Raw genomic sequence first — 45765 nt, 5'->3', positions numbered from 1 at the left:
TGGGCGCAGGAAATTTGAGAGGAGCTGTCCTTAGTACGAGAGGACCGGGATGGACGCACCGCTGGTGTACCAGTTGTCTTGCCAAAGGCATCGCTGGGTAGCTATGTGCGGAAGGGATAAGTGCTGAAAGCATCTAAGCATGAAGCCCCCCTCGAGATGAGATTTCCCATCACGTAWGTGAGTAAGATCCCTAGAAGATGACTAGGTAGATAGGTCAGAGATGGAAGCATGGCGACATGTGGAGTTGACTGATACTAATCGATCGAGGACTTAACCACACTATAAAGCGGAGGCGGCTTGAACAGAGACGACAAGCATTTCTGGGCAATCAGAAGAGGGTGYCTTTTACCCTCAGCTGATTGAACTGAAATGACCTCGAGTCTCTAGCCGCCGGAGCTGGAATGGTATCTACTTGAAGAAGTAGATGCAACATTGGTCGRTATTCGGCTTTCTTGACATCAATTCTTTATCTAGTTTTGAAGGAACAACCCTTCAATTGAATATTCGTCTGGTGATAATGGCGAAGAGGTCACACCCGTTCCCATGCCGAACACGGAAGTTAAGCTCTTCAGCGCCGATGGTAGTTGGGGGATCTCCCCCTGTGAGAGTAGGACGTCGCCAGGCGAAATTTTATTTTTTGCATAATCACTTTATTAGTGAAGCTGCATATAGTAGAATAGATAGTAGTAATCTTCTTAAGTAATATTTATATCGTCGCGGGGTGGAGCAGTTCGGTAGCTCGTCGGGCTCATAACCCGAAGGTCGCAGGTTCAAATCCTGTCCCCGCAATACCATTTTTGACTTTGTGCAGGATAATCCTTGATGAGTCACGCATGGATAGTTATTTTCGCTGTCGCGAGGTAATGAAACCTATTTTCGCTGTCGCGAAAAAGCTTTGGTCCGGTAGTTCAGTTGGTTAGAATGCCTGCCTGTCACGCAGGAGGTCGCGGGTTCGAGTCCCGTCCGGACCGCCATTTCTGTTCATTCAAACGAAACTTTGTTTCGTTTTTTTTATTGTCTGTAACCATAACCTTTACTCTCATACCCGAAAAAGGGTAAACTACATATATACATTCTCCCTTAGGGTAAAAAACGATCCTAAGGGTTTTTTATACTCTAAATGACAATTGAGGAGATTAACATGAATCAGTTTGAGATCATAACGACCAGCCCAGAGGAAACTGGCCAGTTTGCAGAGAAATTGGCAGCTCATTTGAAGCCTGGAGCTGTGTTAACGTTAGAAGGTGATCTTGGGGCGGGAAAGACAACATTTACCAAAGGTCTTGCCAAGGGCCTTGGTGTCACGAAGACAGTTAATAGTCCCACCTTTACCATCATTAAAGAATATAAGGGCCGTTTGCCTCTTTATCATATGGATGTATACAGGTTGGATGATTCCTTTGAAGATTTGGGATTCGATGAATACTTTGAAGGGGAAGGTGTGACTGTCGTTGAGTGGGCTCACTTAATTCAAGATCAACTTCCGGAAGAATTATTAAGTCTATCGATTTACCGGGAAGGCGATTCCACGAGAAAAATCGTGTTGAAGCCCTTTGGTGAACGATATAGTGAATTGTGTAAGGAGATTGTGTCATGACGATTTTATCGATTGATACTTCCAATTATCCGTTAGGCGTTGCGCTTATCGAGGAAAACAAGGTAATTGGGGAGTACATTACCTATATTAAGAAGAATCATTCAGTAAGAGCAATGCCGGCTATCGAACAATTGTTGAAGGATTGCGGGATTGAGGCGAAAGACTTAACGAAGGTCGTCGTTGCAAATGGTCCTGGTTCCTATACAGGTGTCAGGATAGGGGTCACCTTGGCAAAGACCCTTGCATGGTCTCTGGGCATCCCTCTCATACCAGTATCAAGTCTTGCTACACTGGCTTCATCGGGTCGATATTTTTCAGGGTATATCGTTCCTTTGTTCGATGCAAGAAGGGGACAGGTGTACACTGGACTATATGAGTTTCAGGGAGATCAATTAAATTGTGTTGAAGATGATTGCAACATCCTGCTGGAAGAATGGGTGACGAAGTTAAAAGGTTTTAATAAAGATATACTCTTTGTCGGAAATGATGTTGCCCTGCACGAGAGCATGATTAAGGAAGTCCTGGGAGATCAAGCAAAAATCGCACCCTTTGTCAGTCATAATCCACGTCCCTCTGAACTTGCTTTTATTGGTAGTGGTCTGGAAGAGAAGTCGGCGCATGAAGTGCTACCTAATTATATACGGATGGCTGAAGCAGAAGTGAAATGGCTGGAATCTCAAAAAAAATCTGAATAGAAGATAAAGGATCGTTAGAATATGGATATACGATTTATGACGGTTGATGATTTAGATGCTGTAATGGAAATTGAAAATCAATCTTTTAGCATTCCTTGGAGCCGGGACGCTTTCTTGAATGAGATCGAACATAACCACCTGTCTACGTATCTCGTTGCCGAGGATGAAGACAAACTTGCAGGATACTGCGGGGTGTGGCTTGTAGTGGATGAGGCGCATATCACAAATGTGGCTGTGCTCCCGGCTTATCGGGGGCGGGGTTTGGGAGAAGGCCTCATGCGCAAGATCATGGGCATTGCCATTGAATTTGGAGCTCGTGTGATGACCCTTGAAGTCAGGGTATCAAATACACCGGCACAACATTTATATCGGAAGCTCGGGTTTCAAGATGGAGGAATCCGTAAGCGGTATTATTCGGATAATCAAGAGGATGCTTTAGTAATGTGGGTGAATTTATGATAAAGGATACGTTTGTATTGGGAATTGAGACAAGCTGTGATGAAACGGCTGTGGCAATTGTGAAAAATGGAACAGAGATTGTGGCGAATATTGTTTCGTCTCAGATTGAAAGTCATAAGCGGTTCGGTGGGGTCGTCCCTGAAATTGCTTCACGTCATCATGTGGAGCAGGTTACGTTCGTGCTGGAGGAAGCACTTGAACAAGCTGATATGACGATGGACGAAATTGATTGTGTAGCCGTGACGGAAGGACCCGGTTTAGTGGGAGCCCTTCTGATTGGTGTCAATGCTGCCAAGGCACTCGCTTTTGCTCATAACAAACCTTTGGTAGGTGTTCATCACATTGCAGGACATATTTATGCCAATCGATTAGTGAAAGAAATGAGGTTTCCCCTGCTTTCATTAGTTGTTTCCGGAGGCCATACAGAGCTTGTGTTCATGAAAGAGCACGGTTCGTTTCAAGTGATCGGGGAGACCCGGGACGATGCAGCGGGGGAAGCTTATGATAAAGTGGCCAGGACCTTGAGTCTTCCGTATCCCGGGGGACCCCATATCGATCGGTTGGCTCATGAAGGGGAACCCAATCTTGATTTGCCCCGTGCATGGCTTGAAGAGGGTTCCTATGATTTTAGCTTCAGTGGATTGAAGTCGGCGGTTATTAACACGCTGCATAATGCGAAGCAAAAAGGAGTAACCATTCATCCACAGGATTTGGCAGCGAGCTTTCAGGCCAGTGTGATTGATGTGTTAGTGACCAAAACCGTTAAAGCTGTAAAGGGATATGGAGTGGAACAAGTATTACTGGCTGGTGGAGTGGCAGCGAATAAAGGCTTGCGTGCTGCCCTTCAAGAAGTGTTTGAAGAGGTGGAAGCGGAGCTGATCATCCCTCCGTTATCTCTTTGTACGGACAATGCAGCTATGATCGCAGCTGCTGGAACGGTTTTATTTGAACAAGGAAAAAGAGGAAGCATGGATATGAATGCTCATCCTGGACTTGATATCGAAAATTTCTAAAAGGGAAAGCTTAAACGAAACTTCGTTTAAGCTTTTTTTATTGGGTACAGTTATTGTTCTCGGGTTTTGTTGATATCTTGTGAGTGAATGAGAGGAGAAAAGAACGAACATATGTTTTATCAACAGACTGTGGATAAAATGTTAGTAACTACATAATTGATGTGTACACTATGTGAAAAAGCTCTAGTGTGAATGCCCTATTATTTGGAAGTTTCTGTGGATAACTTACATTGTAATTGTGGATTATGTGGAAAACCTCTGTTAATAACGGATAAACGGGATTTGAATTGTGGATAATGATGTGGAATAAGAAAGGATTGGGGTTCGATAGTTATCCCCAATCCTGTGGATTATTGTTCTTCTTGAAGAATCTCCTCAAGTTCTGTCCATTCTTCCAATAGAGAATCAAGCTCTTCTTTTGCTTTTGTGAGGGAGTCATTGATGTTCTGGACTTTTTCATGATCTTGAAAAATATCAGGGTCACAGAGAAGATCCTCTTTTAACTGAATGTCTTCTTCAAGAGCTTCCATGAGACCTTCAATTTCTTCTACTCTGCGTTTTCGTTGACGTTCAAGCTTTTTCGCCTCTTTATCAATCTTGTGGGACTGTTTTTGAGTGGTAACCTGTGATGACACTTGTTCTCCTTGTTCAATCCGCTCAAGTGCAGCCAATTCTTCCTGCTGTTGTAATTTCTGTACGTAATAATCGTAATCGCCAAGGTATTCGGTCGACCCCTTTTTGGACAGTTCTACAACCTTTGTAGCAATTCGATTGATGAAATAACGGTCGTGTGAGACAAAGAGGATCGTCCCAGGGTAGTCAATCAAGGCATTCTCCAGCACTTCTTTACTGTCCAGATCCAGATGATTCGTCGGTTCATCCAGGATCAAGACATTCCCTTTTTCCATCATGAGCTTGGAAAGTGCCAGACGTGCCTTCTCTCCACCACTCAGTGTGGAAACAGGCTTTAAGACATCTTCCCCTGAGAATAAGAAGTTTCCAAGTACAGTGCGGATTTCTTTTTCCATTTTCATTGGGTATTCGTCCCACAGTTCATTTAAGACGGTCTTATTGGAAGATAGTTCGGCTTGTTCTTGATCATAATAGCTAATCGAAACATTTGATCCGAATTTAAATGCTCCTTCCAGAGGTTGCAGTTTATTGACCAATGTTTTCAAAAGGGTCGATTTCCCGATTCCGTTTGGACCTACAAGAGCGATACTGTCTCCCTTTTTAACAGAGAAGTCGATGTGAGATGAAATCTGTTCGTCTTGCCCATATCCGATGGTAAGATCTTGAACGTGAAGAACATCATTTCCACTTGGACGATCAATTTGAAAAGCAAAGTTGGCAGATTTCTCATCACCCAAGGGTCTATCCATCTTGTCCATTCGTTCCAGCTTTTTTCTGCGGCTTTGTGCCATCTTGGTCGTCGAAGCACGGGCGATATTCCGTTGAATGAAGTCTTCGAGTTTCGCGACCTCCTGTTGCTGGCGCTCGAACATCTTGAGATCCTTTTCGTAGTCTTCTGCTTTCTGTTCAAGGTATTTACTGTAGTTACCGTGGTATTTCTTGCTTCGATTCCGGGAAATCTCATACACTTGATTGACGACGCTATCCAGGAAGTAGCGGTCATGGGAAACGATCAGGACGGCTCCTTCATAGCTTTGAAGGTACGTCTCGAGCCACGATAAAGTCTCAATATCAAGATGGTTGGTCGGCTCATCAAGAATGAGAATGTCAGGTTTGGTTAAAAGAAGTTTCCCAAGAGCGAGACGGGTTTTCTGGCCGCCGCTCAATGTGGATATCTTTGTATCGTAATCGAAATCTGCGAAATTCAAACCGTGAAGGACAGAGCGAATATCCGCTTCATATTGGTATCCACCGGAATCCTTGAACCTGACTTGAAGCTCATCGTATTCTTTTAATACGCGTCGATAGAGTTCTTCTTGTTCATACACCGAAGGATCGGCCATCTGCTGCTCCAATATTCTTAATTGCTTTTCCTGTCTCTGCAATTCCTCGAAGACGGTCAGCATTTCCGACCAAATGGATAGATCAGACTCCAAACCGGTATTCTGAGCCAGGTATCCGATGGAAACCCCTTTTGGTTTCGTGATGTCTCCGGAATCATAGGAGAGATGACCTGCAATTATTTTTAAAAGAGTCGACTTTCCCGCTCCATTGCGTCCGACGAGAGCCACCCGATCTCTTGTCTGTATTTCAAGCTTAATATTTGATAGGATATTATCGGCACCAAAGTTTTTCGTTAGTTGATTCACTTGTAGTAGAATCATGACGTTTCACCTCTATTTCATAGTGCTAGTGTACCGTATTTGGGAGGGGGACGGCAATAAATCGACTATTAATCTTCGTACACTTAGGATAAAATATAGTGTATGATGGGTAGTAGAGTTTTAAATTCTGTATGCTTTCTATTTTGGAAGCGGTATCAGAGGTTTTGAATAGATGTGGGGGAATACAATATGAACCAGGATACAACGAAAATTCCACAGGCAACGGCTAAGCGCCTTCCGCTATATTATCGCTTTATCAAGAATCTGTACTCGTCGGGAAAGCAGAGGGTTTCATCGAAGGAATTGAGTGAAGCGGTGAAGGTTGATTCTGCCACGATACGCAGAGATTTTTCTTATTTTGGAGCGTTAGGTAAAAAGGGTTATGGATATAATGTCAATTACCTGCTATCCTTTTTTCGTAAGACATTAGATCAAGATGCCATTACGAAAGTTGTGCTGATAGGTGTAGGGAATCTCGGTACAGCGTTTCTTCATTATAATTTCATAAAAAATAATAATACTAAGATTGAAATGGCTTTTGAAGTAGATGAAAAGAAGGTTGGGACACAAATCAGCGATGTACCCGTTTTTCATTTAGATGATTTAGAAGAGGGTCTTGAGGGGCATGATATTGAAGTGGCCATACTGACGGTTCCGGCATCTTCTGCTCAAAATATCACAGACCGATTGGTTTCTTCTAATATTAAGGGGATCCTGAATTTCACTCCTGCGAGATTAACGGTGCCGGACCATATTCGCGTGCATCATATTGATCTGGCAGTCGAGCTTCAATCACTGGTATACTTCTTAAAGCATTATTCAGAGGATGACACGGAAATGTCACAAGATGGAATCATATCCGAATAGAAAATGATCCTTATATACGTTATGATAGAATGGTAAAAGAGGAGGTGTCTCATTATGTTAGGTGCAGGTAGTATCGTACTGATAACGGTTGTTGCTTTACTGATCTTTGGACCAAAGAAATTGCCTGAGTTAGGGAAAGCAGCTGGTAATACATTACGCGAATTTAAAAATGCAACAAAGGGCTTAGCAGATGATGAGGACGATAATAGTAAAAAAGCTAAGTAGGGTAGGATGAACGCCATGAGTCAAAGTCAAAGAGACATGACAGTCTATGAACATATAGGAGAATTGCAAAAACGACTCATGTTTGTAGTCGTTTTCTTCTTGTTAGCGGTAATCGTAAGCTTTTTTCTTGCGGAGCCGCTGATTCGATATTTGCAGCACGCGGATGAAGCGAAAGAATTGACGATGAACGCCTTTCGGATTACAGACCCTCTCAAAATCTATATGGAAATGATCATGTTTATTGCGATCATCATGACATCACCCATCATTCTATTTCAAGTATGGTCGTTCGTAAGTCCAGGCTTATATGAGAAAGAGAGGAAGGTAACGCTTAGTTACATCCCGATCTCTGTCATTCTTTTCTTAGGTGGATTGTCATTTTCATATTTTATTTTGTTTCCATATGTTGTGAAATTCATGATGGGTTTATCAACCAATCTGAATATCCAGCAAGTGATTGGAATTAATGAATACTTTCATTTCCTGTTTCAAATAACCATTCCATTTGGGTTTCTATTTCAACTGCCGGTTATTATGCTGTTTCTGACACGCCTAGGGATTATTACCCCGATGCTTCTGGCACAAATGAGAAAAGTGGCGTACTTCATATTGTTAGTCATAGCCGCTTTCATCACACCGCCGGACATCGTCTCGCATTTAATGGTAACCGTTCCTTTGCTTCTTCTTTATGAAATCAGTATTTGGATCTCTAAGATCGGATATAAAAAGGTTTTAGAAGCAGAACAAAAGCTTGAAATGGAACAGTTCGAGGATATAAATAAGGATTGATCAAATGATCAATCCTTATTTTTTATTCTCTATTTTCTTTTTGATTTTGAAATGCAGCATCACCATACGCAACCCGGAACCAAAATCAAGGGTTGCCAGAAAGACGAGCATATAAGTGAAAAATCCCCAACCATCATCCTGTACATTTTGCACAGCAAAGTATGTGAAGAGCACACCGAGAAGGAGATAGATCACGCCTGAGAATAATGGTGATCTCCTCATAGAAATAATCCTCCAATAAATCCTTGTATTTGTTCAGCTTCGTTGATCATTTTTTCAATTTCATCCTTATAGATAGATTGCATTAGAACGACCGTTGTATTCATGGCAACATGGGCAAATATTGGAACAAGGATCCGCTTCGTCTTGACATAAAGAAACGCAAACGTAAAGCCCATAGCCGAGTACAAGATCACATGCTCAGGCTCAAAGTGCGCGAGAGCGAATATAATAGAGCTGATTAACGCGGCGAAAAAGAAATTCATCTTTTCATAAAGGACACCGAAGATAATCTTTCTGAATACAATCTCTTCTAATATAGGGCCAATGATCGCAGCTACCATCATCGATAGCGGTACCTTTTCAATAATGCTGATAATCATCTGAGTGTTTTCAGATCCCATTTCAATTCCCAGCGCATACTCGACTTGTATAGCGACGGATTGAGCAATGAACGCCATAAAGATCCCGACTACAGCCCATACAATGGACCCCCCTGCATTCATGGGAGCGGTGCGTTCAAGTCCGGTGCTTGTTTCACTCTTCCTTAGAATGCCCCACACAACGAGCAGGGTTAACGTAAAGCTGATCACGAGCCAATATCCCGGTACAACATTCTTAACTGTTTCTTCGGGTTGACCAAGCACATCTACACCAATCTTTAATAATAAGGGGATGCCTATAATACTTGAAAGCTGCATGACAATATAGGTAATTAAGATATATCCGAAATGTTTTTTCAACGTATGATCTCCTTTAGCACCTGTTAGATGAGGAACAACCTCATTTCATCTTGAACTCACTCTTGTACAATTCTACTAAGAAAATAGGAACTGTTCAAATCTAAGGGTTTTGTAAGAATTGTCACACTTCAACCGGCTTAAGTAATAAAGCCATATAGTGAGGCATAGTATAGGAGGGTGTGAAAAAAAGAGAAATATGACGAAAAAAAATTCAAGCAGGACTCTTGCAAAATGAAAACGAATTAATTAATATAATAGTTGTGTTAGCACTCACAACAAGCGAGTGCTAATAAATATCATTTACATAATTTCAAGGAGGTTGTTTCACTTGTTAAAACCACTAGGTGATCGCGTCGTTATCGAGCTAGTTGAGTCAGAAGAAAAAACAGCAAGCGGGATTGTGCTACCGGATTCCGCAAAGGAAAAGCCACAAGAAGGTAAAGTGATGGCTGTAGGTACTGGTCGCATTCTTGACAACGGTGAGCGCGTTGCTCTTGAGGTAGCTGTCGGCGATCGAATCATTTTCTCTAAATACGCTGGTACAGAAGTGAAATACCAAGGCACAGAATACCTGATCCTTCGTGATAGCGATATTCTGGCTGTAGTTGGCGAATAATCAAACTTCGTATATGAAAAATACTTTATTTAAATAAGAGGAGGACTTTATCAATGGCTAAAGATATTAAATTCAGCGAAGAAGCACGCCGTTCCATGCTTCGCGGTGTAGATCAATTAGCAAATGCAGTAAAAGTAACTCTTGGACCAAAAGGACGTAACGTGGTACTTGAGAAAAAATTCGGTTCACCACTTATTACAAATGATGGTGTAACGATTGCGAAAGAAATTGAACTGGAAGATGCATTCGAAAACATGGGTGCAAAACTGGTTGCCGAAGTAGCAAGCAAAACAAATGAAATCGCAGGTGACGGTACAACGACTGCAACGGTCCTTGCTCAAGCGATGATCCGTGAAGGTCTTAAAAACGTAACAGCCGGCGCTAACCCTGTTGGCGTTCGTAAAGGTATCGAAAAAGCGGTTCAAGCGGCTATCGAAGAATTAAAAGTGATTTCTAAGCCTATCGAAGGTAAAGATTCAATCGCTCAGGTTGCGGCAATCTCAGCTGCTGACGAAGAAGTGGGTCAACTGATTGCAGAAGCAATGGAGCGCGTTGGTAACGACGGCGTTATCACAATCGAAGAATCTAAAGGTTTCACTACTGAACTTGATGTAGTAGAAGGAATGCAGTTCGACCGTGGATATGCATCTCCATACATGGTCACTGATTCTGATAAAATGGAAGCTGTTCTTGAAAATCCATACATCTTAATCACTGACAAGAAAATCGGCAACATCCAGGAAGTACTTCCTGTTCTTGAGCAAGTCGTACAACAAGGTAAACCACTATTAATGGTTGCAGAAGATGTTGAAGGTGAAGCTCTTGCAACGCTTGTTGTGAACAAACTTCGCGGTACATTCAACGCTGTTGCTGTTAAAGCTCCTGGCTTCGGTGACCGTCGTAAAGCAATGCTTGAAGACTTAGCGGTACTTACTGGTGGAGAAGTGATCACAGAAGATCTAGGCTTAGACCTTAAATCTGCTAACATCACTCAACTTGGCCGCGCTGCGAAAGTAGTTGTTACGAAAGAAAACACGACTGTCGTAGAAGGCTCTGGAGATCCGGAAAAAATCGCAGCTCGCGTAAACCAAATCCGTGCTCAATTAGAAGAATCCACTTCAGAATTCGACAAGGAAAAATTACAAGAGCGTCTTGCTAAGCTTGCAGGTGGAGTAGCAGTCGTGAAAGTCGGAGCTGCAACAGAAACTGAGCTTAAAGAGCGTAAACTTCGTATCGAAGACGCATTGAACTCTACTCGTGCTGCAGTGGAAGAAGGTATCGTTTCCGGTGGTGGTACTGCCCTTGTGAACGTATACAACAAAGTAGCATCTATCGAAGCGGATGCAGATGTTGCAACTGGTATCAACATCGTGCTGCGTGCGCTTGAAGAGCCAATCCGTCAAATCGCTCACAACGCTGGACTCGAAGGTTCTATCATCGTAGAACGTCTGAAGAAGGAAGAAGTAGGTGTCGGTTTCAACGCAGCTACTGGTGAGTGGGTCAACATGATCGAAAAAGGTATCGTAGATCCAACTAAAGTAACTCGTTCTGCACTTCAAAATGCAGCGTCTGTAGCAGCAATGTTCCTGACTACTGAAGCAGTGGTAGCGGACATTCCTGAAGAAGGCGGCGGCATGCCGGATATGTCCGGTATGGGCGGCATGGGTGGAATGGGCGGCATGATGTAATCCGCCCCCTCAACCCTTGATATATAAGGATTTGTTGGTAAGGTGAGAGTGGTTTGCTAACATTTTGCTAACATTGAGGATATTAACGGAGGCTTCTCATGAGTTCGCTGAACTTTTGGGAAGCTTCTTTTTTCATTTCTTGCGTAACGTGGAGGTACACATTTTTCGTAATTTGATCATCTGTATGACCGAGACGATCCATGATTTGCTCGAGTGAGACACCGGCTTCTGCTAGGAGAGACGTATGTGTATGTCTCAATGAATGTGGGGTTAAGCACGTATTTAATTCGGCAATAGTAAGCAGTCTCCTCATTCTGTTTTGTACTGTCTTTATGACAATGGGATAACCGAACTGTCTTTCCGTTTTTGTAAAGATAAAATCCTTGTCATAGTAATCTTTCCCCAATCGTTTAATTACTTCAAGCTGAACTTCCTGGTGTTTCTTTAAAGCGTAAATTACTTCGTCATCTACAACAATTTTTCGCCGGGACTTTCGGGTTTTTGGTGGAAGTAATTGGTACTCCAAGGTATTATTATTGGGATTGTAATACGTCTTGGTAATACTGATGGTGTTGTTAATGAAGTCTACATCCCTCCACTTAAGAGCAACTAGCTCTCCAACCCGTATTCCTGTATAGGCTAGAACCAAGAATACCAAGTAATCATGTTCAAGCCCGTTAGTATTGGCTGTTTTTAAAAGCAACGCAAGCTCTTCTTTTTCCAGGTACTTTGGAATTTCCTCTTCTTCTAACTGTTCAATCGTTTTCTTATCCTTTTTAACATAAGCAAACTCGGTAGGGTCCTTCTTAATTAGCTCCAGTTCTAGTGCCTTTCGGAAAATCATTCTTCCTGTGCGGTTAATTCCCTCTCTAGTACTATCAGAGTAACCTTGCGTATGCAAATCGTTTAGGGTATCTTGATACATCTTTTTTGTGATGTCTTTTAATTTTAATTGAGCAAAGAAGGTCAATAACTTTCCGATTTCATGGAGGCGCACTCGAATGGTTCCGGGCTTAACATCCTTAGAATCGCTGTAGATGGGAAGCCACTCAATTGCAAATTCGCTGAAGGTTTTATCTGTTTCCTCTAAATATGTGCCTTGTTTCCCTTCATGAATTAGGCTGGCTGCATATTCTTCAGCTTCCTGTTTGGTGTTAAAACCACTTTTGACCTTTTGCTTTCTTTTGCCGGTGATTGGGTTTAGTCCAATATCAAGGGTGAAAGCCCATTTTGAACCACAAGAGCATTTTTTCTTTTTGCACTTGCATCCTCTTCTGTAAAAATGTCCTTTCATATCATTGAATAACCTCTTTTCCATAAAATGATTTTGTTTAAAATATCATTATGCCCATGGAGGAAGAAATAATTCGGGTAATAGAGGAGGTAACTTGACCCACAAACCAACTTGCTTTGTCTTCTTGGCACACAAGTATTGATGTACAAGACAAACAAGGAAATCCACCAGATAACGCGAATATATATCAATATAAAATGCTGGCAAATGTTAAACATCGCTTTATAGAGGTGAAATATGGAACAAAATAAAATAACCGAAGAAAGTATTATGTTTTTTATTGAGATGGTAAAATCATCTTATGGACAACCCAAAGGGTATTATAAATTTATTAAAGATATTGATTCTGATGAATACAAAACGTTCACATTCGCTTATGTTTACTTTAGAAAAAACCTAGCAGAAAGGGAGAAGAAAATCCTAGACCTAATGTACTGCCTGAATACAGAACTCTTAACTTTAAAAGATATTGGAGAGCGTATGGGGATAACAGGTTCCCGTGTTTCTTCAATAAGAAATTTAGCAGAAAGACGATTATCGGTAAGAATGTTAAACTTTTTAAACGGCCATACCCCCAGGAAGAAGTCGCTGTACTCAATTATTCGTGTCCTTCCAGACGAGGAACTAATTAAACTCTTACAAGCGACTCGACCATGGGAGACTGTTATTCAACATTTTGCTGAAGTTGGACAACTAAGTACTGCCAGACGAAAAAGGGTAATTCATTTGGTATATCGTGTGTGGGATTTTGACATGTTAGACCATCGTGAAAAAATAATTAAACTCCTTAAGATTGAGAGGGAACAAATACACTGGAGTTAATAGTAAATATTTAATTTAGGGGTGGTAAATTGTCTTACGAACATGAAAGCTTCAGGAAAGCTGTAGAACAGCTTAAGAAGACTTCCTTGAAAATTTCATATAGGGGGAATTACAATGAGCCATGTTTCTATTAAACAGTATCCTCAACTAGCATTGTTAATATTAAATATATTTAAAAGATCATTTCACCCAAAAACATGGTGGGGTTCTCGTGCAGATAGATTACAAAGTTACTTGTGCTTAATAACTAAACTGAAAAAGCACAGCAGCCTGGTTATTAAGCAATGGGCAACGGAGGAAGAAGAGAAGTTTAAAGAAGTTATTCGTCGTACAAGGGAAAACGAATTGGACATGGAAAGACAAAAAAATGAACGTTTTGAGTAATTAAGGGAAGATTTTATTTTGAGGTCTTTTTAAGACACCTCTTTTATGTTTTCTAGCGAGTACTCTCTAGGTGAGGATGGTATGAAAAACGGAACGGTAACATAATTGTTTTGGTTTGCTAACATTTTGCTAACGCAATCCAGTGAAAAACAGTAAAATCCCATTAAAGATGTTACAGTGAGAATTTCAAAAAACCTTGATTTTAAACACTTTACGCACATTAAGTTAAAGATATTACACACCCTCACCTTAGGGGCGGCATGAAGTGATCATCGCTCCCCCCTTAATATATACGGATTTATGAGTCATCTGCCAACAAAATGCTAACATAATCAAAATTAAAAGAGGCTTCTCATTAGTTGACTAAACTTTTGGGAAGCCTCTTTTTTGTTTCTTTTTCAATGGAAACACGCTTAATGAAATTCGTTCATCAAAAGCACGATGGATGTGGCACGGGCTTCTGTTAAAAGAGATTTTATGGTAAAGGAATGGGTTTTAAGTCTGTATTTAATTTGGTCAGATAGAAATTATTCTTTGTTTTTACAGGTTTCATCATTTTGTTGCTTTAAGGGGTATTGTTTTTCCTTAAGCAGTTCAACTCCTTTGTTAAAACCTATTTATTTGTATGCAAAACTCTAAATTTTTCCCAATACATACCACAATGGGTCTGTGATACCATAAAGATAGAAAGTTTTTACATTTAGAGGTGACTATGGAACTTAATTTAAATTTTACTCAGAAAATATCTAACATAATACCTACATATTGTGTTGGAACAAATGAAGTTAATATAAGTAAATTACTTTATAGATCTTTATACGAAATTGAAAATAATCAATTAAGAAAAGATTTAGTTAAAGAAGATACTCATAATGATGAGTTTACAAATTGGACTATAACTATTTCTGATTTCGAATGGAGCGACGGGAGTAAGGGAAGTGTTGCTGACTTAGTTAGTACGTGGGAATTTATTGTGAAAAATAATTTACATAATGCTTCATACCTATTAAATATTAAAGGGGCAAAAGAGTTTCAAAGAGGAAGTACCTCTGAAATTTCGGGATTAACAATAATAGATGAATTGAAAATTTCTATCAAGCTCAATAACCCTTTACCATATTTGAGGGAAATGCTTGCGAATGTAAATTTTGCACCAATGAAAATATTTAAAAATCAACTGCAGCCCTATAGTTTAGAAGACTATAGGAGTAACAAACAAATAATAACAAACAATTATAAGTTTATTAAAAGTTGGAATGAGAGTGAATTGGTAATAGAAGATAGGAGAAGCTTTAAATCTTATAAACAATATAATTTTACCTTTAGTAATGACTACGCTTTAATCCTGAAAAAATTTAAAGAAAATAAATTGCATATTCATGATGGTGGAATAATAGATGGAGATCCAAACTCTAAAGAATTATCTGATTATCTAGAGTATTATGAATTTTTAAGCACCTATTATTTATTTTTTAATATGTCTAGGGAAACTAAAATCCCTCAAGATTTAAGAAGGAAAATGATGCAAAAGATACATCAAAATGAAAAATTTATTATGGGCATGGATAAAGTTCAGTCAGATAGACTGGTACCAGGTTCAATCAGGAATTGGGAAAAAAAGAAGGTCGGTTCAGAACAAAACATAGGGAATAAAAAATACATTCAATCGGAACCATTAATTTTTATATGTAATGATGAAATGCCATATGTCGATTTATCAATGAGGTTAATAGACTTATGGAAAAAAGAGATTCAAATTGATATTAAGTTAGAAGTATATAGTTGGAATGAATTTATTTCCAAGCTTTCCAGTGGTGATTATGATATTGCTCGGGCAGGCTGGGTAGCAGACTTTCCTCATCCTCATAGCTTCTATGAAGTAATGGTATCAAACAGCTCCTCAAATTTTGCTAAATGGAATAACAAAGAATTCGATGAGTTATTCAGATTGTCTAAACTCACTGATGAGCAAGAAAAAGCAAACGAATATTTCAGTAATATGGATTATTTAATAGATAGAGAAGTTCCAATTATCCCTATTTATGAACATAAGTTAAGGCAATTAATTAGTCCTAACGTTGCTCATTTTGACATTTCTACTACTGGAGTTATTAATTATAGGACAACCAAGTTGAAATTTTGAAGGAGGTGAGAGGAATGAAAAAGATCGTAGTTCGCAAACTTGCAACAGTAAGTGTACCACAACTTCGTCCAGGAACTTAATTTACTAAAAATAAATAGAAAGGGGGTAGAAAACATGAAAAAGATCGTAGTCCGCAAACTTGCAACAGTAAGTGTACCACAACTTCGTCCAGGAACTTAATTTACTCAAAACAAATAGAAAGGGAGGCTAAAAAAATGAAAAAGATTGTTGTTCGCAAACTCGCAACAGTAAGTGTACCACAACTCCGCCCAGGTACTTAATCTTAAATCAAAAAACCAATGTTTTATAAGTAATGTGCCTTTACAAAAAATGGGTACATAAAGCAAAAAAAGAGAGTAGCCGATAGGCTACTCTCTTTACTAAGAAAGGAGTAGAGAGATGGATTATAAAACAAAATATAAGTTGAAAGACACCTATTTTATATCTACTAACGAGAACAGAATTCAATTTGGTGATGAACCAGGATTTAGTTTTGAAATTGAAGATGATACTGGATTTTTCAAAGAATTTATTGAAAAACTTAATGGGGAAAATAGTGTGTTAGATATTAAGGCTCAATTATCATCAAAGTATCCAGAGATAACTGAACAATTCATTGAAGAAGTGATACAGGACTTAGACAAAAATTTCTTAATTACTATAGATCGACCAGAAGAAATGGTTACAGAAGCTAGACATGTTAGTAATCTGAATTTCTTTGAGAATTTTTCCAACATAGAAAGTAATAGTAAAGCCCTGCTAAACAGGATAAGGAATATAAAAGTAGGAATAATTGGATTAGGAGGACTAGGGAGTACCTTGTTAACTCAGTTAGCTGGGATTGGCTGCAGTGATATTTATGTCATTGAACCAGATAGCGTAGAGGAGAAAAATTTAAATAGACAGTTTCTTTATAAAACAAAGGATATCGGAAGATCAAAAGCAACAGTAGCAAAAGAAAATATATATTCACTTAACCCGGATATAAAGGTTAGTACCAAGATTCTAGAGGTTACTTCAACCCAAGATTTAATCAATAATCTTCCGAATGACATTGATTTGCTAATTTGTGCAGCAGATCAGCCGCTATTAAAGATTCAATTATGGTGTAATCAATATTGCTTAATAAAAAACATTCCACTAATAACTGGTGGGTTGGGTTGTACACAAGGCCATTTCCTGACAATAATTCCTGAAGAAACACCATGTTTAGAATGCTTTTATCACAATTTAATTAAGGATAATCATGTAAAAAATACACTTAAACAATTAATGAATTTTAATAATAAAAATGCTGCTTTGGGCAATAGTATAAATTTGATCGCCAGTTCAATTATGACAGAAATTATTAGAATGTTTTCATTGAAACTACCACCCATCTCTCTTGGGAGAAGAGTTTTTATAGATTTTATTAACTTAAGTTATAACTATGAAGATTCCTGGGTTAAAGAAGAAGCTTGTAATTGTAATAAAAAAAATTCACTTCCATTAAAAACAATATTAGAAGAAATGGAAGGTGACTTAATTGAGATTTAATATTAATTTTGATAATAACTACGGATTCAAAAATTTGAATCCCGCTACTTGTCAAGATACATCTACTGCGAATGTATTACACAATATATATAAAGGCTTATTTATTTATAAAGGAAATAATTTAGTAAAAGGAGTTTTGAAAAGTTACTGTTTCGATAACGAGACAAATACATATACTTTTTATTTAGAAGACTGTTTTTGGTCTAATCAAGTACCTATTACCTCACAAGATTTTGTAACATCTTGGATGAGAATAATAAAAGAAAAAACATGTAATACTGAATTCTTCAAAATTATAAAAAATGTAGAAAGTTATTTATCTGGTCGAGTTAATGAGAATGAGATAGGAATTAAGTTAATTGATAACAGAAGTTTTTCTGTTACCTTGGAAAACAGTTGTCCATATTTTTTACATATTACTGCCTCTACTCCATATTTACCAGTTCCTGAGTTTATTAACGAAGCTGAAATTGGTTTTGTAGGTAACGGGAGTTATGTGATTGAACAAAATAATAAGGATAGTCTCTTACTGAAAAGTTTGGAAAACAAAAAAGAAATCAATATAACTTGTGATAGTAATGAAGAATCTATTCATTATAAGTTTGTTAATAAAGAAATTGATATTAGTGATGGAATTCCATTTGATTATATGGATGAATACAAAAGAGAAGATCTTATTAATTATATTCCAGAATTCGGAACTTCGTTTGTTCAATTTAACTGTAGCAGATTAAGCTTGAAGGAAAGAGTAGAAATAGATAGAGCAATTGATAGAAAACAACTTGTTAGTCCTTTTATTCAAAATAAAAGAACTAACAACTTGGTGCCTTGGCATCTATTGAATGTAGATGTTAATCCTACAGTTAGACAAACACTTACAAGTAGTCTAAGTTCAAAAATTAAAACTATTACTCTTTTAGTCAATAATGTGGAATTATATTTGAAAATAGCTCGAGAATTAAAACTACAAATAGAGAATACGTCAATATGTAATGTAGAAGTAGTAGTTGCAGACTGGGAAGAATTCACAAAGAAATTATTTGAAAAGGATTTTGATATGGCATTGAGTGGGTGGATAGGAGATTATTTTGATCCTTATTCTTTGCTTAGTATTTGGTACTCTGATTCCACAAACAATCATTCAGGGTTTTCTAATGAAAAATATGACTCACTATTAACCTCAAGTCAGAATGTTAGGAATACGGCGAAAAGATATAAAGCATTAAGCTTAGCCGAAGAAACCTTATTAAATAAAAGAGTAATTATACCTTTATATCATTATCACTTGCCTTTATTAATTCAAGATGAGTTGAAGAATACTTTAAGCTTTTCACCCCTTGGAATTATTGACTTTAACACAATTGAGTATAGAAGAGAGGCGTTAGCAAATGGAACTAAAGAATAATTCGGTTATACATTTTTTTTCGATATATATTGAGAAATTTAATGGTTTAGAAGAGGAGTATATAGTTGGAAGAAAAGACACTGGAGAGTATATAAATGTTCCATCAGTTGCTGTAGAATCTATTGAACTATTAAAGAGTGGAATGGATATAGAGACTGTTGAGAAAGAACTATCCACAAAATATAACGAAGAAATTGGTGTGTATGAATTTATAAAAACTTGTATCGAAATAGGGTTCATCAAGAAGGTGGATGGGAGAGAAATATTGCATGAGGAACCCAAATCCCCAGTAACTGATCAATTTAGTTTTATTAAACAAAGCTTTGCAAAGATTCTTTTTAACCCTTTTTCCTGGGTAATTTATACAGCGCTCTCTATATATTCGCTCTGTCTTTTTTATGTCAGTCCCAACTCACTGCCGCATATAAGAGATTTTCTCTTCCACGATTCTTTATCAGTGGTAGTTACAGTCGGTTTGTTAAGTATGTGGGGTTTGATCTTTATTCATGAAATGGGACATTTGATTGCAGCACGGGCTCACGGAACAGAAAGTAAAGTGAAATTTGGTAGATCGGGTATGTATCTTGTAATAGAAACCGTAATACCGAACGTATGGTCAGTTTCTAGAAAAGGAAGAAATGAAATCTTTTTAGCAGGTTTGGCATTTAATTCTGTAATGCTGTCGCTTAGTCTTACATTTGTCACTATACATGATTTAGGTATATTAACAATGTCAGAAGAGTTATATAGATTTCTAAGGTTTGTCAACATTATTAACGTTTGGAGCTTTATTACTCAGCCCTTAATTTTCACAAAATCAGATTTGTATTACGTATTAAATAATCAATGGAACTGTACGGACTTACATGGAAATACTGCATTATTTACAAGACAGAAATTTGGATTTCAAATTAGTGATGAAGATAGACAGAAATTGGAGAAGATTTCATCTCATGAAAGAATTGGAATAAATAAGTATGTGCCTATTTACTTTATCGGTTTAATATTTTCAGCATGCGTGGCTGTTGCTTATGTCGGTTTTACTTTTTGGTATTTAAAAGCTTCAATGGATACGTTCACACAATTTGAGTTAACAACTTTGGTTTTTTGGGATCACTTTTTTGGTTTAGGTTATTTAATAACTCCAATAATTTGGTTATTTGTGTATTTAATACAGGACTTCTTTAAAGCTAAGCAGAGAGCATCATTTGTAACCAGGAGTGATCAAGTATGAGGGCTGCCCTAAATAATATTAGATTGCTAAAGCTACAGAAACATTCACTATGGAACAATAAAAATTTTGTTAATTTATGGGTTGGTGGAGCTTTCTCGGTTATTGGTTATAGACTTTATTCACTAATTATTTCTTGGTTTGTTATTGAATTGACTGGCTCAACATCTATATTAGGACTCTTATTTGTTTGCTGGGCAATCCCTAATATGTTTTTTATGATAGCGGGCGGAGCTCTTTCAGATAACTATGACAAAGTGAAGATCATGTGGTTCTCAGATATTGTTCGGGCGAGTGTATTAACAGTGTTACTAGTGTTATACCTTACTGGTTTAACTTTCACACCTCTTCTATTCATTATCTCATTAATATTCGGTATTAGTAATGCCATGTTCACACCAGCAAGAGATGCATTACTTCCGGAAATTATTGAAAAAGCTGATATCCAAAAGGGAAATTCATTTAGAGAAATGATAAACCAGGTAGCGATTGTAATTGGGCCTGTATTAGGTGCTGTAGGTATAGAAATCTTAGGGGTTGGTGAAGCGTTCCTTATACCAATATTCTTTATGTTACTCTCTGCTATTTTTATTAAGAGAATAACATATCGAAAAGTAAAAACTGAGAAAAAAGATAAGAAAAAAATAATTAAAGAAATTAAAGAAGGATTTTTGATTGTAAAAAATAATAAGCCTATAGTCTTCATGTTTATATGTATGGCAATTTTTAATTTAGGTTATTTTGGACCTATGGTAATTGGGTTACCTTACCTTGCAAATGTAGTATTAGATACCGGAATAATAGGGTTTACACTGCTGGAGGTCGCTATTGCAATAGGTATGATAACTGGTTCAATTATTTGCTCTAGGGTGAATGTTATTAAAACCGGATTAGTTGTATTTAGCTGCACTTTAATTTCTGGAGTACTCTTTTCAATTGTAGGTTTTGCTAATGACATATATATAATTGGCTTTATTATGTTGATTATTGGATGTTTAGTCACAATTATTAACATCCTCATGTATTCAACTGTTCAAAAAGAATTTGATATAAGAGTATTAGGAGTAGTATTAGGCTTTTTGAATTTTATGGTAGTTGGCATGGATCCAATATCATTTTTTATCTCAGGAATAGCCTTTGATATGTTAGAAGTTGAATTTGTTTTCTTAACAGGTGGTTTATTAGTTGCCATTGCAGGTTTGATAGGGGTTTGCCTTAAAAGCACAAGAAGTCTAAAGACTACATAATGGAGGAGTCTCAATATGATTTATGCAATAAAAACCTTGAATGAAGAACAGTGGAAAAGGTCATGGGAATTTATTCAAAATAAGAGTATTAGTAGTTTTTATCCATATATAGATCCGAGCGGTTATTATACCAAGATATTAAATAAATGGGCTAAAGTTACTGTAATTAGCTATGATGATTTCTTTAATGGTACAGAATCGCTAATTTCTAATAAAGAAATTGCTGTGACAGAAGAGATAGTTCAAAGGGATAAAAAAATCGAAAATGAACTACTAATCTTAAACGAAGACTACTTCAGCAATTATAGCAGCATTGTCTCTTCCGTATATGAGATTTTCACTACTCACCGCTTTAATAATTTAAATGAGTTAAAGAAGTACCTGGCACTAAAAAGGGAAGATGAGAGTACAAGTACTATACTAGCCTCATATCAAGGGATACAAAACTTGGACTTTTTCGATGATAGGAATCTCTTATTAAATAATAGTGGGGTAATCACTGCGAATAATGTAGAAGAACTATCATGGATTATACTAAAAGGGATATTAAGCTCTTTAGATATCAGTGACAATGAACTAGTTGAAAAAGAAAATCATGTGATTTTACCTTCGTCTAAAAAGCAATTTAAAACCCCTTCGGAAAATACAATTGTCTATAACAATGAATCAACAATGTTAGACTCCTTTAATGAGTTAATCAATAAAAGTCGGATTAATTCTTTCTATATTTCTACCCACGGCTCCGAAGATTGTATTTTACTTACTGATAGTATAGTTTGTGGTCAGTCAAAAAGGCACAGAGGAATCGGTATGGATTGTAAGATAAATGAAAAATGTCCAATACATAAAAAAGGCATTTTAGCTGCAGATATTCCAGCCGATTTTGTAATTAATAGTACTTGTTTTGGCTATAGACCTTTCAATACTATACTTCCTACAGCTGTAACATTAAGTAATGCATTTTTAGATAACTTCGCCAGCGTATATATTAGTTCAGTCGGAATAAAACATGGTCCCGATGCTGAAATATGTTTACTACATAACCTATTGCTAAGTGGTTACTCTGCAGGAAATGCAGTAAAAATTCTTAATAATTGGCTATATCAGAATAATATAGACTTTCCTTGTTATTTAGTGATTGGAAACCCTAATCAAAGATATAAAGGAATAACCCTAGAAAAAAGGGAAGAATCCTATATTCTAGAAGAGGAAGCAGGGGGATCATTCAGGATAACTATTAACGATATTAAAGGTAGATCTTTCGTAAAAATTAGAATAGAAGATTCTCTTAAAGACCATTCGCTTATTGAAAATACTTCTAAGTTAAACTTTTACTACTCTATCGTAACAGAAAATGGTAATCGTTATCTTTATTTGTATTCTTGGCAAAACTTCAATAGAGAACGTCTAGAAGTGATACTACATTCAAACCTCCCTCAAAAAGACTTTGATGATTATCATTTAAGTGAAATAGAAAAACAAATTGTTGGTAATAAGTTTGAGAATGAAACTTTGGAATTAACCAATATGATTACCGAAAGTTCAAGTTTAATAAAAAGTATAAGCTATGATCCAAATTCTTATTACAAGCTAAGAAAGCATTACAAGAAACTTTCTGAAAAATATTGGGAATTAAATCAAAATATTATAGATAAGCTTATGAATAAAGCTTCAAGTGCCTATAGTATTTTTCTTCCTGAAATGTATATTCAACAAGTCCAAATGCTAAATGATTCGGCCGTTGAAAAAAGGTGTTTTATATGTAGTAATAAAGCTAAGGACTATACTTTTAAGAATCCAGCTACTAATGAAGAAAGGTTTTTAACCTATTGTCCTAAATGCGGGTGTATTTCTGATATGGCGCAAAGAAATAAATTAAAATTAGAAATTATAGGGGAGTCAAATATACCAAATAGTGGTGTTTTTACACAAAAGCTGATGATTAAAAATACTTCTAATAAAGACTTGAAAGGTTATGCATTCTTGACCCACCTGGGGCTGGAAGAGTGGTCCAGAGTAAATAAGAGTAGGATTGAATTTGATTTGGAACCCGGAGGTATTCTCGAGAAGGAATTAGAGTTTGAAATAATGAAAGAAATACAGCCGAGTATTTATTATTTTAAGTCTATGGCGATTATTGACAGTGAGTTATATTACTCAAATAAACCTTTATTTTTCTATAAAACTTTTAATCTTTAAAATAACACTTGTTAAATCAATGAAAAATTGTAACAATATTCCTGGGTATATATTATTAAAATTTAATGAAAGGAATTTAATTTTGAGAATTGGAGACGTAATAAAGTATCAACGAGTTGAAAAGCACTTTACCCAGGAGGAATTGTGTAAAGATATTTGTTCAGTATCCTACTTAAGTAAAATTGAGAATGGCGCGACAATACCTAGTGATGAAATAATAAAATTGCTATTTAAAAAGCTGGGTATTGAGAGCTTTCAAGAACAAGATGAAAGCGTGGACAAGAGTAGTAGACTTCTAATATTGAATTTTTATCGGGATTTGATAGAAAAGAAGAAGAATGTAGAAGAACAGAGTGCTATTTGGGAGATGGAAGAGTCCTCCATAATATCAAAAAATAAAATTCTAAACGAAGTAGTGCTTGCTAGGTATTTTCTCTTTAAGAAGATGTTACATAAAGCTGAGCGCATCATTTCAAAGCTAGAAGGAATAATTGAGAATTATTTACCGCAAGAGAATTTTATTTTTTATAAAGATAGAGGAATTTTAAAATACTTCTATGGAGATTATAAAGGTGCCTTAAATGATTTTCGATTTTGTTTATCTCTTGTTTCTAATTCCAAATTTTTTGATTGGGATTTAGCAGACCTTTATTTTCAACTCTCACTAACCAATGGAAAACTTCAAAAAGTTCAGAGTAGTATAGAGTTTGCCCAAAAAGCTTTGCTTTACTATGACCAAGACTATAATTACCTACGGTCTGCAGACTGTCAAATGATATTGGGGATCTCATATCAAAGATTAGAGGACTATGAAGGCGCAATTAAATCATATAACTTAGCTTTAAAAATAGGTGAAACTTTTAATGATATTAATTTAATGAGTGCTATCAATCATAACCTTGGATACTTAAATAGTCTTAATAATAACTATTTACTTGCAATAGGTTACTTTGAAAAGAGTTTGGAATTACGCGTCCAGAAAATGGATGAGGGTAATATCAATTTAAAGAAAATTCTCAATACAATACATTCTATAATTCAACTTAACTATAAAAAAGAAAATATAATTGAAGTCCAAAAGTACCTACAGTTGGGTAATAGTTATATTTCTCAATTTAAAGACTTAATTAACTATGAGTATAAGCTTCATTTTAGTACCTATGAAAAGTTAATTGGAGATCAAAGTGATTGTATTGAATATATTGAGAACTGTGTGATGCCCTATTTTATTGAAAAAGGTAACAGTCGTTATGTATATAAATATTCTAAAATGGCTGCCAAAATTCTTGAATCGAAAAGAAAATATAAAAAAAGTGTTTATTTTTACAAATTAGCAAGTAAAACAGCTGAGTCCTTAATACCAAAAACATTTATTGAGTAGGAGAGCGTTAATATGAAAAATTTCGTTAAGCTTTTAATAGGAACACTGGTAATATTATTTATTTTGAAAATGAGCATTCCTTTTACAACGGTTTCAGAAGAAGAATTTCCTGATCCAACTATTATCAAGGTTTTAAGCTAGCAAAAGTATGGCTTATTAGATTAAACATTCCTCTTCTAATTAGTGAAATATAAACTGGAGGTAGGTCTAGTGCAATTGAGAGAAGAAATACTGAGACTAATCCCTCGGAATGTAAAGCTGAGTTTTTTATTTTATGATACTGGATCTAAACAAAAAGTGTCCATTAATGAGGATGAGATGTTACCTTTGGCAAGTATCACAAAACTTATTACTGCTGCTTTTGTACTGCAGAAACACACACGCTATAACCAGGAGGATATCTTCAGCTGTATTAGTAAGCATTCAAATGAAGCATACTCCAACTTACTATCTGAAATTACAACGTCTGAAATAAATTCTATGCTTAGTTCATTAAACATCGATATAAGAATTACTAAAGATAATAGAGATAGAGAAAAGAATATTGGTTCTGCTAAAGGAATTTATGACTTTCTTTCAAATATTTTGAGTAGTAAAGATTTAAGTACTGAAAAAAAGCAACTAATTTTACATTCTCTAAACAACCAATCTGATTTGGATGGCTTTAGGTTATTTGAAAGTGGTAACTGGGCACATATGACTGGTGGCATGAATGGAGTTTGTAATGATGTTGGTATTCTTGAATTACAGAATAATAGAATTTTTGTGATTGGTTTAATTAAAACAGATGACTTATCAATAGAATGGGAACATTTAGAGAATTTACTACAAAAGGTGGGTAAACTAATAACAAAAGAGTATCTTAATTAAACACTAACTATTTTCTATTTTAAATTTTTTTATTTGTTTTATCTAAGTGTATTTTTAATTTCAAATGGCTTAACAATAAATATTAATCATTCAAATCTGTTAGGAACTAATACAAAAGGAATATAAAATTTTAAAGCTGCTCTAGAGGTTCTATCGGATGAGAAGAAGCTTAGGAGAGAATAAAATGTTACTAAAATATTTTTTTGATGAAAAGCTAGCACATGCCTCTTACTTAATCGGCTGCCAACAAACAGGTGAGGCTGCTATCATAGATCCAATGAGGGATATTGAACCTTATATTAATTTCTGCAAACGAGAAGGACTCAAAATTGTTGGAGCAATGGAGACTCATATCCATGCAGACTTCGTGTCAGGATCAAGAGAACTATCTAATCGCCTTAAGTCAAAGATTTTTATTTCTGACGAAGGCGATGAAAATTGGAAATATCAAAACCTTTATTCCTTAGATTTCAAACTTTTAAAAGATGGAGATTCTTTTAGCATTGGCAACCTAATAATTGATGTGATGCATACACCTGGACATACGCCAGAAAGTATTTCTTTTTTACTAACAGATAAAGGTGTGAATGATGGAATACCTATAGGGGTTTTTACTGGTGACTTTGTTTTTGTTGGCGACATAGGTAGGCCCGACTTAATAGAGAAGATTGCTGGTGGTACAGGGACCTCTGAGTTAGCAGCAAAACAAATGTTTGATTCCATAAAAAGGTTTAAGAAATTACCAGATTTTTTACAAGTGTGGCCTGCTCATGGCTCTGGAAGTGCTTGTGGGAGAGCACCGGGAGCATTACCTTCATCAACTGTGGGTTATGAAAAGCGTTTTAATTGGGCTATGCAAATAGAAGATGAACAACAATTTATTACTGCATTGTTAGAAGGTCAGCCTGAAGTACCTTTTTACTTTAAAAAAATGAAGTCATTAAATAAAATTGGACCAACCTTAGTTAAGGATCTCCCAGAGTTAAAAAGTATCACTTCAAATTTTGAATTAGAACAGTTAATAAAAAGTAATGCTCAAATTATTGATACCAGAGACACGGTGGCTTTTTCAGAAGGACACATTAAAGGAACTATTAATATACCATTTAATAAATCGTTTCCAAACTGGGTTGGGTGGTTGATTGACTACAGTAGGCCTGTCTATGTGCTTTTAGAAGAGGAAGATTTAGGTGATGTTTTGATAGCACTGCGTTCCGTGGGTATTGACAATGTAATAGGCTACGGATACGTTAATACTCTTGTTAAAAAAACATCTAACCTTGAAACATACAAAAATATTACCCCCTTGGAAATAGAAAAGATGATATTAAATAACGAAGTTTACATATTGGATGTAAGAAGTTTATCGGAATGGGCTGCTGGCCATATAGGTGGGGCACAACATATAATGTTAGGAGTTCTACCTAAAAGGTTAGAAGAAATTAGAACAGATAAGCCTATTTTAGTCCAGTGTGCATCTGGAATTCGTTCAGCGATAGGAGCGAGCATACTGCAAGCAAATGGTATAAAAAATGTTATTAATTTACTGGGTGGGTTCTCAAGGTGGAAAAAGGAAACAAATAAACTGGTTAACTCACGTTAGTATGAAACAAATCGGGTACACTCAAAATTCTTGATAGTTTTTTGGGGGGAATTAGGTGGGTCTGTGCACAAATTTGCACAGACATTTAGCGGATATAGATGATGCTCCAGAAGAATTAGAAAGTTTGCTAAGGATAATAATTAATAGCGGATTGAAAATACAATAATGGTCAACTGTAAAATCCTAATTGCTTTATAATGCTAACATTTTGCTAACGCAATCCAATGAAAAAGTATAAACTCCCGTTAAAGATGTTGCAGTAAAATGTCAGGCAAACCTTGATATACCGCACTTAAAGCACACCATGTTAAAGATGTTACACACCCTCACCTTAGGGGCGGCATGATGTAATCCATCATCCCCGATTCCTGGAGTATAAAAGTAGTCATTCCTTATGGAATGACTACTTTTTTTGTGTTCTGAGAGAGTTGAAGCGTTTAAAAACTCACCAGATAGGTAAAAAGTATGATAAAAAGACATCCGAACTGGAATTATTTACGTATGCTCCATGTGACTTCTACTTTCTAATAAATGTAAGCAGGTGATAACGTGAATTACTCAACCATGAAACTAAGAACACTGGTAGAACGGATCATAGAAGAAGACGAGAGGGCAAAGGAAGAATTCGAAAGACGCTGGGAAATCCCCTGGGAACAAGTAGGGACGGTACAGATTTCAGTTGAGAAGAACCAAAGGGACTGAAATGGTTCTAACCATCCCTCTTATGATAAAGTATGGATAGAATAGTTCAGAAAGAGGGTTACCGATGACAGTCAAACAATACTATCAAGACGCCTATATGAAATTCTTTCAAACATCCATGCAGGATCAACAGCATGATGATTCAGGCTGGTACGTCGTATTAGAAGAAACAGCTTTCTATCCAACAGGCGGTGGCCAGCCCCATGATACAGGAATATTAAAGGACAAGCGGATTACCAATGTTGAAGAAGTGAACGGAGAGATCCGTCATTACATAGAAGCGCCGTTCGAGGATATCTCAGGGGTCTTTGAGGGACGGGTTGATTGGGAGCGCCGCTTTGATCATATGCAGCAGCATGCCGGTCAGCATATCCTGTCTGCCGCATTTGCCGAGACATTAGGGTATGAGACGATCAGCTTTCACCTCGGGAAAGAGTTCTTGACCATCGACTTAGACGTAAGTGACATCAAGGAGTCAGACGCTCTACAAGCAGAAGCACTCGCCAACCGGATCATTCGGGAGAGCAGGCCGATCGAGACGAAATGGATAACGGAAGCGGAACTTCCGGACTATCCACTGCGAAAGCATCCCTCCGTCACCGACGAGATCAGACTGGTTATCATCCCGGACTTCGACTACAACGGTTGCGGAGGTACCCATCCACGTTCCACTAGTGAAGTCGGGGCAATCAAGATCCTTGATTGGGAGAAGCATAAAGGCCATATCCGATTGCAGTTTGTATGCGGAGACCGGGTGTTGAATCAATTACACCGTAAGCATGGACTACTGAGAGAGCTCACCGGTGCGCTGCAGGCTCCGGAAGAAAACATGGTACCGACCGTAGAGAGAATGCTCGCCAAGCAAAAAGAGCAAGAGAGGGCATTGGAAGGGTTGAAAGAGGTTCTCTTAACGTATGAAGCAGAAGGATTACTTGGGGAGGGAACTCCACAGGAAGGCTATACATTAATCAAAAAAGCTTACTCGGATCGCTCCATCCAAGAGCTTCAAAAAATCGCACAGCATATCGTCGCTAAGAGTGAAGAAGTAATTGTGTTATTGGTTGTTCAGAATGAACAAAAGCTACAGCTTGTAGCGGCAAAAGGCTCTTCACCGAGCGTCAACTTAAGAGAGGTCGCCCAAAAGGTCTTTCCGATGATCAACGGGAAAGGCGGGGGGAAGGAATCGTTCGTTCAAGGTGGGGGAGAAGCTGTTATGAGTAGGGAAGAGCTTCTTGAGACGTTGGTGAATCAGCTATAGTTGATGACCGTTTCATTGGGTGAAAAAGACATGAAAACTAATCAATGAAATAACTTGCAATTTAATTTATGAATAATTAAAAAATTAATAAAGTTGGAATTAAAAGGTTATTTTCCTTTAGATAAGGGAAATAACCTTTTATAATAACTAGGTCATTAGTTCTGTGATAATGAACATCTGGAGGTCTTTAGTCTTTCTATAATGATTGTTACATTCTTATTTAGTGCTTTACCACAATGGTATACTCCACAATTCATAATGAACAGTGTTGTGTCTAGCATATTAGTCATCATTATGGTGGTTTCTTGGAGACTAGTGGAACTTAAAGTGAGGTATTTTTCTATTCAAAGCTATTGTTTGGTTTTTGTCTTTCCTTTTTGTTTGCCCATCCGCTTATTAAATACTTTTGGCAAGAAGGAAATTCTTATTAGGGATTTGGGTAGCGGGCTTTATCATTACAACTCTCTTAAAGGAGAAAATTTTTCAAACCTTTTCAAAGACTTTCGAAAATAGGTTTAGCGTGGCCTTTCATATTGTAGTCTTTATCTGCATAACTGTTGGTCCAATGTTTATCATTATCGGAAATGCAATTGATTTTAATAAGAATATTTCATATGGCTCAGTGCTATCGGCTCTATTGCAAATAACATTGCCTGCTTTTTTGAAGCATCCGAAAGCTATTATGTCGAAATCAATCTAATATCCCACGAGTAAGTTGTAATTCATATCAAGCTTGTCTACATATAAATCGTATTTAGGTACTTTAGAAGATTTTACTCATTGTGTTTTTTTATGCTATATACCTAAAAATAATGGGGGAGACCATGAATGCTGAACAAACACAAAAAAGCCTTAAATAAAGCTAAATTCAAAAAGAAAATCACGAGAACCATAGGGTCGATATTGGTTGATACCATTTTGCCTAAGGATGAGATTACACCAGGTGAAGAGTTGGTGGGAGAGGTTGAACTGAGAAGTAAAAAAGGGTTGCAAGAGGTTGAACGCATCAAGGTTTCCCTTATGCAACAGTTTATGACGATGGATAATCATATCAGCAACCTGCCTTTACACTCGGTGGAAATGAGGTTAACCGATGAACAAAGAGATGCGGATGAGGTGACCGTGCCCTTTTCAATGACCGTTCCCCTGTACGTCCCTCATAATATTGGAAAGCGCCAGTGCTGGATTCAAACAGATGTAGACATTGCGTATAAATTGGATCCCCGAGATCTTGATTTTATTCAAGTGAACCCTCATCCCATTGTGCCGAAAGTGAACAAAGTATTAACCGAACGATTAGGAATGCTGAAGACAAATCGGGAAGAGGTCATTTATTACTCAGGTTTTGGAGGGAGATTCGTCATTGATAAACGGATTCTCAATCATCCCCTATATCCCATGTTATCAAAACGTTTGGTTCCACTTGTACATGAGCTGGAGTTTTTCCCCCCTGATGAGTTTAAGGAAAAGTTTAAAGAGATTGAGATTATTTATGACATTCATCCTGAAGGACTGGACCTTTATGTCGAATTGCAATACTTTATAAGAAAAAATATTGGTGGTTATTTTGAGAGAGAAGCTCTAAGGGAGAGAGGGATGGACGAAGTCATTCACAAAATAAGCTTTACAAATGAGGAGCTCGAAATGGAAGAGGAGATAGCATCAAAAATATTCGACCTTCTACAAAATGCAGAAGAACCAGTAGAATTACGAGGCGATTGAATTTAATCAAACGTTTGTTTAAATCAAATCTCATGTATATAAAAGAACGGACATGCACCCCATGTCCGTTCTTTTCAACCCAAAACATTCGATATCCCACTCAATATTGGTTAAAATAGAAAAGACACACCATGTTCGACAAATGGCAACAGCTTAAAGGAGAGAAATACATGACGCACTATGCGGATGATAGTTTAGCTTTACATACAGATTTGTATCAGATTAATATGACGAAGGCGTATTGGGATGATGATTTCCATAATCGAAAGGCTGTTTTTGAAGTGTTCTTTCGAAAGCTGCCTTTTGGGAATGGATATGCGGTTTTTGCCGGGCTTGAACGGATCATTGAATATGTGAAAAAATTTCATTTCTCTGAGAGTGATATTGAGTATTTAAGAGAATTGGGTTATGAAGAGGAGTTCCTTCAGTACTTAGCGGACCTTCAATTTACGGGGACGATACGTTCGATGCAGGAAGGGGAGATTGCGTTCGGGAATGTTCCTCTTATCCGTGTGGAGGCTCCCTTGGCTCAAGCTCAGATACTGGAGACGGCGATCTTAAATATCGTGAACTATCAAACCCTGATTGCGACGAAGGCGAATCGAATTAAGCAAGTGGTCCAGGATGAAGTCGTGATGGAGTTTGGGACGAGACGGGCCCATGAACTGGATGCAGCCATTTGGGGGACGCGTGCGGCTTATATTGGCGGCTTTGATGCGACAAGTAATGTCCGGGCGGGTAAGTTATTTGGGATGCCGGTATCAGGTACCCATGCCCATTCAATGGTTCAGGCATATCAGGATGATTATCAGGCGTTCCATAAATATGCGGAGAGCCATAAGGACTGTGTGTTTTTAGTGGATACCTACGACACATTGAAATCGGGTGTACCCACGGCCATCCAGGTAGCAAAAGAGCTTGGGGACCGGATTAATTTCAAGGGTATTCGTTTGGACAGCGGTGATATGGCTTACTTATCCAAGAAAGCCCGTAAAATGCTTGATGAAGCAGGGTTTACAGAAACAAAGATCATTGCGTCAAATGATCTGGATGAATATACGATTCTGAATTTAAAAGCCCAAGGAGCCCGGATTGATGTGTGGGGTGTGGGGACGAAGTTAATAACTGCCTATGATCAACCAGCTTTAGGAGCAGTATATAAACTCGCTTCCATTGAAAACGAATCGGGGGAAATGGAAGATACAATTAAAATATCCAGTAATGCCGAGAAAGTTTCCACTCCTGGACTCAAAAAGGTTTATCGAATCATCAATACGGTTAATCATAAATCAGAAGGGGATTATATCGCCTTGGAGCATGAAGATCCTCAAAATGAAAGCCGACTGAAAATGTTTCACCCTGTGCATACCTATATCAGTAAATTCATCACCAACTTTGAAGCGAGAGAACTTCACAAAGATATTTTTAAGGATGGGGAGTTGGTTTATGCATCTCCATCATTAGAAACAATGAGGTCCTTTGTGAATGAAAACCTCGACCTGCTGTGGGACGAGTATAAACGTTCCATGAACCCAGAGGGATATCCCGTGGATTTAAGTGAAGAATGTTGGACGAACAAAATGAATCTGATTCAAAAGGTTAAGGAAGAGGTAAAAGAGAAATTCAACAAAACGATGTAATCCCGATAAAAGATGGGTAAATTAATCAGATCCGAAATACTGATAAAACCTAAATGGAGTGTGAAAACATGGATTCCCTTCAAAAACAAATTGTAGAAGAAATGATGGTGTCCCCGGAAATCAACCCGCAGGAAGAAATACGTCGCAGTGTTGATTTTATGAAATCGTACTTGAAAAAGCATTCATTTTTGAAAAGCTTGGTCCTTGGCATTTCAGGTGGTCAGGATTCCACTTTATTAGGAAAACTTGCACAGATGGCAATCAACGAGATGAACGAGGAAACAAGTTCATCGGATTATGCTTTTTACGCAGTGAGGCTGCCCTACGGTGAGCAGGGAGATGCCGAGGACGCCATTGATGCAGTGGAATTCATTAACCCGTCCGTTTCTTTGACGGTTAATGTCCAGCCGGCAGTCGATGCCAGCGTAGAAACTCTGAAGAAAAACGGAATCGAGCTTTCCGACTTTGTCAAAGGAAACGAAAAGGCACGAGAACGGATGAAAGTTCAATTCGCCATTGCTGCCATGAAGAATGGTGTTGTCCTTGGTACCGATCATTCTGCTGAAGCGGTTACCGGCTTTTATACGAAGTACGGTGATGGAGCCGCGGACCTCGTTCCCCTTTTCCGTCTGAATAAACGGCAAGGGAAGAAGCTCTTAATGGAACTTGGCTGTCCGGAACACTTATACAATAAGAAACCAACGGCAGACCTTGAGGAAGACCGTCCGCAACTTCCGGATGAAGAAGCCCTTGGCGTCACATACGACCAGCTGGACGATTATCTGGAAGGAAAAGAAGTGCCTCTTGAGGCAAAGAAAGCGATCGAAGGTCATTACTTGAAAACACAACATAAACGTCATCTGCCCGTAACGGTGTTTGATGATTTTTGGAAATAAGAATGGAATGAAGCCAACTCTCAGCATGTGCGGGGTTGGCTTTTTCATTTGTCTACGTATTTTATCATTCGACAATAACGGACTGTGACAGACCCACGAGTACTTATATCCTACCAAATCCCTAAAATTTCTATATTAATTTGCCATTTTATAGAGGATTTTCGACTTTTTAAACGAAAGTAATAATAGTTAAGGACGATATTGATGTATCCAGGAGGGGTAAGATGTCACATGAAATGATAAACCCGAAGCTGCAAAGTATCATTGATAATATAGAAAAAGTCATGATTGGAAAGAGGAAGGTAGCGGAACTGAGTGTCGTTTCACTTTTGGCCGGCGGGCATGTGTTGCTTGAGGACGTTCCCGGTGTGGGGAAAACGATGATGGTTCGTGCACTGGCGAAGTCGGTGGGGGCGAGCTTTAAACGTATTCAGTTCACACCGGATTTATTGCCTTCAGATGTAATAGGTGTGTCGATTTATAACCCGAAGGAAATGGAATTCACATTCAGGCCTGGTCCTATCATGGGGAACATCATTCTCGCGGATGAAATTAACCGTACGTCACCTAAGACCCAGTCCGCACTACTTGAGGGCATGGAAGAGAGCAGCGTGACGATCGATGGAATGACGAGGCAGCTTGATAAACCTTTCTTCGTTATGGCGACCCAGAATCCGATTGAGTATGAAGGGACCTATCCACTACCGGAAGCGCAGCTTGACCGCTTCTTATTAAAGATGAAAATGGGGTATCCTGAACCGGAAGAAGAGATGGAGGTTCTTCATCGGGCTCAGAAAAACCCTCCGATCGATGAGTTGGAGTCTGTAATGACCTTGGAGGAATTGAGATATATTCAAGGGGAAGTGAAGGATGTATTGGTCGATGACACGATCAAGAAGTACATTGTGGAAATTGCGAATCGTACAAGGATTCATGCCAATGTTTACCTGGGAGCGAGTCCACGTGGATCCATTGCGTTGATGAAAGCATGTCAGGCTTATGCCTTTTTAAGGGGCAGGGATTATGTGGTTCCCGATGATGTTCAATACTTGGCACCTTTTGTTTTCTCTCACAGGATCATCATGAAATCTGAAGCGAGATATGAAGGTATCACTCCGGAAGAAGTAGTGGAAAGAGTGATGGCGCGTATCCCTGTTCCCGTACAAAGGCTTGTGAGATAGGATGAAGACGAAACTTCAATTTCTTAAACCATTGGGGAAGTTTCTTCTGCTGCTCATTTTAGTGGGGATCTCGTTTTCTTACGCGATGTTCCAGGGTGGATTTGTGAGCTGGTTTTTATTCTATAGCTTTCTGCCATTCGCCCTTTATGCTGCTTCTGTATTCTTATATCCTCTTTCTGAGTTTTATGTAGAGAGGAGTTTCGAATCAAGTGAGTACAAAGCGGGGGATGAGTTAAAGGTGACGATTACCCTTTCACGAAAGATTCCATTTCCTTTATTTTATATGTTGTTAGAGGATGTGGTAACAGATTCCGTTTTTCACCATTCCGGTTTTCAAAAGGCGAAAGCGATGATTCACCCCGGGTTCAGAAAACGGATCAAGCTCACGTATTACATAGAAGAATTGCCCCGTGGAGAGCATGTTTTCTCTGCTGTCCGACTCCGTGCCGGCGATTTCTTCGGCATATTTGAAAAGGAAGCATCCATCGATTGTATCAATAAGCTTCTTGTATATCCTGCTTTCGTGGATGTTCCCTACAGGCCCCTGGAAAATCGCTATGATCAAGGGATGACCACTTCAAATGTGAAGATTCAGAAGGACACGACGATGGCAACGGGTATACGTGATTATCAACCGGGGGATCGTTTCTCGTGGATCCATTGGAAGACATTTGCCAGAACCAATGAGCTGATGACGAAGGAGTTTGAGGAACGTCAATCCCACGATGTGCTGATCGTATTGGATCGGGAGGACTCTCCTGCCTTTGAATCGATGGTGACATTGTCCGCTTCGATGATACGTTCCATTTTGAAAAAAGGGGCGCAGGTTGGACTTGTCTCGATTGGGGAAGATCATGTATCTTTTCCGATTCGCGGCGGTGAAGAACATCAAAGTCAGCTATTCTATCATCTGGCGAAAGTCAGACAGGACAGCCCTTACGCTTTAGGAAAAGTACTCCAGGGGGAAGGGTTGAATTACTCCCAATCTGCAGCTGTGCTGTTTGTCACTTCGTCAGTTTCAAAAAAGATGATCATGAGTGTGAATCAGTATGCAAAGAGGAACAGTTCGGTCGTGATTTTTTTGGTGAAGCGAATAGGGGAAGCCTATACGGCCGAGGAGAAATCGTTGAAAGCTTACGCCTCGTCCCGTGGTATTCGACTGAAGGTATGCTTTGAAGGTGACTTCTCTTCTGCCTTTATGGAGGTGAAACGAGCATGAGTCATGAAACACCTAAACACCGATTCTTTACGATTATGATTTACTTGTTTGGGTTTCTGCTGTTATGGGAATGGCTGAAGCCCCTTCAGGTGGTGACGGATACAGGGAGTTTGACGTATTTTGTGGTATTTATTGCTTTATCACTTGTCCTGTCTTATTTCAGGATTCACTATTTCCTGACAGCGACAGTTAAGCTATTCTTTATTTTGTTTGCGTTACATGGATTGTATTATTCAGGTTCGTTTTTCACCTTTACATGGTTAGAGAAGTTTGGTCAAGACCTGTGGCTGAATATCGGTTTGACAGTCGGGCGTGAATGGCCAAGTCTTTCGTTCGAGTACAGAAGCTTATTGTTCTTTGTTTTACTATGGCTGATGACGTATTTGCTTTATTACTGGTTATCGGTCAGGAAGACGATTCTCCTCTTTTATGTGATGACCGTGACCTATATTTGTCTGATAGATACGTTCACGATTTATGAAGGGGATCGGGCGATTATCCGGGTCGTCATTTTCGGCTTTCTGTTAATGGGATTGTTGGCTCTCGAACGTTTGGTTCAACGGGAGAACCTTCTTGGATCCAAGATGAGCAGGCACCGCTGGATTGTACCGCTTACGGTTATGCTTGGGGTGAGTTCAGTTGTTGCTTTTGCAGCCCCTAAGGCAGATCCCATCTGGCCGGACCCGGTGCCTTATATTCAATCCTTTGCGGAAGGAGCCGGTGGCAGTGGCGTGAACAAAGTAGGTTATGATGCAGATGATTCTCAGCTTGGGGGACCCTTTGTCGGTGATCCTACTGTCATTTTTAATGCTGAAGTAACGAGAGAACACTACTGGAGAATTGAAACGAAAGATCTATATACAGGCAAGGGCTGGGAGCAATCCATTCCTGATGACCAGCAGTCTGCCACCACTTTTGATTCAGAAGAAGTGGTTCCCTTCACAACCAACGAACCGGATGGAGAGCGGGAAGTGGAAACAGAGAAGGTAATGGTGGAACGAACCTATTCCCATGTTGTCTATCCGTATGGGATAGAAAGAATAATCGGAAATGAAGAAGGCTATTTCTCCTTTGATCCCGTAAACGAAAAGGTTACAAGTTATGAAGGGGAAGACGAAACCATTAAACTAGAAGAGTATGAACTTTCCTACCGCTCACCTTCCTATTCTCAGAAGAAGATGAAAGCAGCGAACGAAAATCAGGAAATCATGCAGACTCCTGATTTTGTTGACCGCTATACACAACTTCCGGAAACGACTCCCCAGCGTGTGAAGGACCTGGCTTTTGAGATTACATCGGAAGAAGATAATTGGTATGACAAAGTCAGGGCGATCGAAAACTATTTTTCGAAAGAAGCTTACGTGTACGACCAATTTGACGTGCCGGTGCCTGAGGAAGGGCAGGATTACGTCGATCAGTTCCTATTTGAAACCCAGAGAGGGTACTGTGATAACTTCTCCACTTCCATGGTCGTGTTAGTCCGGGCACTTGGAATCCCGGCAAGATGGGCAAAGGGATATACAGAAGGGGAATACAGTAGACAAGTGGATACGATGTATAAGCTTTATGAAATTTCCAATAATAATGCTCACTCCTGGGTGGAGGTATTCTTCCCGGAAGTAGGATGGGTGCCGTTCGAGCCTACTGTTGGATTCAGTAATAACGTATCGTATCAATATGACCTGGATGTACCTGATTCGGATAACAACGAAGTTCCTGTTCCTGAGAAAGAGGAAACACCGAAACAGCCGATTCAACCTGAAGAAGATGATTCAAAAGCGGCTGGAAGTGGTTTTTCTCTGTCAAAGCTTTGGGATGATATTCAAACATTCTTTGTGGAAAACTGGGGCAAGCTTGTCATGGGATTCATGCTCTTGCTTATCATGGGAATTGCTTTGTACATCGTAAGAAGACGGTGGATGCCGTATGTCCTGATACTCTATTATCGAAGAAAATCATCAGATGGCGCGTTTTCCGAAGCCTATCTTTCTTTAATTAAACAGCTTGAAAGATATGGACTGAAAATGGATGACGGACAAACATTAAGGGGCTATTCGCGATATATTGACTCATTCTTTGGTACCCATGAAATGACGAGCCTGACCAATAATTATGAACGTATTTTATATGGTCAGAGGCAAGGGGAAGAAGATTGGCAGAAGATGAGGGAATTATGGGAAAATTTAATTAAAAGGACAACTGGTTGACCCTTTTGAAAACAAGGTATAAAATGATGTCAAATTCATAATAACGTTCGTTAGCATCCTTCGTATATCCTCGATAATACGGTTCGAAAGTATCTACCCGGTCACCTTAAATGACTGGACTATGAAGGCAGTGTTCTAATTTGACATCCCTGTATGCAAAAAACTAGAATTCTGCCTTTTTTTAAGGCGAAGTCTGGTTTTTTTTATTTTTTTAGGAATGCTAACAACAACAAGTACTATAAGGATGGAGTACGTCCTGACCCATAAAAAACTGATGAGGTGAACTGAATGCTTGGTAAAGAAGAATTGCACAATCAAGAAATGATCGTCGTTTTGGACTTTGGAAGTCAATACAATCAATTAATCACCCGAAGAATTCGTGAGTTCGGTGTTTATAGTGAGCTCCACCCGCATACAGTTACCCTTGAAGAAATTCAGGAAATAAATCCAACCGGGATCATATTCTCCGGGGGACCGAACAGTGTCTACGGTGAAGACTCATTCCGTTGCGATGAGCGCATCTTTGATTTGGATATTCCTATTTTGGGAATTTGCTACGGTATGCAGCTTATGACTATGCACTTCGGTGGAAAAGTGGAACGCGCAAAGCACCGTGAGTACGGAAAAGCGGCCATCAATATTGAAAAACAATCTAAGTTATTCTCCAACCTGCCTGAAGAGCAAGTCGTATGGATGAGTCATGGAGATCTTGTAGTGGAAGCTCCTGCAGGCTTTGATGTAAACGCGACGAACCCTTCTTGCCCGATTGCTTCCATGAGTAACGAGGAAAAAGGATTATATGCCGTTCAATTCCATCCTGAAGTACGTCACTCTGTGCACGGAAATGAAATGCTGAAAAACTTCGTATTCGACGTGTGTGGGTGTGCAGGTGACTGGTCCATGGAGAACTTCATTGAAATGGAAATGGACAAGATCCGTCAAACAGTCGGTGACAAAAAAGTCCTTTGCGCATTAAGCGGAGGAGTGGATTCTTCTGTTGTTGCAGTGTTGATCCATAAAGCAATCGGTGATCAATTAACATGTATTTTCGTTGATCACGGCCTTCTTCGAAAAGGTGAAGCAGACAGCGTCATGAAAACTTTCTCTGACGGTTTTAACATGAACGTCATTAAAGTGGATGCTCAAGACCGTTTCTTAAATAAATTAAAAGGTGTTTCTGACCCTGAGCAAAAACGTAAAATCATCGGGAATGAATTTATTTACGTGTTTGATGATGAAGCGACTAAGCTTAAAGGTATCGAGTATCTTGCACAAGGTACTTTATATACAGACATCATTGAAAGTGGAACAGCCACTGCTCAGACGATCAAATCTCACCACAATGTTGGTGGACTGCCTGAAGACATGCAGTTCACACTTATTGAGCCATTGAACACATTATTCAAAGATGAAGTGCGTGCATTAGGATCTGAAATGGGTATTCCTGATGAAATCGTATGGCGTCAACCATTCCCGGGACCGGGTCTTGGAATTCGTGTGCTCGGTGAAATTTCTGAGCAGAAACTTGAGATCGTTCGTGAATCTGATTACATTCTGCGTGATGAAATCAAGAAAGCCGGACTTGATCGTGACATTTGGCAATACTTCACGGTTCTGCCTGACATCCGAAGCGTCGGAGTGATGGGGGATGCCAGAACGTATGACTATACGATCGGAATCCGTGCGGTGACATCCATTGACGGTATGACTTCCGACTGGGCCCGTATTCCTTGGGATGTATTGGAGAAAATCTCAACACGTATCGTAAACGAAGTCGATCATATCAACCGCGTTGTGTATGATGTGACGAGTAAGCCACCTGCAACGATTGAGTGGGAATAGAAACTTATAGATTCTTGTACAGATAGGTGACAGGCACTTCCCGTCGAAGGTCGATTCTTAGAATTCGACAAAAAACGGGAGTGCCTGTCATTTTGTGTATAAAGCGAACATTAATATAAAATTTAATAAATAATGTTCGTATTTTGTGTTGACGGTCATGTTTTGAGTTGGTACAATAGTACTGTAATCATAATAAAACATTATAAAAGTATTACGTCGTATAATTTCGGGAATAAGGCCCGAGCGTTTCTACCAAGCTACCGTAAATGGCTTGACTACGAGGTGATTGAGAATAGGACTGTTGAACAATTCACCATTGACCTATTCATCATGATCTTAACAGTCAAAGCCTTGAACTCTGGTAGTTCGAGGCTTTTTTATTGAAATGCTGAATTCTGCGGCGACTCTATAGGAGGAGTACAAGAATGAAAAATTTCTTTCAGTTTGACCAGTTAGGAACGACTTATAGAAGGGAAATCATCGGGGGATTAACGACGTTTCTTTCTATGGCTTATATCCTGATCGTCAATCCATTGACGTTAACCCTTCAATCGGTACCGGATCTTCCGGATAGCATGAGAATGGATTACGGTGCAGTATTCGTCGCTACGGCTTTAGCGGCTGCCATTGGTTCCTTGATCATGGGGCTCATTGCAAAATATCCAATAGCCCTAGCACCCGGTATGGGATTAAACGCATTCTTCGCATACACAGTAGTATTGACAATGGGTGTACCGTGGCAATCGGCATTAACTGGTGTGTTAATTTCAGGATTGATTTTCATCATCCTCACACTGTCGGGTATTCGTGAAAAAATCATTAACTCAATCCCGGCGGAATTAAAATATGCAGTAGGAGCGGGTATTGGACTTTTCATTACCTTTATCGGATTTCAAAATGCAGGAATCATTGTGAACAATGATGCAGTATTAGTGGGTCTTGGAGATTTAACAAATGGCTCGACTCTTCTCGCCATTTTCGGAATCATCATTACCGTCATTCTGATGACAAGAGGCGTTAAAGGCGGTATATTCATCGGGATGGTTGTAACGGCAATCGTCGGAATGGTCGTTGGATTGATCGACACGCCGGAAAAAGTAGTAGACGCAGCACCAAGTCTTGCTCCTACGTTTGGAGCAGCTTTAGATCCTTTATTCAATGATGCGGGCAGTATTTTTACGATACAAATGCTTGTTGTGATTCTGACATTCTTATTCGTTGATTTCTTCGATACGGCAGGTACCCTTGTAGCAGTTGCCAATCAAGCAGGATTAATGAAGGAAAATAAATTACCACGTGCAGGTAAAGCTTTATTCGCCGATTCCTGTGCAACAGTGGTAGGGGCCATCTTAGGGACTTCGACAACCACGTCTTATATCGAATCTTCTGCAGGTGTAGCGGCAGGAGCGAGAACCGGATTTGCGTCAGTGGTAACGGCAGTCTTATTCTTACTCTCGATTTTCTTCTTCCCGCTGCTTGCCGTCATAACTTCGGCAGTTACAGCACCGGCACTGATCATTGTAGGGGTGCTTATGGTTTCATCCCTGGGAGAAATTGATTGGAAGAAGTTTGAGGTAGCTGTACCAGCATTCTTAACGATCGTAGCCATGCCATTAACGTACAGCATCGCGACAGGTATCGCCATCGGATTTATCTTTTACCCTATTACGATGATCATGAAAGGTCGCGTAAAGGAAATCCATCCGATCATGTATTTCTTGTTTGTCATCTTCGTTATGTATTTTATATTCTTAGTTTAAAACATAAAAATCTTTAAGCTGGTCTCTCGGAGATCAGCTTTTTGTTATTTTTAAACGGAAAAGAGTGAAACATAAATAGAGGAAACGGGGGGAGGACTAGAGAAGATATACGTATACGGGAAATATGAATTGAAAAAAGGATAGGTTTTCGTTAAAATCATGGAATCGGATAGTGTCGAAATTGGTCGAAATTATAGGGAGAATGACGATGTCTACTTTAAATGTGAAGAAAGCGTTGAATAACAATGTATTAATTGCAAATCACGAGAGTTACGGTGAAGTCGTGCTGATCGGGAAAGGGATAGGGTTCAACCGTAAAAAAGGGGACCCCATTCAGAATGATATTGCAGAAAAGATGTTTGTATTAAAAGGAGAGAAAGAACAGGAGCAGTACAAAAACCTTCTTCCTTTCTTAAATGATGATATGTCGAACGTCATCATTTCTGCCATCGAATTAATCAGAAAAAGAACCAACTCTTTTCTAAATGAGCATATTCACATCGCCCTGACCGACCATATCCTTTTTGCTATCAACCGATTGATGAGAGGAATGGAGATCCGCAATCCGTTTCTGGTAGAAACGAGGACGCTGTATCCATTCGAATACGAAATTGCCAGAGAAGTGGTGGGCATGATCAATGAAATGACCGATGTTCATTTGCCGGAAGGGGAAGTGGGATTTATTGCCCTTCATATCCATAGCGCCATGATGAACAAGGATCTGTCTGAAGTGAATCAACACTCCCAGTTGATTGGTCGCCTGACCGGGATGATCGAACAACAACTGGATGTGAAAATTAATAAGGAAAGCGTCGATTATATGAGGCTCGTGCGCCACATTCGATATACAATAGAGCGGGTACTTAGGGAAGAACGCGTAGAAGAACCAGAAAAAATTGCAAAACTGTTGAAAGAGGAATACCCTCTCTGCTATAATTTATCTTGGAAGCTGATCAAGATGATGCAGCAAACATTGCAAAAACCCGTCTACGATGCAGAGGCTGTATATTTAACTATGCACTTGCAGCGTATTCAGAGTAAAGTTAAATAAAGTACTTATCTTTCTTACGTGTTACTGATACGATCAGGCATGAGTGAAGAAGATGATTGAAACGTATAATTTGGGGTAGTCTATCCTTATACGTTCATTATCCTCTTTTCTCATGCCTTTTTTGTTTGCAATCATCATCTAATTAGTTGGAAAAATGAACGAAATAAAAGGAGGAAACTTCATGTTTAAAAAGGCTTTTGGCGTTTTACAAAAAGTCGGTAAAGCTCTTATGCTGCCTGTAGCTATCTTACCAGCAGCGGGATTATTGCTTGCATTCGGTAATGCACTGCAAAACCCGACGTTATTAGAAATTGCTCCATTCCTTTCAAACGGCGGCGTTGAAATGGTCGCAAGTGTCATGGAACAAGCAGGTGGAATTATCTTCGGAAACTTAGCCCTGTTATTCGCAGTGGGTGTAGCCATCGGTTTAGCTGGTGGGGAAGGGGTCGCTGGTTTAGCAGCTATCGTTGGTTTCTTGATTATGAACGTAACAATGGGAACAGTTGAAGGACTGGGAATCGGGGATGTAACAGGTGATGGTGTAGATCCTGCATACGCACTTGTTCTCGGGATTCCTACACTTCAAACCGGGGTATTCGGTGGTATTATCGTCGGGATACTCGCGGCGGCAATGTATAATCGTTTCTTCCAAATCGAACTCCCTTCATATCTGGGATTCTTCGCGGGTAAACGATTTGTTCCAATCGCAACGGCAGCTTCTGCTGTTGTACTAGGACTATTAATGTTATTAATCTGGCCACCGATCCAAAATGGCCTTAATTCATTCTCTAACTTTATGCTTGGTGAAAACAGAGCATTTGCTGCATTCATATTCGGTGTCATCGAACGTGCTCTTATACCATTTGGACTTCACCATATTTTCTATTCACCTTTCTGGTTCGAGTTCGGCTCGTATACTTCAGAAGCAGGAAATATTGTTCGTGGAGACCAGGCGATCTTCATGAAGCAGATTCAAGATGGAGTACAAGATCTGACTGCAGGTACCTTCATGACTGGTAAATTCCCATTCATGATGTTCGGTCTTCCGGCAGCGGCATTAGCGATCTACCATGAAGCAAAACCTGAAAGAAAAGCAGTTGTGGCAGGTATCATGGGCTCGGCAGCTTTAACATCTTTCTTAACAGGTATCACAGAACCAATCGAATTCTCATTCTTATTCGTAGCACCAGTACTTTTTGGTATCCATACAATCTTTGCAGGTTTATCTTTCTTAACCATGCATCTATTAGACGTTAAGATCGGTATGACATTCTCAGGTGGTTTAATTGACTACATCCTGTTCGGATTGATCAACCCACAAACAAACGCATGGATCGTTATTCCGGTAGGGGCAGTATTTGCTGTCATTTACTACTTCGGATTCCGTTTCGCTATCCGTAAGTTCAATCTTATGACTCCTGGTCGTGAAGATGTAGACGAAGATGACGATGGATCACCGGCAAGTTCAGCTGGAGACCTTCCATACAATATCCTGGAAGCAATGGGTGGACAAGAAAACATCGCTCACTTAGACGCATGTATCACTCGTCTTCGTGTTTCTGTTAATGATGTAAAAAGTGTCGATAAGAACCGCCTGAAAAAATTAGGTGCTTCAGGAGTCCTTGAAGTCGGAGACAACATTCAAGCGATATTCGGACCTAAGTCAGATACGATCAAATCACAAATGCAAGACATCATCCGTGGGAAAGCTCCACGCAGAGTAGAAACAAACGCAAATGAAGAAGTTGAGCAACAAATTGAAGAAGTGAACCCAGAGGCACTTCAGACAACTGAAGAACAAAAGAACGAAAAATTCGTAGCCCCTATCACTGGAGAAATCAAAGACATCACGGAAGTTCCTGATCAGGTATTCTCAGGGAAAATGATGGGTGACGGTTTCGCGATCGTACCGACAGAAGGAACCATCGTTTCACCTATCACAGGTAAAGTCGTAAACGTATTCCCGACGAAGCATGCCATTGGACTAGAGTCCAAAGCAGGCCGTGAAGTTCTGATCCATGTTGGGATCGATACGGTTAAATTAGAAGGTAAAGGATTCGAAGCGCTCGTAAAAGAGGGAGACCAGGTAGAAGCGGGTCAACCATTACTGGAAGTGGATCTTGACTACATCAAAGCAAACGCTCCTTCTATTATGACACCGATTGTCTTCACGAACCTTAAAGAAGGTCAACAAGTAACAATCGAGAAGTCAGGTAAAGTAAACCGTAACGACGAAAATATCATCAAGATCGACTAAAGAATAATTAAACTCCATTTTCATTCTCTCTTGAGGAGAATGAAAATGGTTTTTTTGTTAGTTTGGAAAATGTAATAGAGGGAATGAAACAAGTATAAGTATAGTTTCTACTATATAGATAGTAGGAAGAGATAGAAGGCTTTGGTTGAGAGGTTTTAGAGTCTCGAATATAAGGGTCTAACCTGTGTTTTAGAGGGTGTAATCATTGGAGAGAGTAAAAGAAAGTAGTAATTCTAAAAGTTTTTCTAAAAACTCTCTTAAAAGTATTGACGTATATCTAATAGATTGATATACTTTAAAAACCGTCGCAAGAGAGCAGCGGGTACATAACAACTTCAAACTGGTATCGAAAACATCCTGAAAAAAGTTGTTGACAAACACACTGCATTCTTGATATGATGGTCAAGTCGCTTCAAACGAAGCACATACACATTGAACCTTGAAAACTGAACAAAACAAGACAATACGTCAACGTTAATTCTAGATTTATTTTTAAAGAGCTATTCAAACTTTTATCGGAGAGTTTGATCCTGGCTCAGGACGAACGCTGGCGGCGTGCCTAATACATGCAAGTCGAGCGGATTGATGGGAGCTTGCTCCCATCAGTCAGCGGCGGACGGGTGAGTAACACGTGGGTAACCTGCCTGTAAGACTGGGATAACTCCGGGAAACCGGGGCTAATACCGGATAACTCATTTCCTCGCATG

The 45765-nt window shown here is 38.9% G+C and carries 37 protein-coding genes, 2 tRNA genes, 3 rRNA genes and 2 riboswitches; of the genes, 38 read left to right on the top strand and 4 right to left on the bottom strand.

Going from position 1 to position 45765, the window contains the following annotated elements:
- The 8 genes from FZC88_RS23535 to tsaD form a co-directional block, all read left to right on the top strand.
- Nucleotides 1-278 (top strand): 23S ribosomal RNA (locus FZC88_RS23535); the annotation flags it as partial.
- A 229-nt stretch (nucleotides 279-507) separates the two neighbouring features.
- A 5S ribosomal RNA gene (rrf, locus tag FZC88_RS23530) occupies nucleotides 508-624 on the top strand.
- A 91-nt stretch (nucleotides 625-715) separates the two neighbouring features.
- Nucleotides 716-789 (top strand) — tRNA-Met (locus tag FZC88_RS23525).
- A 108-nt stretch (nucleotides 790-897) separates the two neighbouring features.
- Nucleotides 898-974: transfer RNA gene (locus tag FZC88_RS23520), tRNA-Asp, on the top strand.
- A gap of 167 nt (nucleotides 975-1141) precedes the next feature.
- Complete coding sequence (tsaE, locus tag FZC88_RS23515) at nucleotides 1142-1597, top strand: tRNA (adenosine(37)-N6)-threonylcarbamoyltransferase complex ATPase subunit type 1 TsaE (RefSeq protein ID WP_148996626.1); 456 nt, start codon at nucleotides 1142-1144, stop codon at nucleotides 1595-1597.
- Nucleotides 1594-2292 carry a tRNA (adenosine(37)-N6)-threonylcarbamoyltransferase complex dimerization subunit type 1 TsaB gene (tsaB, locus tag FZC88_RS23510; protein ID WP_148996625.1) on the top strand — a complete coding sequence of 233 codons (699 nt, stop codon included), beginning with the start codon at nucleotides 1594-1596 and terminating at the stop codon, nucleotides 2290-2292. Before tsaE ends, tsaB begins: the two co-directional genes overlap by 4 nt.
- Before the next feature lie 21 nt (nucleotides 2293-2313).
- On the top strand, nucleotides 2314-2751 hold the full coding sequence (rimI, locus tag FZC88_RS23505) for a ribosomal protein S18-alanine N-acetyltransferase (RefSeq protein ID WP_148996624.1): 438 nt from the start codon (nucleotides 2314-2316) through the stop codon (nucleotides 2749-2751).
- Nucleotides 2748-3764: a tRNA (adenosine(37)-N6)-threonylcarbamoyltransferase complex transferase subunit TsaD gene (tsaD, locus tag FZC88_RS23500; protein ID WP_148996627.1), complete on the top strand. Its 1017-nt coding sequence runs from the start codon at nucleotides 2748-2750 to the stop codon at nucleotides 3762-3764. Before rimI ends, tsaD begins: the two co-directional genes overlap by 4 nt.
- Nucleotides 3765-4114: 350 nt before the next feature.
- Here tsaD and FZC88_RS23495 read toward each other — a convergent pair whose 3' ends face one another.
- On the bottom strand, nucleotides 4115-6061 hold the full coding sequence (locus FZC88_RS23495) for an ABC-F family ATP-binding cassette domain-containing protein (protein ID WP_148996623.1): 1947 nt from the start codon (nucleotides 6059-6061) through the stop codon (nucleotides 4115-4117).
- A 189-nt stretch (nucleotides 6062-6250) separates the two neighbouring features.
- Between FZC88_RS23495 and FZC88_RS23490 the strand changes: the two genes are divergently transcribed.
- Genes FZC88_RS23490 through tatC form a run of 3 tightly spaced genes read left to right on the top strand, consistent with a single transcriptional unit; the run spans nucleotide 6251 to nucleotide 7942 of the window.
- Nucleotides 6251-6928 carry a redox-sensing transcriptional repressor Rex gene (locus FZC88_RS23490; RefSeq protein WP_148971339.1) on the top strand — a complete coding sequence of 226 codons (678 nt, stop codon included), beginning with the start codon at nucleotides 6251-6253 and terminating at the stop codon, nucleotides 6926-6928.
- Between the two features lie 54 nt (nucleotides 6929-6982).
- Complete coding sequence (locus FZC88_RS23485) at nucleotides 6983-7153, top strand: twin-arginine translocase TatA/TatE family subunit (RefSeq protein ID WP_044340658.1); 171 nt, start codon at nucleotides 6983-6985, stop codon at nucleotides 7151-7153.
- Nucleotides 7154-7168: 15 nt separating this feature from the next.
- Nucleotides 7169-7942, top strand: coding sequence for a twin-arginine translocase subunit TatC (tatC, locus tag FZC88_RS23480; RefSeq protein ID WP_148996622.1), 774 nt, complete (start codon nucleotides 7169-7171; stop codon nucleotides 7940-7942).
- Between the two features lie 15 nt (nucleotides 7943-7957).
- Here the strand turns inward: tatC and FZC88_RS23475 are convergent, their stop codons facing one another.
- Nucleotides 7958-8164 carry a YdiK family protein gene (locus tag FZC88_RS23475; protein WP_044340660.1) on the bottom strand — a complete coding sequence of 69 codons (207 nt, stop codon included), beginning with the start codon at nucleotides 8162-8164 and terminating at the stop codon, nucleotides 7958-7960.
- Nucleotides 8161-8904, bottom strand: a complete 744-nt coding sequence (locus FZC88_RS23470; protein ID WP_148996621.1) for a CPBP family intramembrane glutamic endopeptidase — start codon at nucleotides 8902-8904, stop codon at nucleotides 8161-8163. Before FZC88_RS23470 ends, FZC88_RS23475 begins: the two co-directional genes overlap by 4 nt.
- A 328-nt stretch (nucleotides 8905-9232) precedes the next feature.
- On the opposite strand from FZC88_RS23470, the gene groES reads away from it, so the two are divergent.
- Together groES and groL are read left to right on the top strand one after the other, a co-directional pair.
- Complete coding sequence (groES, locus tag FZC88_RS23465; RefSeq protein WP_034766060.1) at nucleotides 9233-9520, top strand: co-chaperone GroES; 288 nt, start codon at nucleotides 9233-9235, stop codon at nucleotides 9518-9520.
- A gap of 53 nt (nucleotides 9521-9573) precedes the next feature.
- Nucleotides 9574-11208: a chaperonin GroEL gene (groL, locus tag FZC88_RS23460; RefSeq protein ID WP_034766062.1), complete on the top strand. Its 1635-nt coding sequence runs from the start codon at nucleotides 9574-9576 to the stop codon at nucleotides 11206-11208.
- Between the two features lie 82 nt (nucleotides 11209-11290).
- Here groL and FZC88_RS23455 read toward each other — a convergent pair whose 3' ends face one another.
- The gene (locus FZC88_RS23455; protein WP_148996620.1) at nucleotides 11291-12502 is read right to left on the bottom strand and encodes a site-specific integrase; all 1212 of its coding nucleotides are present in this window, start codon (nucleotides 12500-12502) and stop codon (nucleotides 11291-11293) included.
- Nucleotides 12503-12739: 237 nt separating this feature from the next.
- On the opposite strand from FZC88_RS23455, the gene FZC88_RS23450 reads away from it, so the two are divergent.
- From FZC88_RS23450 to FZC88_RS23340, 25 genes are all read left to right on the top strand, one after another.
- A complete protein-coding gene (locus tag FZC88_RS23450; RefSeq protein ID WP_148996619.1) occupies nucleotides 12740-13324 on the top strand; it encodes a sigma factor-like helix-turn-helix DNA-binding protein in 585 nt (194 codons plus the stop codon).
- A 114-nt stretch (nucleotides 13325-13438) separates the two neighbouring features.
- Nucleotides 13439-13708: a hypothetical protein gene (locus FZC88_RS23445; RefSeq protein ID WP_148996618.1), complete on the top strand. Its 270-nt coding sequence runs from the start codon at nucleotides 13439-13441 to the stop codon at nucleotides 13706-13708.
- A gap of 712 nt (nucleotides 13709-14420) precedes the next feature.
- Complete coding sequence (locus FZC88_RS23440) at nucleotides 14421-15851, top strand: peptide ABC transporter substrate-binding protein (protein ID WP_148996617.1); 1431 nt, start codon at nucleotides 14421-14423, stop codon at nucleotides 15849-15851.
- Nucleotides 15852-16250: 399 nt separating this feature from the next.
- A complete protein-coding gene (locus FZC88_RS23435; protein ID WP_148996616.1) occupies nucleotides 16251-17387 on the top strand; it encodes a ThiF family adenylyltransferase in 1137 nt (378 codons plus the stop codon).
- A complete protein-coding gene (locus FZC88_RS23430; RefSeq protein ID WP_148996615.1) occupies nucleotides 17377-18792 on the top strand; it encodes a peptide ABC transporter substrate-binding protein in 1416 nt (471 codons plus the stop codon). The genes FZC88_RS23435 and FZC88_RS23430 overlap by 11 nt, the downstream gene beginning before the upstream one ends.
- Complete coding sequence (locus FZC88_RS23425; RefSeq protein WP_148996614.1) at nucleotides 18776-20026, top strand: zinc metalloprotease; 1251 nt, start codon at nucleotides 18776-18778, stop codon at nucleotides 20024-20026. Before FZC88_RS23430 ends, FZC88_RS23425 begins: the two co-directional genes overlap by 17 nt.
- Nucleotides 20023-21270: an MFS transporter gene (locus tag FZC88_RS23420; protein ID WP_148996613.1), complete on the top strand. Its 1248-nt coding sequence runs from the start codon at nucleotides 20023-20025 to the stop codon at nucleotides 21268-21270. Before FZC88_RS23425 ends, FZC88_RS23420 begins: the two co-directional genes overlap by 4 nt.
- A gap of 15 nt (nucleotides 21271-21285) precedes the next feature.
- Complete coding sequence (locus tag FZC88_RS23415; protein ID WP_148996612.1) at nucleotides 21286-23469, top strand: hypothetical protein; 2184 nt, start codon at nucleotides 21286-21288, stop codon at nucleotides 23467-23469.
- Nucleotides 23470-23551: 82 nt separating this feature from the next.
- Entirely contained in the window at nucleotides 23552-24850 is a 1299-nt protein-coding gene (locus tag FZC88_RS23410; RefSeq protein ID WP_187443741.1) for a helix-turn-helix domain-containing protein, read from the top strand.
- 12 nt (nucleotides 24851-24862) lie between these two features.
- A complete protein-coding gene (locus tag FZC88_RS24635) occupies nucleotides 24863-24991 on the top strand; it encodes a hypothetical protein (RefSeq protein WP_262372026.1) in 129 nt (42 codons plus the stop codon).
- A gap of 69 nt (nucleotides 24992-25060) precedes the next feature.
- A complete protein-coding gene (locus FZC88_RS23405) occupies nucleotides 25061-25720 on the top strand; it encodes a serine hydrolase (protein ID WP_148996610.1) in 660 nt (219 codons plus the stop codon).
- A gap of 184 nt (nucleotides 25721-25904) precedes the next feature.
- Nucleotides 25905-27323: an MBL fold metallo-hydrolase gene (locus FZC88_RS23400; protein WP_148996609.1), complete on the top strand. Its 1419-nt coding sequence runs from the start codon at nucleotides 25905-25907 to the stop codon at nucleotides 27321-27323.
- A gap of 549 nt (nucleotides 27324-27872) precedes the next feature.
- The gene (locus tag FZC88_RS24185) at nucleotides 27873-28025 is read left to right on the top strand and encodes a hypothetical protein (protein ID WP_187443740.1); all 153 of its coding nucleotides are present in this window, start codon (nucleotides 27873-27875) and stop codon (nucleotides 28023-28025) included.
- Nucleotides 28026-28089: 64 nt separating this feature from the next.
- Entirely contained in the window at nucleotides 28090-29283 is a 1194-nt protein-coding gene (locus FZC88_RS23395; protein WP_148996608.1) for an alanyl-tRNA editing protein, read from the top strand.
- 828 nt (nucleotides 29284-30111) lie between these two features.
- Nucleotides 30112-31005: a sporulation protein gene (locus tag FZC88_RS23390; RefSeq protein ID WP_148996607.1), complete on the top strand. Its 894-nt coding sequence runs from the start codon at nucleotides 30112-30114 to the stop codon at nucleotides 31003-31005.
- Nucleotides 31006-31175: 170 nt separating this feature from the next.
- Nucleotides 31176-32645 (top strand): nicotinate phosphoribosyltransferase, encoded by a 1470-nt coding sequence (locus FZC88_RS23385; protein ID WP_148996606.1) that lies wholly within the window; start codon nucleotides 31176-31178, stop codon nucleotides 32643-32645.
- Nucleotides 32646-32713: 68 nt separating this feature from the next.
- Nucleotides 32714-33541: an ammonia-dependent NAD(+) synthetase gene (gene nadE / locus FZC88_RS23380; RefSeq protein WP_148971346.1), complete on the top strand. Its 828-nt coding sequence runs from the start codon at nucleotides 32714-32716 to the stop codon at nucleotides 33539-33541.
- A 224-nt stretch (nucleotides 33542-33765) separates the two neighbouring features.
- Nucleotides 33766-34722: an AAA family ATPase gene (locus FZC88_RS23375; RefSeq protein WP_148996605.1), complete on the top strand. Its 957-nt coding sequence runs from the start codon at nucleotides 33766-33768 to the stop codon at nucleotides 34720-34722.
- Between the two features lies 1 nt (nucleotide 34723).
- Complete coding sequence (locus tag FZC88_RS23370) at nucleotides 34724-35941, top strand: DUF58 domain-containing protein (RefSeq protein WP_148996604.1); 1218 nt, start codon at nucleotides 34724-34726, stop codon at nucleotides 35939-35941.
- Nucleotides 35938-38148, top strand: coding sequence for a transglutaminase TgpA family protein (locus tag FZC88_RS23365; RefSeq protein ID WP_148996603.1), 2211 nt, complete (start codon nucleotides 35938-35940; stop codon nucleotides 38146-38148). The genes FZC88_RS23370 and FZC88_RS23365 overlap by 4 nt, the downstream gene beginning before the upstream one ends.
- A gap of 40 nt (nucleotides 38149-38188) precedes the next feature.
- A riboswitch (purine riboswitch) is annotated at nucleotides 38189-38290 on the top strand.
- A 146-nt stretch (nucleotides 38291-38436) separates the two neighbouring features.
- Nucleotides 38437-39990 carry a glutamine-hydrolyzing GMP synthase gene (gene guaA, locus FZC88_RS23360; protein ID WP_148996602.1) on the top strand — a complete coding sequence of 518 codons (1554 nt, stop codon included), beginning with the start codon at nucleotides 38437-38439 and terminating at the stop codon, nucleotides 39988-39990.
- A gap of 196 nt (nucleotides 39991-40186) precedes the next feature.
- A riboswitch (purine riboswitch) is annotated at nucleotides 40187-40288 on the top strand.
- A gap of 127 nt (nucleotides 40289-40415) precedes the next feature.
- Complete coding sequence (locus tag FZC88_RS23355) at nucleotides 40416-41750, top strand: NCS2 family permease (protein ID WP_148971351.1); 1335 nt, start codon at nucleotides 40416-40418, stop codon at nucleotides 41748-41750.
- A gap of 208 nt (nucleotides 41751-41958) precedes the next feature.
- On the top strand, nucleotides 41959-42801 hold the full coding sequence (glcT, locus tag FZC88_RS23350; protein ID WP_148971352.1) for a glucose PTS transporter transcription antiterminator GlcT: 843 nt from the start codon (nucleotides 41959-41961) through the stop codon (nucleotides 42799-42801).
- A 181-nt stretch (nucleotides 42802-42982) separates the two neighbouring features.
- Nucleotides 42983-45058, top strand: a complete 2076-nt coding sequence (gene ptsG, locus FZC88_RS23345; protein WP_148971353.1) for a glucose-specific PTS transporter subunit IIBC — start codon at nucleotides 42983-42985, stop codon at nucleotides 45056-45058.
- A 512-nt stretch (nucleotides 45059-45570) separates the two neighbouring features.
- Nucleotides 45571-45765: ribosomal RNA gene (locus FZC88_RS23340) — 16S ribosomal RNA — on the top strand; the annotation flags it as partial.

Source organism: Rossellomorea aquimaris (genome assembly GCF_008180865.1).
Classification (GTDB): Bacteria; Bacillota; Bacilli; order Bacillales; family Bacillaceae_B; genus Rossellomorea; species Rossellomorea yichunensis.
This window is presented reverse-complemented; position numbering and strand designations above follow the sequence as displayed.

Coding starts and splice junctions, on each gene's coding strand:
- FZC88_RS23375 (WP_148996605.1), top strand. CDS start 33,766: ATGTCACATGAAATGATAAACCCGAAGCTGCAAAGTATCATTGATAAT.
- guaA (WP_148996602.1), top strand. CDS start 38,437: ATGCTTGGTAAAGAAGAATTGCACAATCAAGAAATGATCGTCGTTTTG.
- FZC88_RS23395 (WP_148996608.1), top strand. CDS start 28,090: ATGACAGTCAAACAATACTATCAAGACGCCTATATGAAATTCTTTCAA.
- tsaE (WP_148996626.1), top strand. CDS start 1,142: ATGAATCAGTTTGAGATCATAACGACCAGCCCAGAGGAAACTGGCCAG.
- tsaB (WP_148996625.1), top strand. CDS start 1,594: ATGACGATTTTATCGATTGATACTTCCAATTATCCGTTAGGCGTTGCG.
- FZC88_RS23390 (WP_148996607.1), top strand. CDS start 30,112: ATGCTGAACAAACACAAAAAAGCCTTAAATAAAGCTAAATTCAAAAAG.
- FZC88_RS23475 (WP_044340660.1), bottom strand. CDS start 8,164: ATGAGGAGATCACCATTATTCTCAGGCGTGATCTATCTCCTTCTCGGT.
- glcT (WP_148971352.1), top strand. CDS start 41,959: ATGTCTACTTTAAATGTGAAGAAAGCGTTGAATAACAATGTATTAATT.
- FZC88_RS23370 (WP_148996604.1), top strand. CDS start 34,724: ATGAAGACGAAACTTCAATTTCTTAAACCATTGGGGAAGTTTCTTCTG.
- rimI (WP_148996624.1), top strand. CDS start 2,314: ATGGATATACGATTTATGACGGTTGATGATTTAGATGCTGTAATGGAA.
- FZC88_RS23445 (WP_148996618.1), top strand. CDS start 13,439: ATGAGCCATGTTTCTATTAAACAGTATCCTCAACTAGCATTGTTAATA.
- FZC88_RS23450 (WP_148996619.1), top strand. CDS start 12,740: ATGGAACAAAATAAAATAACCGAAGAAAGTATTATGTTTTTTATTGAG.
- FZC88_RS23400 (WP_148996609.1), top strand. CDS start 25,905: ATGTTACTAAAATATTTTTTTGATGAAAAGCTAGCACATGCCTCTTAC.
- tsaD (WP_148996627.1), top strand. CDS start 2,748: ATGATAAAGGATACGTTTGTATTGGGAATTGAGACAAGCTGTGATGAA.
- FZC88_RS23485 (WP_044340658.1), top strand. CDS start 6,983: ATGTTAGGTGCAGGTAGTATCGTACTGATAACGGTTGTTGCTTTACTG.
- nadE (WP_148971346.1), top strand. CDS start 32,714: ATGGATTCCCTTCAAAAACAAATTGTAGAAGAAATGATGGTGTCCCCG.
- FZC88_RS23490 (WP_148971339.1), top strand. CDS start 6,251: ATGAACCAGGATACAACGAAAATTCCACAGGCAACGGCTAAGCGCCTT.
- FZC88_RS23455 (WP_148996620.1), bottom strand. CDS start 12,502: ATGAAAGGACATTTTTACAGAAGAGGATGCAAGTGCAAAAAGAAAAAA.
- FZC88_RS23495 (WP_148996623.1), bottom strand. CDS start 6,061: ATGATTCTACTACAAGTGAATCAACTAACGAAAAACTTTGGTGCCGAT.
- FZC88_RS23415 (WP_148996612.1), top strand. CDS start 21,286: ATGATTTATGCAATAAAAACCTTGAATGAAGAACAGTGGAAAAGGTCA.
- FZC88_RS23440 (WP_148996617.1), top strand. CDS start 14,421: ATGGAACTTAATTTAAATTTTACTCAGAAAATATCTAACATAATACCT.
- tatC (WP_148996622.1), top strand. CDS start 7,169: ATGAGTCAAAGTCAAAGAGACATGACAGTCTATGAACATATAGGAGAA.
- FZC88_RS23420 (WP_148996613.1), top strand. CDS start 20,023: ATGAGGGCTGCCCTAAATAATATTAGATTGCTAAAGCTACAGAAACAT.
- groL (WP_034766062.1), top strand. CDS start 9,574: ATGGCTAAAGATATTAAATTCAGCGAAGAAGCACGCCGTTCCATGCTT.
- FZC88_RS23365 (WP_148996603.1), top strand. CDS start 35,938: ATGAGTCATGAAACACCTAAACACCGATTCTTTACGATTATGATTTAC.
- FZC88_RS23435 (WP_148996616.1), top strand. CDS start 16,251: ATGGATTATAAAACAAAATATAAGTTGAAAGACACCTATTTTATATCT.
- FZC88_RS23355 (WP_148971351.1), top strand. CDS start 40,416: ATGAAAAATTTCTTTCAGTTTGACCAGTTAGGAACGACTTATAGAAGG.
- FZC88_RS23385 (WP_148996606.1), top strand. CDS start 31,176: ATGACGCACTATGCGGATGATAGTTTAGCTTTACATACAGATTTGTAT.
- FZC88_RS23425 (WP_148996614.1), top strand. CDS start 18,776: ATGGAACTAAAGAATAATTCGGTTATACATTTTTTTTCGATATATATT.
- ptsG (WP_148971353.1), top strand. CDS start 42,983: ATGTTTAAAAAGGCTTTTGGCGTTTTACAAAAAGTCGGTAAAGCTCTT.
- FZC88_RS24635 (WP_262372026.1), top strand. CDS start 24,863: ATGAAAAATTTCGTTAAGCTTTTAATAGGAACACTGGTAATATTATTT.